Below are 57,671 nucleotides of genomic sequence, written 5' to 3'. Positions count from 1 at the left end.
TGCGCCGGACTGTCTTCGGCCGGAGCCGCGCCGTCGCCATCGACATGCGGTGCCGGCAGGGCGCCGTCGTCGATCGCCGCGGAATGCTCGGGTGCCGGAAGCGCGTCGCCAGGGGTGCCGAGCGGCACCATCTCGCCTTCGATCACCGTCGGCTCGTACGAAGACGGCTGGGCGGGATGCTCGCGCATGATCCGCTCATTCTCGGCCGCCCACTTCTTTTCCATGTCCTCGAGTTCGGACTGGCGAATCATCTCGTCGATGCCCGAGCGGAAATGGCGCGCGACGCCGCGCGCCTTGCCGACCCACTGGCCGACGAAGCGCATCGCGCGCGGCAAGTCCTTCGGCCCGATCACCACCAGGGCGACCACCGCGACGAGCAGCAATTCGGTCGGTGCGATGTCGAACATCGCGTCTCTGCGATCCTGTGTCCGTCAGATCAGCTGTGCGGCCGATCGTCCTTCATCGGCTGCAGCGTCGCGTCCGGATTGGGCTCCAGCGGCGCCTGCTGCTGCAGCCGCGCGGCGGGCTTGGCCGGAGGCGCTGCGGGCTCTTCCTCTTCCGCCATGCCCTTCTTGAAGCTCTTGAGGCCCTTGGCGACGTCGCCCATCATGTCCGAGAAGCGGCCCTTGCCGAACAGCAGCATCACGATCACGCCGACAATCAGCCAGTGCCAGATGCTCAAACCACCCATCACGAATCTCCTTGCGATGCGCCTATCTAGGGACCGGGCCTGCAAAAAGCGAGGCCGTGATGGCGGCAAAGCGAAAGTAGATGCGCACAAAGCGCCGGCATCGTCGTCAGCCGTCGTCGCCGGGCTTTTCCATCGCAAGCTGCGCGAACGCCTCGTCGACCGGGTCGAGCAGCCCCGCCGCCTTGAGATCGGCGATGCCGGGAAGGTCGCGGCGGCTGCCCAGCCCGAAATGCGACAGGAAGCCCGGAGTGGTCGCGAACAGCAGCGGCCGGCCGGGCACCTCGCGCCGCCCGGCGGGCCGGATCCAGCCGGCCTCGAGCAGGACGTCGATCGTCCCTTTCGAGATCTGGACGCCGCGGATCGCCTCGATCTCGGCGCGGCTGACTGGTTCGTGATAGGCGATGATCGCGAGCGTCTCGATGCCCGCGCGGCTGAGCTTGCGCGGTTCCTCGCGGGTCCGGCGCAAGATGTGGGCGAGATCGGCGGCGGTCTGGAAATGCCATCGTCCACCGCGCTCGACCAGTTCGATGCCGCGCCCGGCATAGAGCGCAGCGAGCCGCGACAGTGCGTCGCCGAGCCGGTCGACACCGATCACGGTGGCGATCTCGGCGGGGCTCATCGGCGCCTCGGCGGCGAACAGCGCGGCTTCGAGCGCGCGCAGCAGATCGTCGGGCTCGCCGACCACGGGATCGGTCATAATGTGTCCGCCGTGCGCGAGGCCCCGCGCAGCATCAGCGGGGCGAACGCCCCCTCCTGCATCAGCGCCACCCGTCCCTGCTTGGCGAGTTCAAGCGCGGCGACGAAGCTCGAGGCGATCGCCGACTTGCGATAGTCGCCCTCGACCCCGGGCGGAATGAACGCCTCGAGGCTGGTCCAGTCGATCGCGAAGCCGAGCATCCGCGACACGCGCTCGATCGCCTGTTCGAGGGTCATCACCGGGCGGCGCTGGACGATATGGACCGGCACCTCGGCACGGGCGCGGACCGCGCCATAAGCCGCGATCAGATCGTAGAGACTGGCGTCCCACGCCGCCTTGCGGACCAGCTTGAGCCCCTCGGGCGCACCGCGCGGGAACACGTCGCGCCCGATCCGGTCGCGCGCCATCAGCCGGGCGCCCGCCTCGCGCATCGCGTTCAGCCGCTGGAGGCGAAGCTGGAGCCGGAGCGCCAGTTCCTCGGGCGAGGGATCGATCGCGGGATCCTTGGGCAGCAGCAGCCCCGATTTGAGATAAGCGAGCCACGCCGCCATCACCAGATAGTCGGCGGCCAGCTCGAGCTTGAGCGATTGGGCATTGTCGATGAAAGCGAGATATTGCTCGACCAGCGCGAGGATCGAGATTTCGCGCAGGTCAACCTTCTGCGACCGCGCGAGGGTCAGCAGCAGGTCGAGCGGCCCTTCCCAGCCGTCGAGTTCGAGGGTGAGCACGTCCGATCCCGCCGCGCCCAGCGGCAGATCGAAATTCTCGTCGTCATCCTCGAACATGCGCGCGATCCAACCACAGGCCGGGCGCGATTGCCAGCGGACTTCAGCTTTCCGGCAGCACCGCCATCAGCGCGTCACGCTTCGCGATCAGTTCGGCGAGCGGCACGTCGCAGCGCACTCCGGCGACGGTCGCCATCGCCCGATCGAGCCGCGCGCGGGCGGTGCCGCCGATCGCGGCGACCGCGCCGGCGACCGCCTCCATCTCGGCCATGTCGCCCGAACAGTGGAGGACGATGTCGCAGCCGGCGGCGAGCACGCCCGCGGCACGATCGGCGAACGGGGCCGACAGCGCCTTCATGCCGAGATCGTCGGACATCAGCAGCCCGTCATAGCCGATCCGGCCGCGGATGATCTCGCCGATCACCTTGGCCGACAGCGTCGCGCAATGCGCCGGGTCCCAGGCGCGGTAGACGACATGCGCGGTCATCGCCATCGGCGCGCCGTTGAGCGCCGCGAACGGCGCGAGATCGGTCTCGAGTTCGTCCGCGGTGGCATCGACCACCGGCAGTTCGAGATGGCTGTCGGCCATCGCCCGGCCATGCCCCGGCATATGCTTGACCACCCCGACCGCGCCGCCCGCGCGCAAACCGTCGAGCACCGCGCGGCCGAGCGAGCCGACCTTCATCGGTTCGGATCCGAGCGCGCGGTCGCCGATGATGTCGTGTGCGCCCGGCTGGCGGACGTCGAGCAGCGGCAGGCAATCGACGTTGATCCCCGCCTCCGCCAGCATTACCGCGAGCGCCTGGGCATTGAGCCGCGCCGCCTCGATCGCGGTCATCGGCGCGACATCATAGAGCCGGTCGAACCGCTCGGCCTTCGGGAAGAGCGGCCAGTGCGGCGGCCGCATCCGGGCGACGCGGCCGCCCTCCTGGTCGATCAGGATCGGCACGTCGTCGCGGCCGGCGATCGACCGCAGATCGTCGGTCAGCGCGCGCAGCTGCGCCGGATCCGCGACATTGCGCAGGAACAGGATGTAGCCCGCCGGATCGACCGACGCGAAGAAGGCCCGCTCGGCGGCGGTGACCGCGGGGCCGGCGAGGCCCAGGATCAGCGGGGTCATCTCAGCCGATCACCGAGCAGCTTTCGCCCGCGGTCTTGAGCTTCGCGCAGATGCCGGCTGCGTTGCCGCCGCCCGCGCGCAGCCGGTAGAGGGTCTTGTCACCCGACTGGACCGGCACCACCGACTGGGTGAGATCGGACAGGAAACCGAAACGGCCCGACAGCGACTTCCAAGCGGCATTGGCCTTGGCCTGGCTCGAAAAGGCGCCGAGCTGGACCATCGACCCGCCCGAGACCACCGTCGGCGCCGGGGCGACGCTGACCGGCTTCGGCTTGGGCGGCGCGGGCTTGGCGACCGGCGGCGCGACCTTGGTCGGCAGCGCGGCGTCGGTCGACGGCTTGACCGGCGTGGCGGCTGGCGGGGTCTTGGCGGCTGGCACGACAGCCGGCGCAGCGGCCTTCGGGGCCGCGACGGGCGCCGCCGCCGGACGCTCGACGTTCACCGGCGCCTCGGCGGCGCCGCTGACGTCGATATTGCTGTCGACCTCATTGCCCTTCGACGCGCTGTAGACGATCTCATCCCCCGTACCGACATCCATGCCGCCGGGACTTTGCGGCCTTTCCTTATAATAGCTGTCGGGCGCCTTGATCACCGAACCGTCGCCGGTCGCGCCGGCGCCGCCGCGCCCGCGCAGCCAGAAGATCCCACCGACGATCAACGCCAGGATCAGCAAGGTGATCGCCGCCGCCATCAACAGGCGGGGGTTCAGCCCGCTCTCCTCGACATCTTCCTCGACCGGCTCGAGCCAGGGCAGCCGATCCTCGTCGTCCGGGCCCAGCCGGTCGCGGGAATAGTCGGTCATCTACTGCATCTCCTCCGCGGCCGCGACGCCCATGACGCCCAGCCCGTTGCGGATAATCTGCCCGATCGCATCGGTGAGCGCCAGCCGCGCCCGCGTCAATTCGGGGGCGTCCGCCCGCAAAAAGCGACGAGCCGGGTCGTCGTTGCCGCGGTTCCACAGCGCGTGGAACATCGCCGCCAGATCATAGAGATAGAAGGCGATGCGGTGCGGCTCGGACGCCGCCGCCGCACTCTCGACGATCCGCGGGAATTGCGCGGCGAGCTTGACCAGCGCCAGTTCCTCGGCATCGAGCAGCGACAGGTCGGCGGCGGGCGCCACGTCGATGCCGGCCTCGGCCGCGCGCCGGTGGAGCGAGCGCCCGCGGGCATGGGCGTACTGGACGTAGAACACCGGATTGTCCTTCGACGCCTCGACCACCTTGGCGAAGTCGAAGTCCATCTGGGCGTCGGCCTTGCGGGTGAGCATGGTGAAGCGGACGACGTCCTTGCCGACCTCGCGCACGACATCGGCGAGGGTGACGAACGATCCCGAACGCTTCGACATCTTGACCGGCTCGCCGCCGCGCAGCAGCCGCACCATCTGCACCAGCTTGACCTCGAACGGCACCTGGCCGCCGGTCAGCGCCTGGACCGCGGCCTTGATCCGCTTGACGGTGCCGGCATGGTCGGCGCCCCAGATGTCGATCATCATGTCGGCGCCCTCGGCCTTCTGGGCATGATAAGCGAGGTCGGTGCCGAAATAGGTGAGGCCGCCGTCGGACTTGCGCACCGGCCGGTCGCTGTCGTCGCCGAACGCGGTCGCCTTGAACAACGTCATCTCGGTCGGTTCCCAGTCGTCGGGAAGCTCGCCCTTGGGCGGCTCGAGCGTGCCTTCATAGACGAGCCCCTCGGCGCGCAGCCGGTCGAGCGCGACATCGACCTTGCCCGCCTTCTGCACCGCCGCTTCCGAAGAGAAGACGTCGTGGCGGATGCCGAGCAGCGCGAGATCGCTGCGGATCATGTCCATCATCGCGGCGACGGTCTGCTCGCGGAACAGGTCGAGCCATTCGCTCTCGGGCGCGCCGACATAGAGCGAGCCGTAACGCTCGGCGAGCATCTGGCCGATCGGCACCAGATAGTCGCCGGGGTAGAAGCCCTCGGGGATCTCGATCGTCTCGCCGAGCGCCTCGCGGTAGCGCAGATGCGCCGAGCGGGCGAGCGTCTGCACCTGCGCGCCGGCGTCGTTGACATAATATTCGCGGGTGACGGCATAGCCGGCATATTCGAGCAGCTGGGCCAGCGCATCGCCGACCACCGCGCCGCGGCAATGGCCCATATGCATCGGACCGGTCGGGTTGGCCGAGACATATTCGACATTGACCCGCTTGCCCGCGCCGACGGTCAGCCGGCCATAGTCGGCGCCGGTCAACAGGATCGCCGCGAGTTCGCCGCGCAGGGTCGCGTCGGTCAGCCGGACGTTGATGAAGCCGGGGCCGGCGATCTCGGCCGTGGCGATCTCGGGCAGATCGCGCAGGCGCGGCACGATCAGGTCGGCGAGCGCGCGCGGATTGCTGCCGGCGGGCTTGGCCAGCACCATCGCGACATTGGTCGCCAGGTCGCCATGCGCCGGATCGCGCGGTGGCTCGACCGCGACATTCCGTCGATCGAGCCCGGCCGGCAGCGCGCCGGTGGCTTCGAGATCGTCGAGGATGGCGCCGATGCGTTCGGCAAAGCTGGCATAGAGCGTGGGCAAGATGGTTTCCGTTCGCGGTTGAGGGGTGCGCCCTTAGCCGATCGTGGGCCGGATCGCCAGCAGTGCGGCTAGTCGCGGCTCTTCTTGCCGCCCTCAGCGAGGCTGTAGGTCGCGATGCTCGGCGCCATCGCGTCGAAGCGCACCCAGAAGGCGATCGCCACCGCCGCCGCGAAGGCCAGCGCGGCGGTCTTGCGCGCCGGCCGGTCGGCGAGCAGCGGTCCGACCAGCGGCCACAGCAGTGGTATCGCGGGAAAGACGAACGCGATCAGCGCCGACGGAAGCTCGGCGCCGACTGCGAGCATGACGAAATGCGCCTGGGCGGCAAGATGGCCGAGCCCGACGATCGCCAGCGGCACCGCGATGACCAGCGCCGGCAGCGGCGGCAAAAGGGCACTCGCGACGAGGCCCATCCCCGCAAGCAGCAGCGGCCAGACGAACAAGGGCGCGATCGTCGGCAGGGCGATCTGGATCAGCCAGGCGACCCCGGTCAGCAGCAGCAACCCACCCCAGCGCAGTTCGCCCCCGGCCCGCCGCAGCATCATGAAGCCGGCGGCAAGCAGCGCGCTGACGGTCAGCGCGATCAGCGATCCGCCGGTGAGCAGGCCGAGCCAGAACAGGGCGAGCGCCGGCCCGACCAGTACCAGTCTGTTCGCTTCGCGGCCCGCGAGCGGGGCAAGCGCGATCATCGCGACCAGCCCGAGGATCGCCTGGATTTCGAGCCGGGGCAGCGCCGCCAGCCGGTCGTAATAATTGGCGCCGCCGCTGCCCGACAGCGCGTTGACCGCGGTCAGCAGCAGCGCGCCATGCGCGAGCAGCGCGAGGACGGTCGCAGCCCCCCGACCGATCGCGCCCCAGTCCGGGCGCGATCGCCGCCCGGCAAGACCGATCAGTGCGGTGGCGACCAGCAGTGGGATCCAGCCGAACATCGCCGGATAGGCGATCGTCACCCGCCCCATCAGGTCGGCGAATGCCGCACCCTCGCCCTTCGCCGGCAAAGCGGGCGCGAACGCCAGCGCCGAGGCGAGCGCCAGCACCTGGTCACCCATGTCCTGCAGCGAGCGCGGGTCGATTGCGTCGGGCGTCGCGAGCGGCGAATGATAGACCCAGCCACGATCGAGCAGCGCGAAGTTGAAGCCGGGGATGCCCCGGCGCTTGGCCACGGTATAATCGGTGTAGTTGGGCATATGGTCATAGACCAGCACCGACAGCGAGTTGGTCGCCGGTCGATCGACCGTCTCGGCATAGACCCGCATCATCGCCGCATTGCCGGGGCCGGTCTCGAACATGTTGGCACGCCCGCCGCCGCCGCGCGCCTCCATGTTGACGATCACGCCGGTCCGCTTCGCCAGCTTGTGGCGGCCGTAAAAGGCCTCGGCACCGTCGAGCCCGACCTCCTCGCCGTCGGTGAACAGCAGGATCACGTCGCGCGCCGGGCGTCCGCGCACCAGCATCGCGCGCGCGCTCTCGAGCGCAGCGGCAAGCCCGATCGCGTCGTCGGCGGCTCCAGGCGACCCCGCGACGCTGTCATGATGCGCCATCAGCACGAGCGCCGGCAGCGACCGGTCACGGCCATGGATCAACCCGATCACATTATGGCCGGTCGCCGCCTGGAGGTCATGCCCGTCCCATTTCGACAGCCGATCGAGCGATTTCTCGCCGAGCGGCACCGGCTGTTCGGTGACATCCGCTCCCAGCGCGCGCAACCGGGTGGCGAGATAGGCGCGGATTCGCGCGTCTTCGGGCGATCCGAGCAGGTGCGGCGCGCGGGCGATCGCGCGGACGTCGGCCATCGCCCGGCCGGCCGAGAAGACCGCCATCGGCGCATCGGCGCCGCGCACCGCGGGCGGTATTGCGGCGAGCACGGCCCAGACCAGGGCGCCGGCAAGGACGAGAAGGAGCGCCGCGATCGACGCGAGCGGGCGGACCATAGCCGGTCCGGCGATCAGACGATGGTCGGGAGCTTGGCGCCGAACGGCCCGCTCTCGGCGGCCGACTGCTGCGCGGCGACCGGCGCCTCGAAGCGCTGCCAGCCGCCAGGCGACAGCCGTTCGAGCGGCTGGAAGCGGGTCTTGTACTGCATCCGCGCCGATCCCTCGACCCAATAGCCGAGATAGACATAGTCGAGGCCCGATGCGGCCGCGCGGCGGATATGGTCGAGGATGATATAGGTGCCGAGCCCCGGGCGCTTCTCGTCCTCGGTCTCGAAGAAGCTGTAGACCATCGACAGCCCGTCATTCTGACGGTCGGTCAGGCAGGCGCCGACCAGCTTGCCGAGGCGGCCATTGACCGAAGGTTCGCGATATTCGACGACCTGGGTGCGAATCGGGGTCTGCTCGACCATGTCGGCGAAGTCGAGCTCGTCCATCTCGGCCATGCCGCCGCCCGGGTGGCGGGTCTTGAGATAGCGGCGGAGCAGCGCGAACTGTTCCTCGGTCGTCCAGGGCTCGCAACCATGGACCTCGAGATCGGCATGGCGCTTGATCAGCTTGCGCTGGCTGGCATTGGGCTTGAACTGCCTGGCGACCACGCGGACCGAAACACAGGCCTGGCAATCGACGCAACTCGGCCGATAGGCGACGCCCTGGCTGCGGCGGAAACCGATTCGGCCGAGCGCGTCGTTGAGCTCATTGGCGTTGGGACCGGCGAGTTCGGTGAACACCTTGCGCTCGGTCTTGCCCGGAAGATAGGGACAGGGCCCCGGCGTCGTCACGAAAAAGCGCGGAAAACGGAACTGTGCGGTCATTCAGTGCCTTCCACGCTCGCCAAGGGTTGAGGATCGCCGACGACTATGCCGCGCCTTCCGCTCCATGAAAAGAGCGTTAACCCTGATTCTTTGCGGGGTCTCGATCGAGTTTGGACCGGGTCGGTCCTTTTTCGGCGAACGACCCGCAAAGTTTTGCGATATCGCACGGCGCTTCAAACACATATGATGCCGCGATCCGGCCGCCAGAACGCGCCGGCACCGCAGCCCGACCGGCGGCGGATCTTCTGGGGAGGCATGATTGGTCCGACTCTTCCTCTCGGTCGATATGGCCGGCTCCACCCACTATAAGACGCGCTTCGCACGCAGCGGAAACTGGCTGGACACATTCCGGACCTTTTTCACCAATTTCCCGCTGATGCTGGCCGGCCAGATCGGCTTCGCCTTTCTCGAGGAAGGCGAGACCCCTTCGGTCGAGGTGTGGAAGGTGATGGGCGACGAGGTGATCTTCGTCGCCACCCCCGACAGCGCGGGCGAACTCGTCAACCTGCTGCTGGCATTGCTGCGGACGATGAACATCTATGAGGAACGCTATCTCGGCGATCTGCCGCTGCGCCTCAAGGGCACCGCCTGGCTGGCCGATTTCGACGGACCCAATATCGAACTGGAGATTCCCGAACTGTCGGGCGGCGACGGCGTGCGGGTGATCGACTTCATCGGCCCCGATCTCGACGTCGGCTTCCGGGTCACCAAATTCTCGCGGCCCGCCTGCGTCGCGCTGTCGTTCGACGTCGCCGATCTGGTGCTCGACGCCAACAATGCCGACCAGGTCGATCTCTACATGATCGGCGCCGAAGAGCTCAAAGGGGTGATGTATGGCCGCCCCTATCCGATCATCTGGATGCTCGAGGCCGGCGACGGCTTCAACTTCATGCCATGGGAGGTCGAGCAATGCCCGCATATGGCGAAGGCGACCGGCATGCGCCCGACCCCGTCCGCCGACATCGCCCGCGCGGTCGCCAATATGCGGCTCTATCTGCTCAAGATGCATAGCGTCGACCGGCCGCGACTGACGCTCGGGCAGGCGGGAGCCTGATCATCACCCGGCTTCAGGCCCGCGAGCGGCCCGGTCGCCGCGGTTCAGGCGATCGCCGCCAGCGCCGCCTCGACATCGTCCTCGATCGTGAAGATCTTGGAGAAGCCGCTGATGTCGAAGACTTCGCGGACCGCCGGCGACAGCCCGGTGAGAATCAGCCTGTTGCCGGTCGCCTTGGCCGCCTTGGCGCCGATCAGCAGCACGCGCAGCCCCGCCGAGCTGACATAGAGCACGTCGGCCAGGCTCAGGATCGTGATCTTCTGTTCGCGGACACGTTCGGGCAGGACCGCCTCGAGCGCGGCCGCGGTGCTGCTGTCGATGCGGCCGGTCGCCGAAATCACGAGCGCGCCGTCGCGGCTGGTTTCGCTGATGTCCATGTGATCCGAACTCGCCTGGTCTCGCCCCTGAGCGTCGCGTCATATCAGCAGTGGATGCCTCTTCGCCACACGATTATGATGGCATGGTGGGGGACGTTCGCGATGCAGGCCAAGAGACATGGCAATGACGGCTGACTTCGCGCGCAGCTTTCCCGCGGCGCCCGGCGAATTGCCCGGCCTGATTGCCGCGATCGAGGCGTGGCTCGAACAAGCGGGGGTGCCGGCGGACCAGAATGCGCGGCTGATGGTCGCGTTCGACGAGATATTGAGCAACATCGCGCGCTATGGCAGCGGCGTGATCGACATCGCGGTCCGCATCGACGGCAGCCGGCTCAACACCGTCATCACCGACTGCGGCCCGCCCTTCGATCCGCTGGCCCGCCCTGCCCCCGATACCGATCTCGGCATCGACGAGCGCGGGATCGGCGGGCTGGGCATCCATCTGGTCCGCAAGATGTTCGACGATGTCCGCTATGCCTATGTCGACGGCCAGAACCGGCTGAGTTTCGGCAAGATGCTGTAGCCGGCCTTCCGCGCCTATGCGTGGAAACGCAGCAACAGCACCGCGAGATCGTCCGACGCCGGACCACCCGCCTCATGCCCGCGCACCTCGGCGACGAGGGTGGCCGGATCGTTCGGGCTGGCCGCGAGCCATATGGTGACGCGATCCTCGCCGAAGAAGGTCTCGTCGGGCGCGGTCGCCTCGGTGACTCCGTCGCTCAGGATCAGCAGCGTATCACCGGGGGCGAGGCTGGCGCTGTCGGCGGTGTAGCTCGCAAGCTCGCTGATCCCCAGGGGCAGGCAACCCGCCACCGGCAGCCGGACGATCGCGCCGTCGGCGCGGCGCACGAACGGCGGGACATGGCCGCAACAGACATAATCGAGCCGGCCGCTCGCGGGGTCGAACAGCCCGAGCAGCATGGTGACGAACATGCAGCTTTCGTTGCCGCGCGACAGCGTCTCGTTGATCGTCCTGGCGGCGTTCGCCAGTTCGCCCAGGAACGACACCGCATCGGGGCGCGAGCCCAGCCCCCGGATGATCGCATGGGTGCGCGCCATCATCAGCGCCGCCGCCGCGCCCTTGTCCGACACGTCGCCGAGCGCCAGCAGATGCTGGCCATTGGGCAGCACGACATGATCGATCAGATCGCCGCCGATCTCGCGCGCGGGCTCGATCAGCACGTCGATCGCGAAGCGCGGATCGGCATGGTTCGGCGGGCTGAGCGCGAGCTGCAACAGCCGCGCCTCGGCCATTTCCGCCCGCCGCCGCGCCAGTTCGCCGCGCATCTGGTCGCGCAGATGCTTCTTCTCCAGCGTCGGCAGGATCCGCGCGCGCAGCAGGACCGGGTCGAACGGCTTCATCAGGAAGTCCTCGGCCCCCAGCGAGATCGCGCGGACGGTCGCGTCCATTTCCCCCATCGCCGACACGACGATCACCGGCAGCGTCTCGATCCGGCCTTCCTGTGCCATCGCCTCGAGCACCTCGAAGCCGGTCATCACCGGCATCATGATGTCGAGCAGCACCAGATCGAGCGGCTGGCTGCGGATGATGTCGAGTGCCTCGCGGCCATCGGCCGCCTGGACGACATCGGTGATCCCGAGCCGACCGAGCCGGCGCACCAGCAGATCGCGATTGGCCTCGATATCGTCGACGACGAGCACCCGCGCCGGCCGCGCGACCGCCTTGCCGGGGCGTTCGGCGGCTATATCGACCGTCATCACCGATCGGATCCGGTCGCCGACGCGGCATCTGCGTTGCCGGTGATCGCCTCGATCTTGCCGATCAGCCGTTCGAGATCGACCGGCTTGGTATCGTAATCGTCGGCGCCGGCGGCGATCGCGCGCTCGCGATCGCCCTCCATCGCATGCGCGGTCAGCGCGATGATCGGAATCGCCGCGAACGCCGGATCGGCCTTGATCTGACGAGTCGCCTCCCACCCGTCGATGATCGGCAGGCTGAGATCCATCAGCACGATATCGGGCCGCTCCGACCGGGTCAGCGCAACCGCCTGCTCGCCGTCGACCGCGAAGCTCAGCCGATAGCCGCGCCGCGTCAGGCGACGGCCGAGCATCTCGCGATTCTCGGGATTGTCCTCGACCAGAAGGATGTGGATGGTCATGACAGCACCTTCCCGCCGTCGACCGGCTTGCCGGCGAAGGTCCGCACGGTCTCGATCAGCTTGGCGCGATCGATCGGCTTGGTCAGAAATTCGGCCGCGCCCAGCGACAGGCCGAGCGGCCGCTCGTCGAGCAGGCTGATGATCACCACCGGAATATCCGCGAGCTTCGGCTCGGCCTTGAGCGCGGCGAGCACCGTCCAGCCGTCGACCTGCGGCATCATCACGTCGAGCAGGATCATCGCCGGCTGGAGCGCGCTGGCGCGCACCAGCGCCTCGCTGCCGCCGCCGGCATATTCGACGCGATAGCCTTCGCGGGTCAGCATCGTACCGACGAGCTGATGGATTTGCGGATCGTCGTCGACCAGCAGTATCTGGGTCGCCGAGACCGGCCCGGTCGACGCGGTCGCCGGGGCGGCAGCCTCGGCCTCGGCCACCTGGATGGGCAGGACGATCGTGAAGACGCTGCCCTCGCCCGCCTTGCTCTCGACGGTCACATCGCCGCCGAGCAGCTCGCAGAAACGCCGCGTGATCGTCAGGCCGAGCCCGGTTCCGCCATATTTGCGGGTGGTCGAGGCATCGACCTGCGAAAAGGCCTGGAACAGCCGGCCGATCTGCTCCTCGGTCATGCCGATGCCGGTGTCGCTCACCCGGAAGCGGACCTCGGCGGGCCCATGCTCGACCTCGAGCCGCACCAGGCCGTTCTCGGTGAACTTGCTGGCGTTGCTGATCAGGTTGAGCAGGCTCTGCTTGAGCTTGGTGTAATCGGTGCGGATGATGTCGAGCGCCGGATCGGCGACGATCTCCAGCCGGTTGGCCTTGACCATCGCCAGTGGTGTCGCCAGCGCCTTGAGCTCGTCGAGCAGGCGCGGCATGCTGACTTGCTCATAATAGGCTTCCATGCGCCCGGCCTCGACCTTGCTCAGATCGAGTATGTCGTTGATCAATCCGAGCAGATGCTTGCCGGCACTTTCGATCTTCTTGAGATCGGGCAGCGCATAATCATGCCCGGCATCCTCCATGTCCTCCTGGAGCAGTTCGGAATAGCCGATGATCGCGTTGAGCGGGGTGCGCAGCTCATGGCTCATATTCGCCAGGAACTCGGACTTGACCTGGTTGGTGTGCTCGGCGAGCGCGCGCGCCTGCTCCATCGCCACCTCGGCCGCCTTGCGTTCGGTGATGTCGTAGAGCCAGCGGACCGCCACCGGCTGGCCGTTATAGACCATGCTCTGCCAGTTGGAGATCGCCCAGAAGGTGCTGCCGTCGGTGCGGCGGAACAATATCTCGGCGTCGCGGACCTCGCCGTCGCGCTCGAACGTCTCCATCATCCGTTGCGCGACTGTCGGATCGTCATAGAGCGTCTTTACCGCGATGCCGTCGCTCTCCTCGCCATGGCCGAACAGCTTCTTGCCGCTGCGGTTGTCGTAGAGCAGCTTCCCGGCCTGATCGACGATCGCGACCGCGATCGGACTGCCGTCGAGCATCGTCCGCGCCTGGTCGGCCAGGCTGCGCCGCGCGAACAAATAGCTCAGCAGCAGCGACAGCGCCGCCGCGGCGATCGTCACGAGCACGACCGCGAGCGCCGCGGTATCGGCGGGCCTGGCATATTCGGCCTGTTTCACCCCGACGAACAGCACGCCGATGACGTTGCCGCTGCTGTCGCGGATCGGATCATAGGCGGTCATATAGGTTTCGCCGAGAATCTCGGCCTTACCGCGATAGGGCATGTTCGCGCCGAAGATCGCCGCGCGCACCGGTTCGGAGGTCAGGCGGGTGCCGACCGCGCGCCGGCCGTCGGGTTCGCGGATGTTGGTCGAGATCCGGACGTCGCCCATGAAGATCGTCGCGACGCCGCCGATGAGGTTGCTCATCTTGTCGACCATCTCATAGTCGCCGTTCAGCCGGTGGCCGCCGATCATCAGCGCGCCATTTTCGACGCTGAACATGCCCTCGCCCGAACCGAGCACGTCCCAGGCGACACGCATATCGGCGTTGACGCGATCGAGCGCGACCGCGTCGGCGTTCCGGTGCAGCAATATGCTGGTCAGCACGCTGACGAGCAGGCCGACCAGCACCACCCCGGTGAACGACATCGCCATGCTGCGGGCGACCAGGCTGTTGCTCCAGGCCTCACGAACGCGATTCAAAGATCCATTCTCCCCTAGCCCGTCCTGTTGTCGAACGTGAAACCGGTCGACCGACGGCGGCCCCATGCCGACAGGCAGAGCGTGACATCGAACACGCTGCCCCCTGACCGCCGCCATGATGTGCACTTTTTAGGATAGTCGGCAATATCGTTCAATACGCGTAGCGGGCAGAAGCCGGGCAATCAAATCGGCGGCCGCCCACACATCCAAGTCATCCGTGCAGAAAAATACCGGAGTAATCCGGCCATTCTCCGACACTTTGCCCAATTTTGGCACGCATCTTATTTATAGATCGGCATGCGAACGTTTGCGGCATCATGATGCCCAAGACCAATGCGGCCAGCATATTTGGACGATGTTTTTTCGGATCCGAAATAGATCGCAAACAAATGCACACAACGCCGATATAATCACCGTCCGTTCGGCATGACTGCCCGGCAGCTTCACGAGAGCCGCTTGGCGGCTGTCGTTATGGAATCATACGCCCATGCCTGCGCGGAGCAGATCGCACCGTCGCAGGCGCCGGCACGGCCCATGGTCGGCCACATAGCCTAACATATTGTGTTCCGCGGATTTCCGAGTCGGCGGATCGTTCGACCCGCCAACCGGAGATCAGGCCGCCTCGATCGGCGTCACTTCATAACCCTCGCGGCGCAGCGCCTGCAGCAGGCGATCGAGATGCGCGGCATCGCGGGTCTCGCATTCGATATCGGCGATCAGCCCCTTGGCCGGCAGCGTCGTGAACACCCGCTGATGGTAGACTTCGACGATGTTGACCTGCTGTTCGTCGAACACGCGCGCGACGTGGAACAGCGCGCCGGGCCGGTCCTGAAGGCGGATGCGCAGGCGTGCGAGCCGGCCCGACCGCGCCAGATCGCGCAGCAGCACATTGGCGAGCAGGCGGGTGTCGATATTGCCGCCACACAGGATGATGCCGATGTTGCGACCGCGGAACCGCTCGGGATGGGCGAGCAGCGCGGCGAGGCCGGCGGCGCCGGCCCCCTCGACCACGGTCTTCTCGATCTGGAGCAGCATCGACACCGCGGTCTCGAGATGGCGCTCGGCGACCAGCACGATATCGTCGACCAGTTCGGCGACGATCGCCGAGGTGATCGTGCCCGGCTGCTTGACCGCGATACCCTCGGCAAGCGTATCGCCCTCGCACGGCAGGCTGACGCCCTTTATCTTGGCGTACATCGACGGATAGAGTTCGGCCTGAACGCCGATCACCTGGATCGGCCTGGACTGCGCGCGCGCGACCACCGACGCACCCGAGATTAGCCCGCCGCCGCCGATCGGCACGATCAGCGTGTCGAGTTCGGGGGCATCCTCGATCATCTCGAGGGTGACCGTGCCCTGGCCGGCGATGACGTCGACATCGTCGAACGGGTGGACGAAGGTCAGCCCCTCGTCGGCGGCGAGCAGCAGGGCCGCCTCATAGGCATCGTCATAGCGCTCGCCGGTCAGGATGACGCGCGCGCCATGCCCTTCGGTCTGCTGGACCTTCACCGTCGGGGTCGGCTTGGGCATCACGATCGTCACCGGGATACCCAGCCGCGCGCCATGATAGGCCAGCCCCTGGGCATGGTTGCCCGCCGACGCCGCGATCACGCCGCGCGCCTTCTGCTCGTCGGTGAGCAGCGACAATTTGTTGAGCGCGCCGCGCTCCTTGTAGGCGGCGGTGAACTGGAGATTCTCGAACTTGAGCCAGATACTGGCCCCGGTCAGATTGCTCAGCGTCTTGCTGTGCATAATCGGCGTGCGCACGATCGAGGGCGCGACCCGGATATGGGCGGCGCGGACATCATCGATGGTGACGGGTATGCCGGTCGAACCGGGCGTGTCGAGCAAGGTGGCCATGATCGCGCGCCCTACACGAATGAATCTCCGCAGACAAACTAGCGCCGCCGCAAAATCCGCCTTATGCCGACGTCCATGGCGAAACTGAGCTTTCTGGGGCTGGGCGCGATGGGCGCCCCTATGGCGCGGCATCTGGCGAAGGCGGGGCATGACGTCACCGTCTACAACCGCACGACCAAGAAGGCCGAGGCCTGGGTCGAAGCGCATGGCGGGCGGCTCGCGCCGACCCCGGCCGCCGCGGCCGAGGACGCCGATGCGGTGTTCGCCTGCGTCGGCAACGTCGCCGATCTCGAGGCGGTGACGCTGCGCCACGACGGCTGCTTCCGGGCGATGAAGAAAGGCGCGCTGTTCGTCGACCATACCACGGCGTCCGCGACGATCGCCCGGCAGCTCGCGGTCGAGGGCAAGGATCGCGGCCTGCTCGTGATCGACGCGCCGGTGTCGGGCGGCCAGTCGGGCGCCGAGGCGGGCACGCTGTCGATCATGTGCGGCGGATCGGCCAAGGCGGTCGAGGCGGCGACCCCGCTGATGCAGGCCTATGCCTCGCGGATCGTCCATATCGGCGGTGCCGGCGCCGGCCAGACCACCAAGATGGTCAACCAGATCTGCATCGCCGGCGCCATGCAGAGCGCCGCCGAGGCGATCCGCTTCGCGCAGAATGCCGATCTCGATCTCGACAAGGTGTTCGAGGCGATTTCGGGCGGGGCGGCGGCGAGCTGGTATATGATCAACCGCTGGAAGACGATGGCCGCGGAAGAGTTCGATTTCGGCTTCGCGGTCGACTGGATGCGCAAGGATCTGAGCCTGGCGATCGACGAGGCCCGCGCCAACGGCGCCGCGCTGCCGTTCGCCGCGCTCGCCGACCAATTCTATGCCGACGTCCAGGGGATGGGCGGCGGCCGGCAGGATATTTCGGCTGTCGTGCGGAGATTGCCGAAGTGACAGGACTGGGTCGCACTCCGTCGCCCCGGCGGAGGCCGGGGCCGCCCAAGTCAGAAACACCAACCGTTGACGCAAGAGCCTTGGGTGGCCCCGGCCGACGCCTGTCCTCGGGCGGGGCGGAGCCCCGGCCCGGGGGCCGGAGCGACGGCTGGGTCGGGCTGGTCGCAACCGCCCTCGCCCTTATCGCCTCCCCAGCCCTCGCCGATGGGCTGATCGACAACGCCAATGGCTATACGTTCGACAATAAAGGCGCGCTGGTCCGCTTCACCGGGCTGCTGATCGACGACAATGGCAAGGTCGCCAAGCTGCTCGACCGCGACGACAAACGGCCCGAGAAGCTCGATTACCGGCTCGACGCCAAGGGCCGCACGCTGATCCCGGGGCTGATCGACGCGCATGGCCATGTCATGGAACTAGGCGAGGTCGCGCTGTCGCTCGACCTGTCGGCGACCAACAGCCTCGCCGAGGCGCAGACCGCGCTCGCGCGCTATGCGCAGGATCGGCCGCGCCCGGTGTGGATCGGCGGCGGCGGCTGGAACCAGGAACGCTGGAAGCTCGGCCGTTTCCCGACCGCGACCGATATCGACGCGGTGGCGGCCGGGCGCCCGGTGGTGCTGAGCCGGGTCGACGGCCATGCGCTGCTCGCCAACTCCGCGGCGATGGCGGCGGCGGGCATCACCGCGAAGACCAAGGACCCGGCCGGCGGCCGCATCGAACGCGACGCCAGAGGCAATCCGACCGGCGTATTCATCGATGCCGCGCAAAAGCTGATCCGCGACGCGGTGCCGGCGCCGCTGCCGCGCGACCGCGATGCCGCGCTCGCCAAGGCGCAGGAGATATTGCTCGGCTACGGCATCACCGCGACCTGCGACATGGGCACCACCCTCGACGACTGGCAGGTCATGCGCCGCGCGGGCGACGCCGGCCGGTTGCGGGTGCGCTTCATCAGCTATGCGCATGGTATCGAGCCGCTGCTGTCGATCGCCGGTTCCGGCCCGACCCCATGGCTCTATGACGGGCATCTGCGGATGGTCGGGGTCAAATTCTATGCCGACGGCGCGCTCGGATCGCGTGGCGCCTGGCTCAAACAGCCTTATGCCGATACGCCGGGCCAGCGCGGGCTGCAGTTCCTCGACGACGCCAAGCTCAGGAACCTGATGAGCCGCGCGGCGATGGACGGCTTCCAGACCGCGGTCCATGCGATCGGCGACGCCGCCAACGACCAGGTGCTCGGCGCGATCGAGGAATTGTCGGACACCTACAAGGGCGACCGGCGCTGGCGGATCGAACATGCCCAGATCGTCGACCCCGCCGATCTGCCGCGCTTCGCGAAGAACGGCACGATCGCGTCGATGCAGCCGGTCCACCAGACCTCCGACCGGCTGATGGCCGAGGCGCGGCTGGGACCAGCGCGGCTCGGCGGCGCCTATGCCTGGCGGTCGATGCTCAGCAACGGCGTGCCGCTGGCGTTCGGATCGGACTATCCGGTCGAAAGCCCCAACCCCTTCCCCGCGCTCGCCGCGGCGATCAGCCGGCAGGATGCGAACGGCGAGCCCGCCGGCGGCTGGCTTCCCGAACAGACCGTGACCCTGCCCCAGGCGTTCCGCGCCTTCACCGCGACCGCGGCCTTTGCCGGCTTCGCCGAGGACCGGATCGGGTCGCTGACCCCGGGGCACCAGGCCGATTTCCTGCTGCTCGACCGCGACATCTTCACCTCGAGCGCGGCCGATATCCGCGCGGCGAAGCCGGTCGAGACATGGATCGGCGGCAAGCGGGTGTGGGTGACGAAATAGCGAAACCGGCGTCACGAAGCTGACATGCGGCACGCCTAGCGGATGGATTCACGCCGTTCCCAACCGCCGGGGACGAGATAAGGGACCGGGAATGAAGAAGATCTTGTCCGCCGCCGCGCTGATCGCGTCGCTGTCCGCATCGGCCAACGCCGCGCTTCCGGTCCCCAAACTCATCGTCGCGATCTCGGTCGACCAGTTCTCGGCCGACCTGTTCAGCGAATATCGCCAATATTATACCGGCGGCCTCAAGACGCTCACCACCGGCGTGGTCTTCCCCTCGGGCTATCAAAGCCATGCCGCGACCGAGACCTGCCCGGGCCACTCGACGATCCTGACCGGATCGCACCCGGCCAAGACCGGGATCATCGCCAACAACTGGATCGACCTGAAGGCCGAACGCAGCGACAAGCGCGTCTATTGCGCCGAGGACGAGACCGTGAAGGGATCGAGCGCCGACAATTATACCGCCTCGCCGGTCCATCTGCTGATGCCGACGCTCGGTGATCGTTTGAAAGCGGCGAACCCCAAGTCGCGGGTGGTGTCGGTCGCGGGCAAGGACCGCGCCGCGCTGATGATGGGCGGCCACCAGGCCGACGAGATGTGGTGGTGGGGCGCGCGCAGCTATGTCAGCTTCGCCGGGCGCAAGGAGCCCGCGGCGGTGCGCGCGATCAACGCGCGGGTCGATGCGTTGCTGGCGAAGGACGAAGCCCCGGCGCCGCTGCCGGCGATCTGCCAGACACGGGTCTCGGCGGTCGACATCGGCGACGGCAAGTCGGTCGGCGGTCCGCTGGTCACCCGGCCGACCGGCGACACGCGGCTGTTCCGCACCAGCCCCGATTTCGACCAGGCGACGCTCGACATCGCGTCGGGCCTGATCGACGAGCTGCAGCTCGGTCGCGGCCCCGCGACCGACGTCATCTCGATCGGCGCGTCGGCGACCGACTATGTCGGCCACACCTATGGCACCGAGGGGCCCGAGAGTTGCGCGCAGGTCCTCTCGCTCGACAAGGCGCTCGGCGGCTTCTTCGCCAAGCTCGAGGCGAGCAAGATCCCGTTCGTGGTGGTGCTCACCGCCGACCATGGCGGCCACGACCTGCCCGAACGCAACCGCATCCACGCGCTGCCCGGGGCGATGCGGGTCGATCCGGACATGACGCCGGCGGCGGTCGACAATGCGGTCGCCGAAGCGTTGCACATCGAAGGCTTCACCATCGTCGGCGACGGGCCGTTCGGCGACTTCTACGTGTCGAAGGACATCGCCGAAGCCGATCGGCCCCGGGTGATCGCCGGCGCGAAGAAGACGCTGCTCGCCAATCCGCAGGTCGCCGCGGTGTTCACCGCCGAGGATTTCGACAGCCACAAGCCCAACCCGGCCCCGGTCACCGAATGGACCCTGCTCGACCGCGCCGCGGCCAGCTACAACCCGAAACATTCGGGCGACCTGGTGGTGCTGCTCAAGCCCTATGTGACCCCGATCATCAACGCGACCGGCGGATATGTCGCGACCCATGGCAGCCCGTGGGATTATGACCGCCGGGTGCCGATCCTGTTCTGGATGCCGGGGATGCGCGGCTTCGAACAGCCCAACCCGGTCGAGACGGTCGACATCCTGCCGACGCTCGCCTCGCTGGTCGGGCTCAGGATCACCGCGCCCGAGATCGATGGCCGCTGCCTCGATCTCGATGCCTCGGGCGGAGACAATTGCGGGAAGTAATCCGCAAGCGTCTCAACCCAGCAGCTTTTCGCGGACCTTGTCCTTGGCGCGCCCGAAATAGTGCCGCATCCGACCGATCAGCGTCGGATTCTCCTGCGAGGCGACCCCGCTATAGGGGGTGATCCGGGGGCCGATCTCATTGCCCTCGACCCGCATCGGCGACTGGCTGAAATCCGCGACGAATGCGCTCGGCCAGGTGACGCCGTCGACCTGGTGGGCCTTGTTGCCGGTCACCGTCAGCCCCGCCGAAGCATTGGTCCGCGATTCGGCGGCGACCGCGATGAAGGCCGAGTGATTTTCCTTGTCGAGCCCCTGGACGAAGATGTTGCGCTCGATCCGGCCGGTGGCGCCCGCCGACAGGTCGATCATATAGTTGGTGGTCCTGCCGCCGGTGTCGTCGAAGCTGCAGTCGCTGACCGCGATCCGGCCCGCGCGGCTCTTCACATAATGGCCGCCGCGTCCGCGCTCGAAGCGCGACCGGGTCACGGTCAGCGAGCGGTAGAAGCCGATATAGATCGAATGGGCGCAGGACAGGTCGCGGTCGCAGCGGCCGAGCCCCGAGAAGGTCGAGCGGTCGACGACGATATCCGCGGCGGCATCGTCATTGCCGATGATCCCCTCCTCCGAATCGCGAAAGGCGCTGTCGCGGACGATCAGCGCCCCTTTTTCGAGCCGGATGCCGGCGCCATTACCGTCGGCGACGCCGAAATGGCGAAACACCAGCCCCTCGACGGTGGCGCCGCGGCCGCGCAGCACCAGCGCCGCCTTGTCCTCGCACACCGCCCGCTCGAAGATCGCGGTGCCCGGGCGCGCGGCGCGATAGGTGATGCGGCCCTGGGTCTGGACCGCGCACTCATGATAGAGGCCGGGCGCGATCAGGATGGTGGCGTCGCCGTCGCCGATCGCCTTCACCGCCTGGTCGAGCGTGGCATAGGACTGGCCGGCGGGCTGGACGACAAAGGGTTGGGCCGCGACTGGAGAGGCAATCATTGCCGCTATGAGGATGGCCAAACGCATACCCAACTCCGTCACCCCAGCGAAGGCTGGGGTCCATGTCTCTCACATCCCGCGGTAACGCGTAAGGACGAAGACATGGATGCCAGCCTGCGCTGGCATGACGAAGTTAAAATATTAGTTGCCGATCAATCGAGGTTCGGCCGCAGCCAGCGCTCGGCGGTGTCCTTGTCGACCCCGCGCCGCTCGCAATAGTCGGCGACCTGATCGGGGCCGATCCGGGCGACCCCGAAATAGCTCGATTCGGGATGACCGAAATAGAAACCCGACACCGCCGCGGTCGGCAGCATCGCGAAGCTTTCGGTCAGGGTGATGCCGGTCGCGTCGGTCGCCTTGAGCAGGTCGAACAGGGTCGGCTTCTGGCTGTGGTCGGGGCAGGCCGGATAGCCCGGCGCCGGGCGGATGCCGCGATACTGCTCCTTGACCAGCGCCTCGTTGGTGAGCTGCTCGCCCTCGGCATAGCCCCACAGGGTGGTGCGGACATGGAGGTGGAGCCGCTCGGCGAAAGCCTCGGCGAGACGGTCGGCGAGCGCCTTCAGCAGGATATCCTGATAATCGTCGGTCTCGGCCTTGAAGCGGGCGAGATGTTCGTCGATGCCGTGGCCCGCGGTCACCGCGAAGCCGCCGATCCAGTCGCCGCCCGGCGAAATGAAATCGGTCAGGCACATGTTCGGCCGGCCTTCGCGCTTCTTGATCTGCTGGCGCAGGAACGACAGGCGAACCTCGCCATTGCCGGTGTCGACCAGCACGTCGTCGCCCTCGGCACGGCACGGCCACAGCCCGGCGACGCCCTTGGCGGTCAGCCATTTCTCGTCGATGATCCGGTCGAGCATCGCCTGCGCGTCGGCGAACAGGCTCGAGGCGCTCTCGCCGACCACCGGATCGGTGAGGATCGCAGGATAGTTGCCGGCGAGCTCCCAGGCGCGGAAGAACGGGGTCCAGTCGATATAGTCGCGCAGGTCGGCGAGCGACCAGTCCTCGAACACATGGACGCCGGGCTGCTTCGGCGCGTCGGGCTTGAGTTCGAAATCGGCGACGAAGGCGTTGGCGCGCGCCTCGGCGAGGGTAGCGAGTTCGTTCTGGCCCTTGCCCTCGCGCGCCTTGCGGACCGCGTCATAATCCTCGGCGGTCTTGAGCACGAAGGCGTCGCGCTGGGTGTCCGACAGCAGGGTGGAGGCGACGCCGACCGCGCGGCTGGCGTCGAGGACATGGATGACCGGGCCTTGATAGGCCGGCGCGATCCTGAGCGCGGTGTGGACCTTCGAGGTCGTCGCCCCACCGATCAGCAGCGGCATCGTCATGTTGAGCCGCTTCATTTCCTGCGCAACCGTCACCATCTCGTCGAGCGACGGGGTGATCAGCCCCGACAGGCCGATCATGTCGACGTCATTCTCGTTGGCGGCGGCGAGGATCGTCATCCACGGCACCATCACCCCGAGGTCGATCACCTCATAGCCGTTGCACTGGAGGACGACGCCGACGATGTTCTTGCCGATATCGTGGACGTCGCCTTTGACGGTGGCCATGATGATCCGGCCCTTCGGGCGCGATCCGGCGACCTTCTCGGCCTCGATGAACGGCAGAAGATGCGCGACCGCCTTCTTCATGACGCGCGCCGACTTGACCACCTGCGGCAGGAACATCTTGCCCGATCCGAACAGGTCGCCGACGACGTTCATGCCGTCCATCAGCGGTCCCTCGATCACCTCGATCGGCCGTGCGAAATGCTGGCGCGCTTCCTCGGTGTCGTCGACGACATAGGCGTCGATGCCCTTGACCAGCGCATGTTCGAGCCGCTTGACGACATCCCAGCCGCGCCATTCCTCGGCGGCCTTCTCGGCGACAGCATCGGTGCCGCGGAATTTCTCGGCGAGGGCGATCAGGCGATCGGTCGAATCCTCACGCCGGTCCCAGATCACATCCTCGCAGGCTTCGCGCAGTTCGGGGTCGATCGCGTCATAGACGTCGAGCTGGCCGGCATTGACGATGCCCATGTCCATCCCCGCCTGGATGGCATGGTAGAGGAACACGCTGTGCATCGCCCGGCGCACCGGCTCGTTGCCGCGGAACGAGAAGCTCAGATTCGAGACCCCGCCCGAAATATGGCAATGCGGGCAGCGCTTCTTGATCTCGGCGACCGCCTCGATGAAGTCGATCGCATAGCGGCGATGCTCGTCGATGCCGGTCGCGACCGCGAAGATGTTGGGATCGAAGATGATGTCCTCGGGCGCGAAGCCGTCGGCGACGAGCAGCTTGTAGGCGCGCTCGCAAATCTCGACCTTGCGATCCTTGGTGTCGGCCTGGCCGACCTCGTCGAACGCCATGACGACGACCGCGGCGCCATATTTGCGGCATTTGCGGGCATGGTCGAGAAAGGCTTCCTCGCCTTCCTTCATGCTGATCGAATTGACGATCGGCTTGCCCGAGACGCATTTCAGTCCGGCCTCGATCACCGACCATTTCGAGCTGTCGACCATCACCGGGATCCGGGCGATGTCGGGCTCGGCCGACATCAGCTTGAGGAAGGTCGTCATCGCGAACTCGGCGTCGAGCAGGCCTTCGTCCATGTTGACGTCGATCACCTGGGCGCCGTTTTCGACCTGCTGGCGCGCGACCTCGACTGCCTTGGTATAGTCGCCGCCCATGATCAGCTTCTTGAACGCCGCCGATCCGGTGACGTTGGTGCGCTCGCCGATATTGACGAACTGGGCGGAGGCGGGAGTGGTCATGATCGAATGGCCCGGGAAACAGGAGGAGTGGAGAAGAAGGCCCTCACCCGACCCTCTCCCCGAATGGGAGAGGGCCAGGAGGAAATCAGGCTGCCATCGTGAACGGATCGAGCCCGCCCAGACGGGTGCGATGATCATGGGCATGCGGAATGCGTGCCGGCTTGCCCGCGACCGCCGCCGCCATCGCCGCGATATGCGGCGGGGTGGTGCCGCAGCAGCCGCCGACGACGTTGATCAGCCCCTGTTCGGCCCATTCGCGGATGAACGCGCCGGTCGTCGGCGGTTCCTCGTCATATTGGCCGAGATCGTTGGGGAGCCCGGCATTGGGATAGATCATCACCAGCGCGTCGGCGATGCCCGAGAGCACCTGGACATGCGCGCGCAGCAGGTCGGCACCGAACGCGCAGTTGAGCCCGACCGTCAGCGGATGGGCGTGGCGCACCGCATGCCAGAAGGCCTCGACCGAATGGCCCGACAGGTTGCGGCCCGACATGTCGGTGATCGTCATCGACAGCATCATCGGGATCTCGACCCCGCGCTTGGCCTGTTCCTCGAACACCGCCATTATCGCCGCCTTGGCGTTGAGCGTGTCGAAGATCGTCTCGATCAGGATGAAATCGCAGCCGCCGTCCATCAGCCCGGCGACCTGATCCTGATAGACGTCGCGCATCGTGTCGAAATCGACCGCGCGGTAGCCGGGATCGTTGACGTCGGGCGACAGCGACAGCGTCTTGTTGGTCGGCCCGATCGCGCCGGCGACGAAGCGCGGCCGGCCGTCCTTCGCGGCATAGTCGTCGGCGGCCTTGCGGGCGATCCGCGAAGCGGCAAGGTTCAGCTCGCGCACCAGATGGACCGCGTCATAGTCGCCCTGGCTGATCGTGTTGGCGTTGAAGGTGTTGGTCGAGACGATGTCCGACCCGGCATCGAGATAGGCACGGGTGATCTCGTCGATCACCTCGGGCTTGGTCAGCACCAGCAGGTCGTTATTGCCCTTCTGATCCGACGGCAGGCCGAGCGTGCCGGCATAATCGGCCTCGGTGAGGTTGTAGCGCTGGATCATCGTGCCGGCGGCGCCATCGGTCAGCAGGATGCGCTGCTTCGCCTGGTCGCGGAAGATCGCGGCGGCTTCGCTATGCTTGAGGGTCATGCGGTTTTCTCCAGCCCCTTGGCGCCGGCGCGCAGGCCGAGCAGATGGCAGACCGCGAAGGACAGTTCCGCGCGGTTGAGCGTGTAGAAATGAAACTGGCGGACGCCTTCGGCGTAAAGCTTCCGGCATTGCTCGGCCATCACCGTCGCGGCGATAAGCTGGCGCGCATCGGGATGATCGTCGAGCCCCTCGAACAGCGCCGGCAGCCAGTCGGGCACCGAGGTGCCGCCGAGCTTGGCCATCCGCATCACCCCGGCCAGGCTCATCACCGGCATGATCCCGGGCAGGATGTCGGCCTCGATACCCGCGGCCGCCGCCTCGTCGCGAAACCGCAGAAAGACGTCGGGATCGAAGAAGAACTGGGTGATCGCGCGATTGGCGCCGGCATCGATCTTGCGCTTCAGATTGTCGAGATCGGCCGCCTTGCCGGGCGAATCGGGATGGCATTCGGGATAGGCCGCGACCGAAATCTCGAACGGCGCCACCTCGCGCAGCCCCTTGATCAGCGAAACCGCACCGTCATAGCCCTGCGGATGGGGAACGAACGGACCGCCGGTCGGGGTATCGCCGCGCAGCGCGACGATATGCCGGACCCCTGCTTCCCAATAATCGTGCGCGACGGCGTCGATCTCGGCGCGCGAGGCCTCGACGCAGGTCAGGTGCGCCGCGGCGGGAATCTCGGTTTCCTGGACGATCCGCGCGACGGTCGCATGGGTGCGCTCACGGGTCGAGCCGCCGGCGCCATAAGTGACCGAGACGAAACGCGGGCCGAGCGGCGCGAGCGTCTGGATCGCGCCCCACAGCGCCTCTTCCATCTTCGCCGATTTCGGCGGGAAAAATTCGAACGACACGGTGGCGTCGCCGGCGACACCGGCGAACAACGGCGCATCGGGTGCGCTGCGCGCATCCTCGCGTCGGGCCAGCGATACAGTATCGTTCATTTCACCACCTTCAATGCCGCATGGCCGGCCCGCTGGCCGAGCCATAATTTGACGGTGAGCGCATCGCCCACCAGTTCGTCCTGCCGCCCCAGTAGCAGCCCGGCCGCCTCGAGCCAGCCCTCGATCTGATCGTCGCCGAACCCCAGCCGGACATGCGCGTCGCGGCTGCGCAGTTCCTCGCGATCATGGCTGGCGAAATCGACGATCAGCAGGCGTCCGCCGGGCCCGATCAACCGCGCCGCCTCGGCGATCGCCGCCGCCGGCTGCTGGGCGAAATGCAGCACCTGGTGGAGAACCACGAGATCGGCAGCACCATCGCCGAGCGGCAGCGCATACATGTCGCCCTGCCGAAGCTCGGCATTGTTCAAGCCGTCCTGCGAAAATTTCGCGCGCGCCAGCCGTAGCATTTCGGGGCTGCGATCGATGCCGATCGCGCTATGCGCCTCGCCCGCCAGCAATTCGACCATCCGGCCGGTGCCGGTGCCGATATCGACCAGCCGGCCGATCGGGGCATCGCCGAGCAATGCGACGATCCGATCCTCGACCGCGCTTTCGGGGACGTGAAGCGAGCGGATCGCATCCCATTCATCGGCATGTTCGGCGAAATAGCGCGCCGCGGCCGCGGTGCGATCGGCCCGGACCGCGGCCAGCCGGGCGCGGTCGGCGACCACCCACGGGTCATTCTCCTCGTCCGCCCAGGCGTCGAGGGTCGCAAGCAAGGGCGCGACGCAATCGGGATCGCCGAGCCCGAGAAACACCCAACTGCCTTCCTTGCGGCGATCGGCGAGACCCGCGTCGGCGAGGATCTTGACGTGGCGCGACACCCTGGGCTGGCTCTGCCCCAGCACCTGTGCCAGTTCGCCGATCGACAATTCCATCGCGCGCAGCAGATGGAAGATCCGAAGCCGGGTCGGATCGGCGAGGGCGCGGAAAATGGCTAGCGGCTCGCACGGCATATATGCAGATATAAAGAAGTCTTTATATGCGGTCAAGGCGCGCAGGTGGCCGATATCTGCGGCGAACTGCACTGCACAACGGGAACTTGCCTGCCCTTCGAGAGTATGACAGGCCGCGGTTCTGTCCGCGCGAAAGGGAATATCTACATGCGTGTTACGGCGAAACTGGTGAGCGTGCTGGCGCTCGCCTGCGCGCTTCCGGCCTGCACCACCACCCATGTCGGCACCGACCGGCTGGCCGAGCGCGATCCGCTGGAGGGCCTCAACCGCGGAATCTGGGCGGTCAATCGCGGCGCCGACAAGGTGATCGTCAAGCCGGTGACGCAGGTCTATCGGGCGGTGGCGCCCAAGCCCGCGCGCGACGGCGTCCGCAATTTCTTCTCGAATGTCGGCGAGCCCTTCTCGCTGATCAACAACGTCCTGCAGGGCCGGTTCGACCGGGCCGTCCGCAATCTGGGCCGCTTCGTGGTCAACACGACGATCGGCATCGGCGGCCTGTTCGACAATGCCAGCCGGATGAAGATCCAGCCGGCGAACGAGGATTTCGGCCAGACCCTTGCCGCCTGGGGCGCCAATGGCGGCCCCTATCTGATGCTGCCGCTGCTGGGCCCGTCGACCCTGCGCGACGGCGTCGGCCTGGGCGTCGGCCAGCTGGCGGATCCTTACAATGTCTGCCTGCGCGAGTGCGGCGTCTCGAAGGCCGTGCGCTACGGCTCGCTCGCAGCCCAGGTGATCGACGCGCGCAACAGCCTGATCGAGAGCGGCGCCGACAATTTCCTCGATTCGAGCCTGGACTCCTATGCTGCGGCGCGGTCGGCCTATCTGCAGCGTCGGCGCGCCGAAATCCTCAACCAGGAGGGCGACGACAGCGCCGCCGAGGCGGCTGCCGCGGCCGATGCCGCCGCCAATCCGATCGACGGTGATTCCACGTCGGCGGCCGATGCAGACGCAGGAATTCCGCCATCGGACACCCCCGCGCCGGCGGCCGCGACCCCCTCTCCGACGCCCCCTGTCACCCCCTCGAATCCAGCAAATCCGGACGTTTCGCAGCCCCAACAACCCCCTCAATAACTACCAGAACAAGAGACATTGCATCACGCACTGCAAAACGATAAAGAGTGTCAGCCTGTTTCGGGGGGAAACAAGCCTGAACGGGATTGGGATCGTTCACGCAATTCTGCTTTGACAATTATCCGGAGAATTCGATCATGAAGAAGATCGTTACGCTTTCGCTCATCGCCGCTGCCTCGCTCTCGATCGCGGCCTGCAAGAAGACCGAAGTCGTGGAAAACAACACCACGGTCGTCGAGAACACCACGGACGCGATGGCCGACAGCAACGCAGCGGTCCTCGAAGACACCAACTCGGTCGCCGAGAACGCTTCGAACGCGATGTGATCGTTTCCGGCGGCTGCGTCAGGCAGCCCGCCGGACCGGAACCGAAAAGGCCGCGCCCTCGGGCGCGGCCTTTTTTGTTGTCCGGAACTCTGTGGAACGCCCCCTATCGGCGCCTGCGGCATCGCTCGCTCACCGCATGACGGGCTGGCTGACCAGCAACGCCTCGTCCGAACAGGCTTGCGCCGAAGGCTTCGCCGCCGTCTTGCGCAGCAGCTTCATCTCCGCGCGCGCCGCCGCCATCGCATCGCCGAAAGCCTGCTCGGTCCGAACCACGTCGAGGGTCGAACCGGCCGACAGCCGCCCCGCCTCGATCGCGCTGGCATTGTGCGAGCCACACACCACCCGACTTTCGCCATAGGCCCGGGCGCGCGCGAGGATCGGCGCGGCGCGATCGTCGATCAGTTCGGCGAGGATCAGCCCCCAGGTCCAGGCGCGCGTGGCATGACCCGACGGATAGTCGAACGACTTGGCCAGTTCGGGCGTGGCCGGCTCGCAAATATCCCCCTTGTCGATCGTGAACGGCCGTGCGCGGCGATAATAGGCCTTGAGCTCGTTGGTCTCGCGCCCGGTGTCGACCGACGCGCGCTGCAGCAGCGCGGTGGTCTTAGGCGCATTTTGCGGGGTCAGGTTCATGTCCACCGCGCAGCTGAAGTCTCGCAGCAGCGCAGCCGGATCCGAGGCGACGTCGCCGACCGCCATCGTCCAGCGCGGCGTGCCCTTGAGCTGGCGGGTGAGCTTGAAGATCTCGCGGTCGGCGACCCCGCGCGGCTCTTCCTTGGTCGGGGCCGGCGGCAGGATATCGACGAGATCGAAATAGGTCGGGTCGAGGAAGCCGTTCTCGGACGCCTCCTGCGCCCCGGCGCGCTGGACCAGCGCCATTATCGGCAACGTCGCGATCGCCGCCGCGACACCGATGCCCGTCTTCCAGCCCATATCCGATCCCCCGCCATGCTTTGCGGCGATCTTCGCGCGGCGATGGCATGGGGTCAATCGGCGCGTCCGGCCAATGCCCGGGCAGGCGTGTCAGGGTGAAACGCTCACGCGGATCCGCCGCGTGGAGCAGCCTCAGACCTTCGAGTAATATTCCGCATATTGGCGATTCTGGCGGTAGCTATAGCCATAATCGTCGGACAGCATGTTCGCGTCGTAGCGGTTGAGCACGGTGCCGATGCACGGCACCGGCGCGAGCAGCCGGAAACTGTCGCGAACCTGCTTGCGGGTGGTGACGCCGTCCTCGACGATCATCAGATAGGCATCGATCTTCTGGCTGATGATCACCGCATCGTCGTTGGCGAACACCGGCGGCAGATCGCACAGGCAGATCGTGTTGTCGGGCAACGCGCGCATCGCGCCGATCAGCGCATCCATGCGGGTCGACGCGACCAGTTCGTCGGACGCCGCCTCGTTCGGATAGCTCGGGAAGATGGTGAGCTGTTCGCCGGGGATCGAGCGCGCGACCTGGCGAAGATCGCTGACGGTGCCGTCGAGGAAATGCGAGACGCCGCAATCGCCGCTGAGGTTGAAATTGCGGGCGATCGTCGACCGCCGCAGGTCGAAATCGAACAAATAGGTGTGGAGATCGGGCGAGCGCGCCATCGCCGCGGCGAGGTTCGACGCGACGAACGACTTGCCGACCCGCGGGGTCGGCGAGGTCACGCCGATCAGCCGCCAGCCCTTGGCGCGCGCGATCCGCAGCACCTGCGCGCGCAGCAGGGTGAACGGCCGCGAGCGGATATCCTTGCTGTCGAAGCCGTAGATGCCGTTCTGGCGCAGCGCCTCGAACCCCGTCTGCCGGTTGGCGGTGCCGGGGACCGGATAGTTGGCGCCTTCGCCGGGCTGGGGGCCTTCATAGGTCATGCCTTGGCCACCTTACGGATATTCCGCCGCCATTTCGCCTGTTTCTTGCCGGGCTTCCTGGTCTTGGCCTTGAGCGTCGGGATCACCACCAGCGGCCCGACCCCGAGCAGGTTCTGCAGCGCGGCGGCGCCGCGGATCGGCCGCATGAAGAATTCGATCAGCAGCGCGATGCCCAGACCCGACATCAGTCCGAGCGCGATGCCGCCACCGATCAGCACCGGCCGGTTGGGCGAGAAGGGCTGATCGGGGGTGGTTGGCGGGTCGACCAGCACCAGCCGGTCGCCGCGCTGCTGGTTTTCCATCTTCTGCGAAGCCTCGGCGGCGAGCAGGCTCTGGGCGACCTTGTCGTAGTTGCGGCGAAAGCCATCGGCACGATCGGCGAGCTGGCGGATCTGCTCCTCGAGCAGCGGCGCGCCGGCCTGGGCCGAGACCGCCTGCGAGGCGCGCGCATTCTCGCCCGACCGCTGCGCGGTGAGCTGGGCGATCGTCTTGTTGTTCTCGCGGATCTGCCCGGCGATCTGCGGATTGATCGTCTTGTTGGCGCCGGTCGACGCGGCGGTCGCGCGCGCCTCGACCAGCTTCTGCTGGGCGGTGATCACGTCGGGATGGTTGTCCGAATAGACCGCCTTGGCCGCGGCGAGCTGCGCCTCGGCGGCGACGACGCGCTCGTCGCCGTTGGCGGCCTGGCTGCCGGCCTTGGCCATCAGGTCGCTGTTGTCGCGCTGGAGCTGCGAGATCTGGACGTCGTAGCTGGCGGTCGACGGAATGTAGGACCCCATCCGCGACAACGCCATGCCGTTGCGGCTCTTGATGGCCTCGATCTGCGTATCGATCTCGGCGATCTGCGACTGGATGCCGCCGGCCTGATCGCGCAGGAAGGCGACGGTGGCGTTGGCCTGATCGGCCAGCTGGGTCGAATCGAGCCGCAACAGGCGCTCGGTGAACTGCTGGGCGACGACCTGCGCCTTGGCCGGGTCGCTATAGGTGAAGCTGATCTCGAACGCGACGGTGTTCGACCCGCGGACCCGGATCCCCTTGTCGATGTCGGCGGTTACCGGGGTGATCGCGGTCGCGTCGCGCATCATGTCGATGATCTTCGACAGCGGCTTGGTCCGCCGCTGTTCGGCGTAGAGATCGTTGTTCTGGATCAGCTCGATCAGGTCGGGCCGGCTGAGCACCTGCTGCTTGATCCGGGCGATGCGCTGATCGATCAGATCGTCGCTGCCCGACGCGGCGATGTCGCTGGGCAGGTCCTTCGATTCGACGACGACCGTCGCCGACGACCGATATTGCCGAGGCATGACGAAGGCGAGGGTCAGGCCCGCCAGCGCGCAGCCGAGCAGCGGAATCACGACGAACCACAGGCGCTGCAGCAGGATCGAGGGGAGATAGCCGATCAGCCCCTCGTAGATCTCCTCCTGACCGGGAACGCCGGGTTCGGTCATTGGCCCCCCGGAAGGTCGAGCGTGGCGCTGATCGTGCCGCCATAATCCGAATCGATCGGGAAGGCCGCGCCGTAGAGGTCGCGGTAGCGCGCCTCGGCACCGATCTTGAGGTTGCGCAGCAGCCGGTAGTTCAGGCCGACGCTGCCGCCGACATATTCGCGGGTGCCGAGCGTGGTCTGCTGCGATTCGCTGCGGACATAGGTGCCCGACGCGGTCAGGTTGAGCCGCTCGGTGAGCCGCTGGTCGAAGGTCAGCCCGGCCGAGGTGCGGTTGGTGGTGCCGCCGAAGCCCGAGGCGCTGACCGATCGCGCGAAGCTCAGGCACAGATTGTTGCGCTGACCCTTGTGGCACAGGTCGAGCGTGCCGGCCCACGACGTGTCGTGGCTGTCGGCGAGCCCGGGCGCGGACAAGGTGCTGAACGACACGCCCAGCGAGCCCTCGACATTCCAGGACGGCGACAGCTGGCTCGAGAAGGTCACCGAGGGCTGCATCACCATCGTGTGGAGGCCCGGCGTGTCATAATCGATATAATAAGCGGTGCCGCTGATGCCGATCCGGGTCTTCTCGCTGATCGCGTGATTATAGCCGAGCGTGCCGCCATAATTGGTCGAATCCGATCCCGCCGGCCGCCCCGGGTAGCGCACCGCGGTGATCCCCCCGCGCGCCGAGATCTCGTCGCGGCTGCTGACACGGGCATTGAAGCCGCCGCTGGCGCTGTAGGTTTCGGAGCGCGAGCGGGTGCCGATCAGGTTGACGTCGGTATCGTCGACCGGCGGCGTGCCCGGGGTCGTCACCGCATTGTCGTTGTTCGCGCCGATGATGCTGCTGTCGTAGCGCAGCCCGCCATAGATTTCGGTGCCCGGCGCGAAACGGTGCCGCGCCTCGAGATCGCCGCCATAGGCGTCGGTGTCGTCGTAGCGGCGGAAATATTTGGTGCGGTCATAATAGCCGGTGAGCTCGACCACGTCCTTCTCGCCGGTGTAGCTCAGCTTGGGGGTGAGGCCGCCGCTGACCGATCCGCTGGACACGTCGCTGCCGCCGAGCAGGAACGGGTTGTTGTCATATTCGAGCCGGGCGGTCGCCTGGATCGACGCCTTGACCTTCTGCGCGAGCGCCGGTGCCGCGGCAAAGCCGCCGGCGACGAGCGCGATCGCGATCGCGGCCCGCGACGCGCGGCCTGCGCTATATCCGTCCCTGCCCAAAGACCTGCCCCCGTTGTGCTTCATGGTACGACCACCACATCCCCGCTCTGCAGCTCGACCAGCCCGCTGCTCAGGTCGTTCGAGCTCGGCGAGCCCTTCATCGCATTGTCGAGGCGAACCTCGATCACGGTCAGCTGGCCGCCCTGCTTGCGATAGATCTTGGTCTTGCCGAGATCGGCGAATTCGGTCGGCCCGCCGGCGATGCTGACCGCTTCGAGCACGTTGACATAGTGGCCGGGGGTGAAATTGCCGGGCGCGCGCACCTTGCCGGCGACCGAGAAGGTCAGGCCGCTGGCGTTCTTCACCGAGACGGTGACCCGCGGCACGCCGTTGCGATACTGGTCGGCGAGACCCGCGACGATCACGCTTTCGAGATCGCCGGGCAGCTTGTTGAGCGCGTCGATCCGCCCGACCAGCGGGAAGGAGACGCTGCCGTCGGGCAGGACCTTGAGCGTGCGCTGGAGCCGTTCGTCGCCCCAGACATAGATTTCGAGCTCGTCGCCGGGATTGATCCGATAGGGCTTGAGCGGAGCGACCGGGCCGACGGTCGGCGCCGGCGGGCCGACCAGCGCGAACGCCGCCATCGAGGGAACGATCGCCGACAGCATGATCGTGGGCAGGGCGAAAATCGCCGCGGCGCTGGTCATGATCCCCCGATTACGCATTACACCGTCCCATCGCACAATCGACGCCAACCTGTCCTATCGCAACTGGACAAGGCGCTGCCAATCGAAATGTCCGCCGCATGGCCATCGAAGGCCCCTTTAGACGACAGATCGACATAGCTTACGTCAACAATCGTTAAATCAACGTTATTCGCGATGGAAGGCCTGCGCGACGGGCCGTTTCGGCCGCCGGGACGCTCCCCCGCGCCGTCCGGCCAGCCTTCGATATATGGTGGTGCGGGCGGGGGGAATCGAACCCCCACAGGTCTCACGACCTTACGGATTTTCGTACCACTTCGGCTTTCGCCGCCGGCCTGCCCGAAGGCCGCCGTTCGTGGTCTGGACTATCCCTTCGCCATGGCCGGCGATCGTCGAGGATCACCGGCGTTAGGCGCTGCCCGTCTAGTCTCTACACCTTCCGCACCGATGCCCGGCAAGCGGGGACGGCGCGGCTTGGCTCGGGATCACCAGGAAGAAGGCTTCCCCGAATTTGAGCAGTTCTGCATCGGCGGTTTCCCGCGCGAGCACTCGTGTCTTTGGTTCAAGTCCGTTGCGTCTACCAGTTTCGCCACGCCCGCAAGCGCCACCGACACGGCGCATAGCCGGTGCCGCGCCGACACCCAAGCGCGAATCGGCGCCGGACGAGAATCGCGTCGGCGAAAGCAAGCCTGCCCCGTTTCCGGGAATCAGACGTTCAGGCGCGCGCGCATTTCCTTGCCCGGCTTGAAATAAGGCACGCGTTTCGCCGAAACCGCGACCGAATCCCCAGTCCTGGGATTGCGCCCCTGCCGCGCATCGCGCGACCGCGTAGAAAAGGCGCCGAACCCGCGCAGTTCGACCCGGCCACCCTCGGCCAGTCTTTCGGTGATCGCCTCGAAGAAGGTCGAGACGATCTTCTCCACTTCCTTCGGAGACAGATCGGGATTGTCATTGGCGAGCAATTGAACCAACTCGGACCTGATCATGCTATGATTCCCCTCAAAACCATTGCCGACGCAGAAAACTGCCTTTTTGCGCATCGCGCGGATGGAGAATCCCCCCGGAAGCCCATCCAATCGCTTTGTGTAGCGGGGTTATCGCCACCGAATCAATCGCGTCGCCCGTTTTTCTCATCCAAATCAGCAGACTGCCCGCCTTGGGCCGCTTGTCCGGACATTTGCGAGCCCCTACGATCGCACCGATCATGTCGCACAGCGGAGACAAATATATGCTCAATCGATTGTTGGCGGGCGTTCTGGCGGGGGGATTGCTGACATCGATGGCCGCGGCCGCGCCGCTGCCCAAGCCCGCGGCGTTCGGGATCTGCGGCGCCTGCCACAAGGTCGACAAGGGCGCCCCGAACACGATCGGGCCGAACCTGTTCGGGATCGGCGGCGAAAAGGCCGGCGAGGTTCCGGGCTTCGCCTTCTCCCCGGCGATGAAGAAGTCGGGCCTGGTCTGGAACAAGGCCAACCTGACCAAGTTCATCATGGGCCCGCAGGCGACCGTCCCCGGCACCAAGATGCCGTTCGCCGGCCTGAAGAACCAGCCGTCGGCCGAAGCGATCGCCGATTATATCCTCAGCCTGAAATAATCGGACCCTCCCGGAGCCCGGATCGGCCGGCAACGAAAAAGGGCGCGGAGGATATCCTCCGCGCCCTTTTTCTTGTCCGACGAACGGGCGGGCCGCCCGAAGGCGACCCGATCGCTTATCAGCTGTTCTGACGGGCCTTGAGCGCCTCGCCGAGGATGTCGCCGAGCGACGCACCCGAGTCCGACGAACCGTACTGCGCGACGGCCTGCTTCTCTTCGGCGAGCTGCATCGCCTTGACCGAGAAGGTCGGCTTCTTCGAACGGTCGAAACCGGTCACCATCGCGTCGAACTTCTGGCCGACCTGGAAACGCTCCGGACGCTGCTCGTCGCGATCGCGGCCGAGATCGCCACGCTTGATGAAGCCGATCGCGCCATCGTCGCCGGCCTGGACTTCGAGGCCGCCATCGGTGACCGCCATGACGGTGATCGTGACGATCGTGCTCTTGTTGAGCTTCGAACCGTCGGTGACCGAAGCGCCGCCGGCAGCGACGCCGCCACGCTCGAGCTGCTTGATGCCGAGCGAGATACGCTCCTTCTCGGCGTCGATGTCGAGGACGATCGCCTTGACGGTCTCACCCTTGTGGTGAAGCGCCAGCGCTTCCTCGCCCGACACGCCCCAGGCGATGTCCGACATGTGGACCATGCCGTCGACGTCGCCATCGAGGCCGATGAACAGGCCGAACTCGGTCGCGTTCTTGACTTCGCCCTCGACGACCGAACCGATCGGATGCTGCTCGGCGAACGAATCCCACGGATTGTTGATCGCCTGCTTGAGGCCCAGCGAGATGCGACGCTTGTCGGCATCGACCTCGAGAATGACGACTTCGACTTCCTGGCTGGTCGAGACGATCTTGCCCGGGTGGACGTTCTTCTTGGTCCAGGACATTTCCGACACATGGACCAGGCCTTCGATGCCGGCCTCCAGTTCGACGAACGCACCATATTCGGTGATGTTGGTGACACGGCCGCTGAACTTGCCGCCGATCGGATATTTGGCGGCGGCGCCTTCCCAAGGATCGCTCTCGAGCTGCTTCATGCCGAGCGAGATGCGCTGGGTGTCCTTGTTGATGCGGATGATCTGCACCTTCACGACGTCGCCGATGTTGATCATCTCGTTCGGATGACCGACGCGCTTGTAGCTGAGATCGGTGACGTGGAGCAGGCCGTCGATGCCGCCGAGGTCGACGAAGGCGCCGTAATCGGTGATGTTCTTGACGACACCCTCGATCACCTGGCCCTCATGGAGCGACTGGATCAGGCCCGAACGCTGCTCGGCGCGGGTCTCTTCGAGGACGGCGCGGCGCGACACGACGATGTTGCCGCGGCGACGGTCCATCTTGAGGATCTGGAACGGCTGCGGGATGTCCATCAGCGGGGTGACGTCGCGGACCGGGCGGATGTCGACCTGCGAACCGGGCAGGAAGGCGACGGCGCCGTTGAGGTCGACGGTGAAGCCGCCCTTGACGCGGCCGAAGATCACGCCCTCGACGCGGCTGGTGGCCGAGAATTCGCTCTCGAGCTTGTCCCAGGCGGCTTCGCGGCGCGCGCGGTCGCGGCTGAGCATCGCTTCGCCATGGACGTTCTCGACGCGGTCGACATAGACTTCGACTTCGTCGCCGACCTTGAGATCGGCCTTCTGGCCGGGTGCTGCGAACTCGCGCAGCGCCACGCGGCCTTCGGACTTCAGGCCGACGTCGATGACGGCCATGTCGTTCTCGATGGCGGTGACGGTGCCCTTGACGACACGGCCTTCGAAGCCTTCGTTCTCGCCGCCGAGAGTCTGATTCAGGAGAGCCGCGAAATCGTCGCGGGTCGGGTTTGCCGCAGTGGCCATATGAATGTGTATCCTACTGTCTATTTCCGGCCATCCGGTTGTATCCGGAGGTCTTAAGGCCAGAACGCCGCGTCGACCCCATGTCGCCGCGGCATCCATTGGCCGGCCGATTCGCGAAAATCCGGGGACAAAAGCAAAAGGCGCGGCAAGAGATCGGTTGAGTGAACCGACCCCCTGACACGCCTGCTGTGGCGCCGCCTGTTTAGCGGTCTGCCCTCCGGGCTTCCACGAGCGCGATCGCCCGCTGGACGGCCGGCTCTATACCGAGATCGCTGGTGTCCAGCAAGTCCGCATCCTCGGCCTGGCGGAGTGGTGCCGCGCTTCGTCCCGAATCGCGCTCGTCACGCGCGAGGATATCGGCGAGTACACTGTCATAGGTCGCACCAACCCCCATCGAATCGAGCTCCTTGAAGCGCCGCTGGGCGCGGACCTCCGACGAGGCGGTGACGAACAGCTTGGCGTCGGCATGCGGCGCGATGACCGTGCCGATGTCGCGCCCGTCGAGGATCGCCCCGCCCTCCTGCGCGGCGAACTCCTGCTGGCGCTGGAGCAGCGCCTCGCGCACCTGCGGATGCGCCGAGACCAGCGACGCCGCCTTGCCGGCCGATTCGGTCTTGAGCGCCGGATCGGTGAGAAGCCCCGGATCGAAATCGCAGCCGCGCAGCGCGTCGGCGGCATCGGCGGGATCGCCGTCGGCATGGAGCACCGACACGCCCACCGCCCGATAGAGCAGGCCGGTGTCGAGATAGGGCAGGCCATAATGGCGCGACAGCGCCCTGGCGATCGTCCCCTTGCCCGAGGCGGCGGGTCCGTCGACGGCAATGATCATGCAGGTCTCCGTTCATGCTGGGCGAACCACGCCGCAAGGATGGCGAGATAGGCGTCAGGGTTGTCGTTCATGATGCTGTGCGCCGCATCGGGCACCTGGCGGAAGCTAGCGCCCGGCACGGCGCGCGCAAAGCCCTCGACCGTCGCCGGAATTGCCTCGTCATGTTCGCCGACGACGAACAGGGTGCGCGCTCCGTCGAGCCGCGCGAGCAGCGGGCGCCCGTCATAGTCCTTGAGCGTGCCGGTCGCGGTGAATTCGGCGCGGCCCCACATATGGTTATAGATGTCGGAGCTGAAGCTGCGCGGCATCGCCGCCTTATAGTCTTCGATCGGCTGCGGCGGATCGCTCATCCGCACATAGCGCCGATAGAAGGCCGCCGTCGCCGCCTCGCAATCGGCCTCGGACGCGGCGCCGGGCGCATCGCACAGGTCGAGCAGCCGGCGGGTCGCCGGCGGCATGCTGTCCTTGAGCACCCGCGCGTCGCGCAGCCACAGCGCGGTCGACACCAGCGGCGACTGCAGCACCAGACCCGCCAGCGCCTTCGGGCGCGTCGCGCCATATTCGAGCGCCACCGTCCCGCCCCAGCTCGCGCCGACGACATGCCAGGCCGCCACCCCGAGATGATCGCGGATCGCCTCGAGCTCGGCGACGAAATGCGGCACCGTCCAGTTGGCCGGATCGCCCGGATGGTCCGAGCGCCCGCTGTCGAGCTGGTCGTAGAGGATCACCGCGCGCTCGCCCGCGAGCGCGGTCGCGTTCAGCCAGTACCAGTGCGAGCTGCCCGGCCCGCCATGCAGGAAGACCACCGGCGGGCGCGGCCCGGCGAGGTCGCCATTGACCCGGACATAGGCACGGCCGCCGGGAACCGGCACCATCGCCTCGCGATCGGGCGCGAGCGCGACCCCTGGCATCAATGGGCCGGTGCGCGCTGCCAGCGGGGCGGCGATCGCCGCGGCAGCGACGGCGCCGCCCGATGCGATCACGCCCCGCCGGGTCATCACGAGACGTCGGCGCCCAGGCTGGTCATCAGGTCGACGAAGCCGGGGAAGCTGGTGGCGACCGGGCTCATATCGTCGATGGTGACGTCGCCCTTCGCGACCAGCCCGGCGACCGCGAAGCTCATCGCGATGCGGTGGTCGAGCCGGGCGGCGACCGTCGCCCCCCCGGCGAGCAGCGCGCCGCCGGTGCCGTCGATGATCAGCCCGTCCTCGAGCTCCTCGACCCGCGCGCCGATCGCGCGCAGCCCTTCGGCCATCACCGCGATCCGGTCGGATTCCTTGACGCGCAGTTCCTCGAGCCCGCGCGCGATCGTCCGCCCCTCGGCAAGGGCGGCGGCGACGAACAGGATCGGGAATTCGTCGACCATGCTCGGCACCAGCTCGACCGGCACCTCGATTCCCTTGAGCGACGAGGCGCGCACGACGAGATCGGCCACCGGCTCCCCACCGACGTCGCGGGCTTGCGCGAAAGCGATGTCCCCACCCATCATCCTGAGCACGTCGAACAGCGCCGCGCGGGTCGGGTTGAGCCCGACATTGGCGACGGTGACGTCCGAACCCGGCACCAGCAGGGCGGCCACGACCGGAAAGGCCGCCGACGACGGATCGCCGGGCACGACGATATGCTGCGGCTTGAGATCGAGCTCGCCGCGGATCGAGATGATCCGGGTGGTACCGTCGTTCTCGACGTCGAGTTCGGCGCCGAAACCGCGCAGCATCCGCTCGCTATGGTCGCGGGTGGCGACCGGCTCGATCACCCGGGTGATGCCGGGAGTGTTGAGCCCGGCGAGCAGCACCGCCGACTTGACCTGCGCCGAGGCGACGGGCAGCCGATATTCGATCGGCACCGCCGGACTGATCCCGCGCAGGGTCAGCGGCAGCCGCCCCCCCGGACTGGCGGTGAATTCGGCGCCCATCAGCGACAGCGGATCGATCACCCGGTTCATCGGTCGCTTCGACAGCGAGGCGTCGCCGGTGAAGGTCGCGGTGATCGCGTGCGAAGCGACGAGGCCCATCAGCAGCCGGGTCGAGGTGCCCGAATTGCCCATGTCGAGCGCGACCTCGGGCTGGAGCAGACCGCCGACGCCGACCCCGTGGATCCGCCAGCGCCCGTCGTCGCCGCGGACGATATCGGCACCCATCGCCCGCATCGCCGCGGCGGTGGCGAGGACATCCTCGCCCTCGAGCAGCCCTTCGACCCGGCTTTCGCCGATCGCCAGCGCCGACAGCATCAGCGAGCGGTGCGAGATCGACTTGTCGCCGGGCACGACCACGGTGCCGGTGAGCGGGCCTGCCGAGCGGAACGCCATCGGCGTGGGAAGGAGTGCGTGCATGATGCGCGGCTTTTGACAGCGGCCCCCCGCTATGGCAAGGCGCGCGACGTTTAGCGTAACGTCCATCAGGACGGGACGGCATCATCACTTTATCTGCTGGAGTTTCTGACCGTGGTGAAACCTGAATGGGGCACCAAGCGGACCTGCCCGAAGTGCGGCACCCGCTTCTACGATCTCGAGAAGGACAATCCCGTCACCTGCATCGAATGCGGGACGATCTGGGAACCCGAACCCATCCTCAAGTCGAAGCAGCCGCTGCCGTTCGACGCGCCCAAGAAGGAAGTCGAGGTCGCCGATAACGACCTGGCCGACGACGATCTGGACATCGACGAGGACGCCGAGCAGAATCCGGACGACGATGTCGATCTGGGCGGCGACGATGATATCGGGGTCGCGACCCACGACGACGACGACGAGAATTGATCTGCGGGTGGGCGCGGCCGGCATCGGCTGCGCCCACCAAATCTGATGGCGACGCGAAAAAACGGGCGATGATGAAAAAGCCCTCTTGCAGCGTCCGGCGCCCTGACCTAAAGGGCGCCCTCCGCCGCCGGACCCAACCGGTGGCCTGAAAGGTTCGGGGCCGTAGCTCAGCTGGGAGAGCGCTGCAATGGCATTGCAGAGGTCAGGGGTTCGATCCCCCTCGGCTCCACCATTTTTCGCCACTGGCGATTTCCCGATATAGATGATCGCGACGATCGGCCGCCGCTGCCGTTCGAGATCGTGCGCGACGAAGGCGCGATTCGACGCCCCGCCCGCCCGCGGGCTCCAACCCTCGCGCATCATGCGCCCTCGCCGGTGCCCACCCGATCATCGACCGCGCCCCTTTTGGGTTCGGCATACCGTGGTTTGACGATCCCAAACCGATCGGATAGCAAGCCCTTGGGTGAACGGAGAACAGGGATGGTGGATCGCATTCGCGGCAGCGGACGCGTGCATGTCGTTTTTCGAAACGCTCATTCTTGATATCCAAAAGATAATTCCCCGAGCCACCGGCAATCCTGCAGGAATGGCTGGCAAAATCCCGGGACGCCTGTCACGCCGATCAGAGGAAGTTTTTCAGTTGATCGTTTTCGAAATATCCTGCCCCTCATGCCTTTACGTAGCGCCTCCTGCGCCGTTCGAGATGCATCGGCCCGATCCGATAGGATAGATTTTGGACGGGCTGGGCGTATCCGGCGTGGATTGATCAAGACACCTGGCCCGAACCCTGGGCCCTATGAACCCAATGAGAGAGAAAATGTCGAAAATCGCTCTAATCACGGGCATCACCGGCCAGGATGGCGCATATCTGGCGCAGCTTCTGCTCGACAAAGGCTATGAGGTCCATGGGATCGTCCGCCGCTCTTCGCACCAGGGCGTCGCCGATCATCGGCTGCGCTGGCTCGGCGTCGCGAAACAGGTTCGCCTTCACGATGCCAATATGTCGGATCTTTCATCGCTGATCCGGATCGTCGGGGAATGCAAACCCGACGAGGTCTATAATCTGGCCGCCCAGTCGTTCGTCGCGACGTCCTGGACCCAGCCGATCCTGACGGCGAACATCACCGGCGTAGGTGTCACCAACATGCTGGAGGCGATCCGCCTCATGCAGCCGCAGGCGCGCTTCTACCAGGCCTCGTCGTCGGAGATGTACGGCCTGATCCAGAAGCCCGAACAGTCGGAGACCACCCCATTCTATCCGCGCTCGCCTTATGCGGTGGCGAAGCTGTATGGCCACTGGATCACCGTGAACTACCGCGAGAGCTTCGGCATGCACGCGTCGTCCGGCATCCTCTTCAACCATGAGAGCCCGCTGCGCGGCGTCGAGTTCGTGACCCGCAAGGTCACCGACGGCGTGGCGCGCATCAAGCTCGGCCTCGCCGACGAGCTGCGGCTGGGCAATATCGACGCCAAGCGCGACTGGGGCCATGCGCGCGACTATGTTCAGGCGATGTGGCTGATGCTTCAGCAGGACGTGGCCGACGATTATGTCGTGGCGACCGGCGTGACGACGACGGTGCGGGACATGTGTCGGATCGCGTTCGATCGCGTCGGGATCGACATGGACAAGCATCTCGTCATCGATCCGGAACTTTTCCGTCCATCCGAAGTCGACATCCTGCTCGGCGACGCCACCAAGGCGCGGGAGAAATTCGGCTGGGCCGCGCAGACCTCGCTGGAGGAGATGATCGCCGAAATGGTGGATGCGGATCTCGCCCGGCTATCCTGACGGCAATGATGCGAGGCGGCCGATGACCGGCGAGAACATGGCGGCCCGGTCCCTGCGCGGAACGTTCCGCCGCATCCTGGTGACGGGCGGCGACGGTTTCGTCGGGGGCTGGCTGATGCCGGCGCTTCGGGCGGCCGTCGACGGAACCGACATCGTGCTCGCCACGCGCACGCCAAAGACCGACGGTGTCTCCGAAGACGTCATGCTCGATCTCAAGGATCGCGCCTCGGTACGCGCGGCCATCGAAACGACGCGGCCCGACATGATCCTCCATTTGGCCGCGCAGGCATCGGTCGGCCAGTCCGCCGGCGCCGCCGCCGAGACCTGGACGATCAACCTTGCCGGATCGCTATGGCTGGCCGAGGCGATCGCCGAGTTCGTTCCGACGGCGACATTGTTCTTCGCCAGCAGCGCCGAGGTCTATGGCACGAGCTTCAACGACGGCCCCGTCGACGAACTGTCGGCGTTGCGGCCGCAATCGGCCTATGCGCGATCCAAGGCGGCGACCGAGGCGATGCTCTCGGACGTCCTGCCGGACAGCGCGCGGCTGATCGTGGTCCGTCCGTCCAACCATAGCGGCCCGGGTCAGGACGGCCGTTTCGTCATTCCCGCCTTCGCGCGCCAGGTCGCCCTCGCCGAACGCGGCGGCTCGCCCGACATCAACGTCGGCAACCTGGAGGCCGAACGGGACTTCATGGACGTCCGCGACGTCGTCGCCGCCTATCTCGACATCCTCGCCATCTCCCCCGGCCTGCCGTCGCGCAGCGTCTTCAACATCGCGTCCGGCAATGTCGTTCCGGTGGCATTGCTGCTGGAGCGGCTTCGCGCCATGAGCCCGGCCGACACGAGGGTCGTGATCGATCCCTCGCGCATGCGGAAAAGCGAAGTCCCGCGCGCGCAGATCGATGCGGGCCGGCTTCGCACCGCCACCGGCTGGAGCGCGCAACGCGGACTCGACGGCATGCTGACCGACATATTGGACCATCAGCGTGCCCATGCCGCCTCCGGATGAGATTCGGCGGCGCACATCGTTTCGCAAGGGGTGCTTGCCCCGGCAAGCTGCAGGATAGAGAAAGACAGAAGTGACCGATTCCCCCGTCAAGCTCATCCACACGCGCCGCTTCGGCGACGATCGCGGCTGGTTCACCGAAACCTATGTCGAAACGCGGTGGGCCGAACAGGGCGTCACCGCGCGCTTCGTGCAGGACAATCACAGCATGTCGCGCCCGGTGGGCACGATCCGCGGCATCCACTTCCAGGCCCCGCCGCATGCGCAGGCCAAGCTGGTGCGCTGCACACGCGGCAGCATCGTCGATTATGCGGTGGATCTGCGCCGCGGATCGCCGACCTATGGCCAGCATGTCGCGGCCACGCTGTCCGCGGAAAATGGAGACCAGCTCTTCGTCCCGGTCGGCTTCGGCCATGCCTTCGTCACGCTCGAGCCCGACACCGAGGTCATCTACAAGGTGTCCGACGTCTATGCGCCGCAATGCGACGGCGGCCTGCGATGGGATTGTCCGACGATCGCGATCGACTGGCCGCTGCCGCCGGAAGGCCCGACGCTTTCGGGCAAGGACCTGCTGCTGCCCACGCTCGCGGAATTCGACAGCCCCTTTGCCTATGATGGAAATCCGCTACAGCCGCTCGACGAGCCAACGGAGTAAGACATGCGTATCCTGGTAACCGGCGGGGCCGGCTTCATCGGGTCGGCGCTGGTGCGCCACCTGATCGGACAGACCGAGCATGAAGTGCTCAATTTCGACAAGCTGACCTATGCCGGGATTCTCTCCTCGCTCGCGGGCATCGCCGGCTCCGAACGCTATCGGTTCGTGCGGGGCGATATCTGCGACGCCGCCCTCGTCGGCTCGCTGCTGGCCGATTTCCGGCCGGACGTGGTCGCCCATCTCGCCGCGGAAAGCCATGTCGACCGATCGATCGACGGCCCGGGCGAGTTCGTGCAGACCAATGTCGTCGGTACTTTCACGATGCTGCAGCAGGCGCTGGGCTACTGGCAGGGGCTCGACGAGGATAGGCGCGCGACGTTCCGCTTCCACCATATATCGACCGACGAGGTGTTCGGTTCGCTGGGCGAAGACGGGTTGTTCAGCGAAACCACCGCTTATGATCCCCGCTCGCCTTATTCGGCATCGAAGGCTGGCTCCGATCACCTGGTGCGGGCCTGGGGTCATACCTATGGGCTGCCGGTCCTGGTGACCAACTGCTCGAACAATTACGGGCCTTATCATTTTCCCGAAAAGCTGATCCCGCTGGTCATCATCAAGGCGCTCGCCGGCGAAGACCTGCCCGTCTACGGCGACGGTTCCAACATCCGCGACTGGTTGTACGTGGAAGACCATGCGCGGGCGCTGCGCACCGTCTTCGAGACGGGCATCCCCGGCGAGACCTACAATGTCGGCGGCAATTCGGAGCGGAAGAATATCGAGGTCGTCGAGGCGATCTGCGCGACGCTCGACCGGCTTCGGCCGCGCGAGGACGGCAGGCGCTATGCCGAGCAGATCCGCTTCGTGACCGATCGGCCCGGACATGATCATCGATACGCCATCGACGCGTCGAAGATCCGCAACGATCTCGGCTGGACGCCTTCGATGACGTTCGAACAGGGCATCGACAACACCGTGCACTGGTATCTCGAGAATCGCGAATGGTGGAGCGACATCCTGGCCGGCCGTTACGACACCGGCCGTCTCGGCCTCGCCGGGGCCAGATGATGCGTGAAATCCTGATCACCGGCGGCACCGGACAGGTCGGCATCGAACTCGCCCGGCAGGACTGGCCCGCCGATATGAGGCCATATTGCCCGACCCGGGACGAGTGCGACATCGCCGACATCGCCAGCGTCGACGCGCTGTTCGCGACCCGCGAATTTGCCGCCGTGATCAATCCCGCGGCGTATACCGCGGTCGACAAGGCCGAAGAGGACAGCGCCGCCGCTTTCCTGTGCAATGCCCAGGGCGCCGCCAATCTCGCCCAGGCGAGCCGCAAGGCCGGCATTCCGCTCGTCCATGTCTCGACCGACTATGTCTTCGACGGCGGAAAGGTCGGGGCATATTCGGAAGACGATCCGGTGGCACCGCTCGGGAGCTATGGCGCGTCGAAGCTCGCGGGCGAATATGCGGTGCTGTCGGGCAATCCCCGATCGGTGGTGCTGCGCACCGCCTGGGTGCTGTCCGCCCACCGCGGCAATTTCCTCAAGACGATGCTGCGCGTCGGCGCCGTCAATCCCAGATTGCGCGTGGTCGACGACCAGCATGGCTGCCCGACCTCGGCGGCGGACATCGCCGGCGCGCTCAGGACCATTACCCTGGCGATGATCGCCGACGGCCACGCCCCGACCGGCATCTTCAACTTCGTCAATGCCGGCGAAGCGAGCTGGTGCGGTCTCGCGCGCGAAATCTTCGCGCTCAGCGCGGCGGCCGGCGGGCCCTCGCCCGAGGTCGAGGCCATCACCACCGCCGAATATCCGACGCCCGCCCGGCGCCCTGCCAATTCGCGGCTGGCCACGGCGAAGATCACCGCCGCATATGGCATCCATCCTCGCGACTGGCGTGCCGCCGTTCGCGATATCATCGACGAGCTTGCGGGGCCCGTGCCCCAGACGGGGGCATAAGCGCTGTGAAGGGTATCATTCTTGCCGGGGGATCGGGCACGCGCCTGCATCCGATGACGATGGTGACGTCGAAGCAACTGATGCCGGTCTACGACAAGCCGATGATCTATTATCCGCTGTCGACGCTGATGCTGGCGGGCATCCGGGAGATCCTGATCATTTCCACGCCGCGCGACACGCCGGCGTTCCAGGCCTTGCTGGGCGACGGATCGCGATGGGGCCTGGAAATCCAATATGCCGTCCAGCCGAAACCCGAAGGCCTGGCGCAGGCCTATATCATCGGTGCCGACTTCGTCGGCCATTCGCCCTCGGCGCTGATCCTGGGCGACAATATCTTCTACGGCCACGGCTCGACCGAGCTGTTCCAGCGCGCGGCCGCCCGGGCCGACGGGGCGACGGTCTTCGCCTATCATGTCACCGACCCCGACCGTTATGGGGTGGTCGAATTCGACGCACAGATGCGCGCCTTGTCGATCGAGGAAAAGCCGACCTCGCCCCGATCGAACTGGGCGGTGACCGGGCTTTATTTCTACGACGCGCAGGTGATCGAGATCGCGCGCAACCTCAAGCCGTCAAGCCGCGGCGAGCTCGAGATCACCGACGTCAACCGCGCCTATCTCGAACAATCGAACCTGTCGGTCGAGATCATGGGCCGTGGCTTCGCCTGGCTCGACACCGGCACGCCCGACAGCCTGCTCGAAGCCGCCGAGTTCGTCCGCACCCTCGAGAAGCGGCAGGGCTTCAAGATCGCCGCGCCCGAAGAGGTCGCCTACGAACAGGGCTTCATCGACGGCGCGCAACTCGAGCGGCTCGCGGCCGAACTCGGCAAGAGCGCTTACGGGACCTATCTCAGGAACGTCGTGCAGCGCGCATCCTGATCGGCGAACACCGAAAGACGCCGCCCCGGGGCCGGTTCAACCGGCATCTCGCGCGGCGTCGGCCCGCGCCACGCGCCAGGGCTGGCCGCGCGCGCTGCGATCGATCGACTGGACGATCTGCCGCATCGTCGGCTCGACGAATCCGTCATAAGGCCGGTCGCGCGCCCAATGGATATTGTAGCCGGGATCGCTTTCGATCGCGTCCCCCCACCGCGCATAAAGGCTGCGAAGCTCGCCCTGGTCCCAGGCGACCCGAACCCGCCCGACGTCCAGGCCGCGCGTCTTCGATTCGAGATGGAGCAGTTCGATCGCCGGCGAATACAGGATCCGGCAGCCCATCGATCGGATCCGCAGGCAAAGATCGACATCGTTATAGGCGATCATCAGTTCGGTTTCGTCGAAGCCCCCCGCCTCTTCGAACCGCGTCCGCCGAACCGCCAGGAACGCGCCGGTCGCCGCAGCGGTCGCATGCGCCAGATCGAAGCGATCGCCCGGGCCGGTCTCCCCCGCGATCGCGTGCCATCCGTCATGGAGCATCAGCCCTTCGCCCACGCCCATGAGCACCCCGCCATGCTGCAGGCTGCCGTCCGGATATAACAGCCGCACGCCCAGCGCCCCGACATCCTCGCGCTGCAGATAACCGCGTGCCAGATCGTCCCATCCGGCCGTGTACATTTCGATGTCGTTGTTGGCGAAGACCATGATCGGCGCGCGCGATGCCGCGGCGGCCAGATTGTTCGCGCGTGACCAGTTGAACGGCTCGTCCAGTGTCAGGATCGCCGCCTTGTGCCGTTGCTCGAGCAGGCGCAGCAGGTCGGCCGTCGCGGGTTCGACGCTGCGGTTGTCGACGATCGTCAGGTCGAGCAGATCGGGACGCGCCGCCTTGCCGAACAGGCTGTCGACAGCCGCCCGCACCAGATCCGGGGCATCGCGGGTCGGGATGACGATCTGGATGCGCTCTTCGGGCGATCGCACGGCCCCCGTGCTCACCGCCGGCCGCGTGCCGCGCTCGCGGATGACCAGATCCGATCCGGCGACGGGCCCCGGGGCCGGCGGCGCGCCCACGGGATCGATCGACCATCTGCGAATCGGGCCATCGCCCGAAGGTGCGATTTCGGCGCGCTCCGGCACGCGCAGGATCGACGACAATATCCGGGGTATGTGGACGACCGGCCCCTCGCCCGCAGCCGCCAGCATCAGCGATCTTCGGAATTCCGGCGGGAAATCATGATCCGCTCCGCGGATTCCGCGCCGGACCAGTATCACCGCCGGCGGCGACCTCGTCTGCGCCATCAGGTCGGCGTCGAAAACGCCCCAGAGCTGCGGATTCTCCCGGTTGAGGCCGTGGCGCCAATGCTCGACGGCGCAGTCATGGTCGGACCATGCCGCGGCGCATCCGGTTCGCGCCGCGGCGAAGTCGAACCAGCCCAGCGCCTGGGGATCGAGCACCGTCCCCGCGGAAACATGCAGCAGAAAAGGCCGTTCACCTGCGGCCGGTCCGCCGGGCCCGGCAAAAACGATGCGGTCGTCGACCGCCCCGAGACTGGCGACCGAATGGTCGGCGATCGCCTCGTCCGCCAGGACGGTGGCGCACCAGTCGCGTTCGACCTGATCGACGAGGCTGAGCAGGGTCGATCGCACGAAGGACGGCGCGCTTCCCCTGGCATCGACGATCACCTCGATATGCCCTGTGCCGATCTCCCGCCCGGGCGGGCGGCGGATCGGAAAATCCCGCCGGAAGGCATCATAATGCGCGACCGGATAGGTGGAGGTGTCGACCCAGTCGGAGATCTTCGCGCTCGCTTCGTCCAGCCTCGCGACGATGGCGGACAGTCCGCCGGTCCGGGCGTGCCGCTGAAATCCATCGGGCAGGCGGTCGCGCGCGCCGAGATGGATCAGGCTCGCGAACACCTCGATATTGTCCGGGTTTAGCTCCAGCAGTTCCACGAAGGCGTCGATCGCTTCGTCGACCCTGCCGAGCGCCTGCAGCGTACGCGCGCGCTGCAGGCGCGCATCTTCGTTGTTCGACGCGATGTCGATCGCACGGTCATAGGCGGCGAGCGCCGCCGGCAGGTTGCCCATTTCCCTGAGCGCATGCCCCAGCTGGATGTGGATGGCGACGTCGCCCGGCTGGAGCTTCAATGTTACCGCATAAAAGCGGGCCGCCCGCGTCCAGTCGCGCGCGGCCATCGCCCGGTTGCCCGCTGCGCGCCAGAAACCCACGCCCTTGGTGAACCAGCTTTTCATCGCCCCCATCGGATCCGCATGGACCGGCTATATTTCAGGGTCATGACCTGCACAACCGCGAGACCGCATCAAACACGGCTTGTGTGCGCCGCGGCATTGACGCGGCAACTCTTGCCCGGATAACATCACGGTTGGGTCACGCCCGCCTAAAAGTCCGCCCGGACTGCGCAGAAACGGAACGGCTTTCTCCAAAATGACAAAATATAAATTGCTAATAGTCGTCCCGCTGTACAAGCAACCTGACCTCATACCCGGCCTGTTCGGCTCGTTGATCGATGCATCCGCAGAGATCAAGACGCTCGACGCAAAAATATTGATTATCAACGATTCACCGGATCATGAGCCGTTACGGGAAGCTCTCGATCAGCACATGCCGGACATTGGCGCGGCGCTGGACGTCGAACTGCTCGTCAACGAAACCAACCTCGGCTTTGTCCAGTCCTGCAATCGCGCTTTCGCGCTGGCGGTCGAGGCCGGCGCGGACGTCCTGCTGCTGAATTCGGACACGCTTCTCACGCCGGGCGCGCTCACCGAAATCAGCGCCGTCGCCGCGCTCGATCCGCTGACCGCGGTCGTCAGCCCGCGTTCGAACAACGCGACGATATGCAATTCGCCCTATCCGGACGTGTTCCGGACGCTGGCCCTGCCCGAGGCGTGGAAGGCGCATCAGGCGATCGAGCCACTGTTGCCCCGTGTCACCTACGCTCCGACGGCGGTCGGCTTCTGCCTGTATGTCCGCCGGCTGATGCTGGAGGAGTTCGGCTTTTTCGACACCATCTATGGCGGCGGCTATAATGAGGAGAACGACCTCATCCTGCGCTGCAACCAGCGCGGATACCGGGCGGTGCTGGCCAATCACGCCTTTGTCTTCCATATCGGAAACGTGTCGTTCGCCCAGTCGGCGGTGGCGCCGAGCGAGCGCGAGCAGACCAATCGCGCGATATTGCTGCAACGTTATCCGGAATATCAGCGCGCGACCGATCGCTATTTTTCGAGCCCCGAATATAAGGCGCAGATGCTCGTCGCCGGCTTCGCCTCCGGGCCGTCCGGCAAACTGAAGGTCATCTTCGACTGCAACAATATCGGCCCGTTCTTCAACGGAACGTTCGAATATTCGAAAAATCTGCTGACGGCGTTCGTCGCCAGATATCATCATCTCTACGACATATACATCGCGTGCAGCCACGAAGCGCTGGTGTTTCATGGCTTGGACAAGATAACCTGGCTGAGCTATTGCTGGGGCAACGAACGCCAGATGGGGCCTTTCGCGGCGGCTTTCCGCCCCGCGCAGCCGTTCGAGACGACCCAGATCCTCGACCTCGCCGAACTGGCCCCCGTTGCCGGCTTCGTGATGCTCGACACGATCGCGATGGATTGCCAGCAGCTCGACGATCAGGGGCTCGCCGCCGTCTGGCGCAACATGACCGATCTCGTGCCGCTCGTCGGCTATCTCAGCGAGTTCACCGCCGCCCAGTTCCGCCGCCGGTTCGCCGTGCCCGAAACCAGTTCCGAATTCGTCTGTATGTGCTCGACCGAGGTTGCCGACTATGCGCCGCCGCCCGCCACGCCGGGCCAGGACGATGGCGGCCGGCACATCCTCGTGGTCGGCAACCATTACCCCCACAAGCATGTCCGCGAGACGCTCGACATATTGCGCGGCATGCCCGACATTCCGCCGGTCATCGTGCTCGGCCTCGAAACAAACGACGAGCCGGGCATCATCGGCTACAAGGCCGGCGAACTCGAACAATCCTTCGTCGACCGGCTGTACGACGAAGCGACGGTGATCCTGTTTCCCAGCCATTATGAAGGCTTCGGCCTTCCGGTGATGCATGCCCTCGCACGGTCGAAACCGCTCATCGGCCGCGACATGGCGGTGACCCGGGAGATCAAGGATCAGACGCCGTTCGGACGCAATATCCATCTTTACGAAACGACTGCGGAGATGGTGAAGGCGGCGATCGCCCCGCCCCGATGGATCGCCAGGCCGCTGAAGAGCAAGGTCGCCTATGATTGGGGAAATGCCGCCGATGCGCTCCATACGGCCTTTCGCGATGCCCTGACGCGTTTCGACTTCGATCTTTGCGTCGCGCGCCTGCAACGGATCGAAAATTATCGCGCATTGACCGCATCGGCGGCCCGGCAGGCGCCTGCGCCGGCGGTCGCGACATTGCCGGCCCCGCCCGCCCCGCCGCGAACATCGTGGTGGAAACAGCTGATGCGGGCATTGGGGCGCAAAAAGACCCTCGATGTGCGCGGACCCGCGAATGTAAGCGCGCGGCACAAGGGATCGTATTTTCGGCTCAACGCCGTGGCAGGTGCCGATTTCGACGAGTCCCGCCTCATCGCTGCGCTGCTCGACTGGGCCACGGCGCTCAGCTTGGGCGGCCGCCTGGAGTTGCGGGTCGAACCAGGCACGGCCAGCCTGCCTGCGCATCTGAGCCCCTTCTCCGAAGCCGGCCTGAGGGTCTGGCTGATCAGCGCCGGACTGATGCCGGATCATATCCGCGCGTCGGGCGACCATCTCGTCGCCGGTGCCGTCAAGATCCTCGACTGGGCGGCGGCGATGCCCGATCCCCAGAATAACCGGCAGTTCGTCGAGCAAGCCTACCGCCACATATTGGGACGCGACCCGGATGAGGGCGGAATGGCGCATTACAGCGCGCAACTCGCCGCGGGCCGGCGCCGGCAGGCGATCATCGAGGACATGCTCGGCTCCGCGGAGCGCGGCGACCGTATCGGTCGCATCTACGGCTGACATGACGAGAACCGCCTTCACGCATTGCCTTAACGGCTCCCCCACGCCATTGCTCGTGCGTGCCCGACGAATTCGAGGTTCATTCGCTGCATGTTCGGTTTAGATACAGATCAGATCAGAACCCGTTATGGCACGATGCGGGTTCCGAAGAAGGACCGGGTCATCGGCCACTCGCTGCGCGTCTATGGCGAATGGGGCGAGCATGAGATCGGCATCGTTTCGAAGCTGCTGCGCGATGGGCCGGCGATCGTCGATGTCGGCGCCAATATCGGCACGCACGCGATGGGTTTCGCCGCGCGATTCCCGAATTCGCCAGTGCTGGCCTTCGAACCGACGCCGGCGGCCTTTACCCTGCTGGCCGCCAATATCGGCCTGAACGACTATCGCAACGTCGAACCCTACAATCTGGCGTGCGGCCCCGAGGAAAAGCTGCTCGATCTCAACATCGACTTCGGCGATTTCGACTGGAATGTCGGCGCGGTCGACCTGCGCCGGGCGCAAAACGCCGATGCGATATCGATGCCGGTCGGCATGGTCCGGCTCGATCGGCTGCTCGCGGGGCGCGACGTCCAGTTCGTGAAGATCGATGTCGAGGGCATGGAACTCGACGTCCTTCGTGGCATGTCCGAGACGCTCGTCGCGCAACGGCCCTATATCTACCTCGAGATGCTCAAGATCGACGAGCTGGGCGAATTCCGCGAGATATTCGACAAGGCCGGATATGCCCTGTTCTGGATGGAGACGTCCGCCTTCAACAGGAACAACTACAACGGCAATCCCGAAAATGTGTGGAGCCGCTGCGAACTCGGCATTTTTGCGGCGCCCAGCGAGGCAACCGCCGAAATCCTGCTGCCGCCGGTCCGCGGCGACGAACGCGAGCTGCCGACCTTCGCGGATCCGCTCTCGGCCTATGCCGGGGACGATTTCGCGGTCGCCGCGACCCAGCGCGCCGCCCGCCCCGAAAGCTGGCGCGGCCTGCTCGACCTGACCGCCGCCACGATGAGCCGGCTTGCGCTGATCACCAGCGCAATGAGCGACCGGAAACCCGTCGTCGCGCCGCTCGCCAATTTCGCGCCCGATGTGGGCGACGAGCCGACCGGCCTCTCGGCCGAATGGCGCGGCGCGGATCTCTTCATCCACCCGATACCGGGGCGGACGAACAAGGCCGTTTTCCACAACGTCTTTCTGAACGGCGAATCGCGCATTTCGGCCCGCCTCGAACTTGCCGCCGCCGATCCCGCGCCCGTCGCGTTCGAGGCCAGGGTGCGAAATGCCGGGGGCACGACGATCTGGGAAGGCACGTGGGAGATCGCCGCCGAACAGCAATATGATCTGGCGGCCGACTTCGTCGCCGAGAATGGACTGTACGACATCGAATTCGCGACCCGCATGGCCGACCCAACCTCACCGGTCGACTACGCCTGGGCCTATGTCCGTAGCCCCGACATACGCTCCGCTGGGGCGATCGTCATGGAGGATCGGCTCGATGCCACCGCGCTCGAAACCTCCGAGCAATTCGAAGGCGAGCTGTTCAGGGTAGGTGCCGCGGCGGATATGCTGGAGACGCGCGCGATGCTGCAGGCGCAGCTCGATCAGGTCGCGCAGGCCCATCACGGCCTGGTCGAAACCCATCGGGAGAATGTCGCAAGGCTCGCGCAACTGCAGGACGCGCTGATCGAGGCCCAACGTGTCCGGGACGATGCGGCCGCGGCCAAACTCGGCCAGCTCAACGACGTGCTGCTCTATTCCCATCGAACGCGGATTGCGGAACTTGCCGCGGCCGAAACCGCGACACGTCAATCGCTGAACGAGTTGCATATGGCGATCCTCGAGACCCAAAGCGCCAGAAACGCCGATCTCGAAAGCCAGATCGCCGATGGCAAGGCGCGGGAAGCGCAGGCGCTGGCGCAGTTGCGCGCCGCTGCGCTGGCGCATGAGGCGGACATCGAAAGCGCGCGCGCCATAGCATCCTCGCGTGAAGTCGATCTGGAGCGGGAACGGGCCGTCGTGCGCGGGCACGAAGCGAGCCTGAAAAAGGAACGGGCGCGACAGGCCGATCTCGAAGCGAAGGTCGAGATGTGTCGGGCGGGCGAACAGGCTGCGATCGTCGAACTGCGCGCGGCGGAAAATATCGTCAACCGGCTGCAGGGCGAGCGCGACGCGCTGGCGGCGCAATTGCTGGATGTCGGCAAGATCGCCCGAGATGCCGAACATCATCTCGGGATCGAGCGCGCCTTCCGAGTAGGCGATACGGCGCAGATCGACATTCTCGGCCAGCGTATCGCGCAGGCGGAACGGCTTTCGAACGAATTGCGCCAGCAACTTGCCGAGCGCAGCGTCGCGTTGCTGGCGGCCGCCAGAGAGGCAGGCATCCTGCGCCATGCACCGGTGCACAAGCGACTCCTCTATCTCGTCGGAGCGCCTATCGTCGGCAACAACGCCTGATCCACGAACCGCGGCCGGTCGATGCCGCAACTTACCATTCTCAAAACGCTGCAGAGGAAAATATGGAAAGCTTGGACGCCCTTTACGACGCGATGCGCGCCAGTGAGATGAACGATTGGGTGGGCGGTTCCGATCCGAAATCGGTCGGCGATGCCTGTTACGACATCATTCGGCGGCTGCTGACGATAACCCCCCACTCGAAGGCGCTCGACTTCGGCGTCGGCATCGGCCGGGTGATGGCATCGCTGCTCGCCAACCATCCGGGTCTGCCCAGCGTGGTCGGCATGGATATCATCCCGAAGGTTATCGAATTCTGCGAAAACGAGATCGCCACGCGCTTCCCGAACACCAAGTTCGAGACGATCGAGGGCGCCAACGACCATTATAATCAGTTCATCTCGGGCGCGCCGCCGAAATCGAAGGACGAAATCATTGCCGAATATGGCAATCAGTTCGATTTCGCCTACGCCTTCTCGGTCTTCACCCATGTCGAGAAGGAGGATTATCAGAACCTCCTGAACTTCGTCGGCAAGCTGCTTCCTCCTGGCGGGCAGTTCCTCTTCACGACCTTCGTGCTCGATCCTTTCTCGCGCGACATGATCGAAAAGAGCCAGTCGATTTTCCCGCTCTACAATCGTCGCTACGAAGACGACGACAATGTCCTGGTCGGCAACGTCGACGATCGCCTCGCCTTCATCGCCTTCGATCGCTTCCTGATCGAGGACATGGTCTGGAAGGCCGGCCTCGTGCTGACCAAGATCGAAAAGGGTGCGTGGATGGGCGGCGGCCTGGGCGCCATTCTGCAGGATGCGATCGTCTGCCGCCGGCCGAACGTCGAAATCGCGCCTGAGGACGTCCAATATACCGCGCTGGTGTCGCGCTCATAGGATATTTCCGGCCGCTGGATCCGTCCGGCGGCCGGAAACCCCTTCGAAGAACCCCATGGTTGTCGACGTCATGACATGATGTCGGCAATCAATCGCATGCGCAGCCGAAATATTCCCGCTGCGTAATGAACTCTTTTTCATCGTTCGTCAGTAACGCGGCGGCGATCGACGCGGTTCTGGCGCCACTCGTTACATCTCATATGGCTTGTCTGGTCGACCTGTCGAACCTAGACCCTGTCGGTAGATTCGGCCGAGGGGGAATGGCGGTCCGGATTTTCGGAGCCTGTCATCCATAATGGATCTGTCGTCCATGGATTTGATGGCTCGAAATCACCTATCGTTCCCATCGCTTCAGCTATCAGCAAGTCGAGACGTAACAAATGGCGAATGCAACGGTGCCCGCCCCCCAGCCCAGCAACCCCTTTCTGCGGTCGCTGATCGGCCCGAACATGTACAACCCGGCAGGCTTGTTCAACGGACAGGTAACCTATGTGCTCCAGGGGAACGCGGGCACGTCTGGCCTTGATGGCCTGGGCGGGGCCGCCTGGCGGGCCGATGGCGCCGCCACGGCCTTTTTCGGCGCCGCCAACGCGTGGAACGCCGTCTCCGATCTCAAGCTGGTCCCCTATCCATTTTATTATAACGGCTCGGGCGGCACCGGCGCCAACTGGGTCGAGAAGCTCGAATCGCTTGGCGCCGACAGCGACGAACTCGGCCATCACGAACTGCCCCCGCGCAATGCCTTCTCCTCGATCTTTCAGATCGAAGGCGCGTTCAATCGGGACAGTTCGGTCTTCACCACGGCGAGCAACAAGCCCGGCGGCTACAGCTTCACGACCTTCCTCCACGAGATCGGTCATGGGCTCGGTCTCGAACATCCGCATGAGGGCACGCCCTTCCCCGGCGTCACGACATCCACCGATCTTGGTACCTACGGCCTGAACCAGGGCATCTTCACCGTCATGAGCTATAATGACGGCTATCTGGCCAAAGGCTATTCGCTGTCCGATGACTATGGCTGGATGTCGACCCCGGGCGCGCTCGACATCGCGGCGATCCAGGCGATGTACGGCGCCAACATGTCGACCGCCACCGGGAACAACATCTATCGGCTTGCCACCGCCAACCAGGCCGGCACCGGCTATGCCTGCATCTGGGATGCCGGCGGTATCGACACCATCTCGGGCGAAGGCGCCTCGATCGCCTGCACCATCGATCTTCGCGAAGCCACGCTCGGCCTCGAAGCCGGCGGCGGCGGTTGGCTCTCGAGCGCCCAGGGCATCATCGGCGGCTTCACCATCGCCAAGAATGCCCAGATCGAAAACGCCGTCGGCGGCAACGCGGCGGATCAGATCACCGGTAACGATCTGTCGAACGTGCTGTATGGCATGGCGGGCGACGACGTGATCATGGCCGGCAAGGGCAATGATTATCTGGACGGCGGCATGGGGTCGGATCGCCTCGACGGGGGCGATGGCGACGATATGATCGTCTATGACCCCGCCGACGACAGCAGCAATATCCAGGGCGGCGCCGGCAACGACCGCCTCGTTCTGAACAACATCGCGATACCGACGGGTTTCAATTTCGCCGCCCGCTCGATCGAGTTCGCCGAGGTCAACCAGGACGATCCCGGATCGAACATCTGGTCGAAGATGAAGACGGTCTACACGCCGTCGTTGACGCTGGTCAGCCAGGACACGCTCAACGACGACGGGTCGCGAACCTATGTCGAAATCGACTATGCCAACAGCTCGGCGCTCGCGTCCGAGACCAGATATTATGACACCCAGTCCCGCCTCGATCTGGACGATCAGCGGCGCGACAACGGCACGCGGGTGATCATCGATTTCGACCAGGCCAATACCAGCGCGCTGTCGTCGGAGCTCATCTATTACGACGCCGCCGGGCGGGTCGATCTGCGCGACCAGAATTTCGACGATGCCAGCCGGGTCGTCATCGATTTCGATCAGGCCAATACCAGCTCGCAATCGTCCGAACTGATCTATTTCGACACCCAGGGCCGGGTCGACCTGCGCGACCAGAATTTCGACAATGGCACCCGCGTCATCATCGACTTCGATCAGGCCAATGCCAGCACGCTGTCGTCCGAACTGATCTATTTCGACACCCAGGGCCGGGTCGACCTGCGCGACCAGAATTTCGACAATGGCACCCGCGT

The 57,671-nt window shown here is 66.1% G+C and carries 49 protein-coding genes and 1 tRNA gene (1 of these 50 running past the window's edge); 20 read left to right on the top strand and 30 right to left on the bottom strand.

The window, feature by feature from the left end:
• From tatB to AC1RM6_RS07665, 9 genes are all read right to left on the bottom strand, one after another.
• A protein-coding gene (tatB, locus tag AC1RM6_RS07705; protein WP_493099796.1) for a Sec-independent protein translocase protein TatB crosses the window boundary here: on the bottom strand, window positions 1-407 show its 5' portion. 22 nt of this gene lie to the left of the window's left edge; only the first 407 of its 429 coding nucleotides appear in the window; the start codon lies at window positions 405-407; the stop codon falls past the left edge of the window.
• 29 nt (window positions 408-436) lie between these two features.
• Window positions 437-691, bottom strand: a complete 255-nt coding sequence (locus AC1RM6_RS07700; protein ID WP_493099795.1) for a twin-arginine translocase TatA/TatE family subunit — start codon at window positions 689-691, stop codon at window positions 437-439.
• A gap of 106 nt (window positions 692-797) precedes the next feature.
• Window positions 798-1,388: an SMC-Scp complex subunit ScpB gene (scpB, locus tag AC1RM6_RS07695; RefSeq protein ID WP_493099794.1), complete on the bottom strand. Its 591-nt coding sequence runs from the start codon at window positions 1,386-1,388 to the stop codon at window positions 798-800.
• On the bottom strand, window positions 1,385-2,173 hold the full coding sequence (locus AC1RM6_RS07690) for a segregation and condensation protein A (protein WP_493099792.1): 789 nt from the start codon (window positions 2,171-2,173) through the stop codon (window positions 1,385-1,387). The genes scpB and AC1RM6_RS07690 overlap by 4 nt, the downstream gene beginning before the upstream one ends.
• A 43-nt stretch (window positions 2,174-2,216) precedes the next feature.
• Window positions 2,217-3,233: a beta-N-acetylhexosaminidase gene (gene nagZ, locus AC1RM6_RS07685; RefSeq protein WP_493099790.1), complete on the bottom strand. Its 1,017-nt coding sequence runs from the start codon at window positions 3,231-3,233 to the stop codon at window positions 2,217-2,219.
• Window position 3,234: 1 nt separating this feature from the next.
• Window positions 3,235-4,035: an SPOR domain-containing protein gene (locus AC1RM6_RS07680; protein ID WP_493099788.1), complete on the bottom strand. Its 801-nt coding sequence runs from the start codon at window positions 4,033-4,035 to the stop codon at window positions 3,235-3,237.
• Entirely contained in the window at window positions 4,036-5,766 is a 1,731-nt protein-coding gene (gene argS / locus AC1RM6_RS07675; RefSeq protein WP_493099786.1) for an arginine--tRNA ligase, read from the bottom strand.
• 68 nt (window positions 5,767-5,834) lie between these two features.
• A complete protein-coding gene (locus tag AC1RM6_RS07670; protein ID WP_493099784.1) occupies window positions 5,835-7,694 on the bottom strand; it encodes a M20/M25/M40 family metallo-hydrolase in 1,860 nt (619 codons plus the stop codon).
• Between the two features lie 14 nt (window positions 7,695-7,708).
• A complete protein-coding gene (locus AC1RM6_RS07665; RefSeq protein WP_493099782.1) occupies window positions 7,709-8,509 on the bottom strand; it encodes an arginyltransferase in 801 nt (266 codons plus the stop codon).
• Between the two features lie 259 nt (window positions 8,510-8,768).
• Between AC1RM6_RS07665 and AC1RM6_RS07660 the strand changes: the two genes are divergently transcribed.
• On the top strand, window positions 8,769-9,563 hold the full coding sequence (locus AC1RM6_RS07660; RefSeq protein WP_493099781.1) for a hypothetical protein: 795 nt from the start codon (window positions 8,769-8,771) through the stop codon (window positions 9,561-9,563).
• Window positions 9,564-9,607: 44 nt separating this feature from the next.
• Here the strand turns inward: AC1RM6_RS07660 and AC1RM6_RS07655 are convergent, their stop codons facing one another.
• Complete coding sequence (locus AC1RM6_RS07655) at window positions 9,608-9,940, bottom strand: STAS domain-containing protein (protein WP_493099780.1); 333 nt, start codon at window positions 9,938-9,940, stop codon at window positions 9,608-9,610.
• Window positions 9,941-10,064: 124 nt separating this feature from the next.
• Between AC1RM6_RS07655 and AC1RM6_RS07650 the strand changes: the two genes are divergently transcribed.
• Window positions 10,065-10,463, top strand: a complete 399-nt coding sequence (locus tag AC1RM6_RS07650; RefSeq protein WP_493099778.1) for an ATP-binding protein — start codon at window positions 10,065-10,067, stop codon at window positions 10,461-10,463.
• 14 nt (window positions 10,464-10,477) lie between these two features.
• Here AC1RM6_RS07650 and AC1RM6_RS07645 read toward each other — a convergent pair whose 3' ends face one another.
• The 4 genes from AC1RM6_RS07645 to AC1RM6_RS07630 form a co-directional block, all read right to left on the bottom strand.
• Entirely contained in the window at window positions 10,478-11,659 is a 1,182-nt protein-coding gene (locus tag AC1RM6_RS07645) for a PP2C family protein-serine/threonine phosphatase (RefSeq protein WP_493099776.1), read from the bottom strand.
• The gene (locus AC1RM6_RS07640) at window positions 11,659-12,060 is read right to left on the bottom strand and encodes a response regulator (RefSeq protein ID WP_493099774.1); all 402 of its coding nucleotides are present in this window, start codon (window positions 12,058-12,060) and stop codon (window positions 11,659-11,661) included. Before AC1RM6_RS07640 ends, AC1RM6_RS07645 begins: the two co-directional genes overlap by 1 nt.
• Entirely contained in the window at window positions 12,057-14,204 is a 2,148-nt protein-coding gene (locus AC1RM6_RS07635; RefSeq protein ID WP_493099772.1) for a cache domain-containing protein, read from the bottom strand. The genes AC1RM6_RS07640 and AC1RM6_RS07635 overlap by 4 nt, the downstream gene beginning before the upstream one ends.
• Before the next feature lie 612 nt (window positions 14,205-14,816).
• Complete coding sequence (locus tag AC1RM6_RS07630) at window positions 14,817-16,064, bottom strand: threonine ammonia-lyase (RefSeq protein ID WP_493099770.1); 1,248 nt, start codon at window positions 16,062-16,064, stop codon at window positions 14,817-14,819.
• 75 nt (window positions 16,065-16,139) lie between these two features.
• Between AC1RM6_RS07630 and AC1RM6_RS07625 the strand changes: the two genes are divergently transcribed.
• The 3 genes from AC1RM6_RS07625 to AC1RM6_RS07615 all read left to right on the top strand — a co-directional run bounded on the left by AC1RM6_RS07625 (window position 16,140) and on the right by AC1RM6_RS07615 (window position 20,513).
• Complete coding sequence (locus AC1RM6_RS07625) at window positions 16,140-17,006, top strand: NAD(P)-dependent oxidoreductase (RefSeq protein WP_493099768.1); 867 nt, start codon at window positions 16,140-16,142, stop codon at window positions 17,004-17,006.
• A 158-nt stretch (window positions 17,007-17,164) separates the two neighbouring features.
• Window positions 17,165-18,799 (top strand): amidohydrolase, encoded by a 1,635-nt coding sequence (locus tag AC1RM6_RS07620; RefSeq protein WP_493100595.1) that lies wholly within the window; start codon window positions 17,165-17,167, stop codon window positions 18,797-18,799.
• A 91-nt stretch (window positions 18,800-18,890) separates the two neighbouring features.
• Window positions 18,891-20,513: an alkaline phosphatase family protein gene (locus AC1RM6_RS07615; RefSeq protein ID WP_493099766.1), complete on the top strand. Its 1,623-nt coding sequence runs from the start codon at window positions 18,891-18,893 to the stop codon at window positions 20,511-20,513.
• A gap of 12 nt (window positions 20,514-20,525) precedes the next feature.
• Here the strand turns inward: AC1RM6_RS07615 and AC1RM6_RS07610 are convergent, their stop codons facing one another.
• The 5 genes from AC1RM6_RS07610 to AC1RM6_RS07590 form a co-directional block, all read right to left on the bottom strand.
• Window positions 20,526-21,503, bottom strand: coding sequence for a right-handed parallel beta-helix repeat-containing protein (locus tag AC1RM6_RS07610; RefSeq protein WP_493099765.1), 978 nt, complete (start codon window positions 21,501-21,503; stop codon window positions 20,526-20,528).
• Window positions 21,504-21,655: 152 nt separating this feature from the next.
• Window positions 21,656-24,256 carry a methionine synthase gene (gene metH, locus AC1RM6_RS07605; RefSeq protein WP_493099763.1) on the bottom strand — a complete coding sequence of 867 codons (2,601 nt, stop codon included), beginning with the start codon at window positions 24,254-24,256 and terminating at the stop codon, window positions 21,656-21,658.
• Between the two features lie 85 nt (window positions 24,257-24,341).
• Window positions 24,342-25,403, bottom strand: a complete 1,062-nt coding sequence (locus tag AC1RM6_RS07600) for a homocysteine S-methyltransferase family protein (protein ID WP_493099761.1) — start codon at window positions 25,401-25,403, stop codon at window positions 24,342-24,344.
• The gene (metF, locus tag AC1RM6_RS07595) at window positions 25,400-26,344 is read right to left on the bottom strand and encodes a methylenetetrahydrofolate reductase [NAD(P)H] (RefSeq protein ID WP_493099759.1); all 945 of its coding nucleotides are present in this window, start codon (window positions 26,342-26,344) and stop codon (window positions 25,400-25,402) included. The genes AC1RM6_RS07600 and metF overlap by 4 nt, the downstream gene beginning before the upstream one ends.
• The gene (locus AC1RM6_RS07590; RefSeq protein ID WP_493099757.1) at window positions 26,341-27,300 is read right to left on the bottom strand and encodes an ArsR/SmtB family transcription factor; all 960 of its coding nucleotides are present in this window, start codon (window positions 27,298-27,300) and stop codon (window positions 26,341-26,343) included. The genes metF and AC1RM6_RS07590 overlap by 4 nt, the downstream gene beginning before the upstream one ends.
• Before the next feature lie 147 nt (window positions 27,301-27,447).
• Between AC1RM6_RS07590 and AC1RM6_RS07585 the strand changes: the two genes are divergently transcribed.
• Window positions 27,448-28,371 carry an MlaA family lipoprotein gene (locus AC1RM6_RS07585; protein WP_493099756.1) on the top strand — a complete coding sequence of 308 codons (924 nt, stop codon included), beginning with the start codon at window positions 27,448-27,450 and terminating at the stop codon, window positions 28,369-28,371.
• A gap of 137 nt (window positions 28,372-28,508) precedes the next feature.
• Window positions 28,509-28,697 (top strand): hypothetical protein, encoded by a 189-nt coding sequence (locus tag AC1RM6_RS07580; RefSeq protein ID WP_493099754.1) that lies wholly within the window; start codon window positions 28,509-28,511, stop codon window positions 28,695-28,697.
• A 129-nt stretch (window positions 28,698-28,826) separates the two neighbouring features.
• Here the strand turns inward: AC1RM6_RS07580 and AC1RM6_RS07575 are convergent, their stop codons facing one another.
• From AC1RM6_RS07575 to ihfB, 6 genes are all read right to left on the bottom strand, one after another.
• A complete protein-coding gene (locus AC1RM6_RS07575; protein WP_493099753.1) occupies window positions 28,827-29,630 on the bottom strand; it encodes an acid phosphatase in 804 nt (267 codons plus the stop codon).
• Between the two features lie 132 nt (window positions 29,631-29,762).
• Window positions 29,763-30,554, bottom strand: a complete 792-nt coding sequence (locus AC1RM6_RS07570) for a CpsD/CapB family tyrosine-protein kinase (RefSeq protein ID WP_493099751.1) — start codon at window positions 30,552-30,554, stop codon at window positions 29,763-29,765.
• Window positions 30,551-31,999, bottom strand: coding sequence for a GumC family protein (locus tag AC1RM6_RS07565; RefSeq protein WP_493099749.1), 1,449 nt, complete (start codon window positions 31,997-31,999; stop codon window positions 30,551-30,553). The genes AC1RM6_RS07570 and AC1RM6_RS07565 overlap by 4 nt, the downstream gene beginning before the upstream one ends.
• Window positions 31,996-33,201: a hypothetical protein gene (locus AC1RM6_RS07560; protein ID WP_493099747.1), complete on the bottom strand. Its 1,206-nt coding sequence runs from the start codon at window positions 33,199-33,201 to the stop codon at window positions 31,996-31,998. The genes AC1RM6_RS07565 and AC1RM6_RS07560 overlap by 4 nt, the downstream gene beginning before the upstream one ends.
• 20 nt (window positions 33,202-33,221) lie before the next feature.
• Window positions 33,222-33,866 carry a polysaccharide biosynthesis/export family protein gene (locus AC1RM6_RS07555; RefSeq protein ID WP_493099745.1) on the bottom strand — a complete coding sequence of 215 codons (645 nt, stop codon included), beginning with the start codon at window positions 33,864-33,866 and terminating at the stop codon, window positions 33,222-33,224.
• 686 nt (window positions 33,867-34,552) lie between these two features.
• Window positions 34,553-34,831 (bottom strand): integration host factor subunit beta, encoded by a 279-nt coding sequence (gene ihfB, locus AC1RM6_RS07550; protein ID WP_493099744.1) that lies wholly within the window; start codon window positions 34,829-34,831, stop codon window positions 34,553-34,555.
• A 242-nt stretch (window positions 34,832-35,073) separates the two neighbouring features.
• Here ihfB and AC1RM6_RS07545 point away from each other — a divergent pair, with 242 nt between their 5' ends.
• Window positions 35,074-35,439: a c-type cytochrome gene (locus tag AC1RM6_RS07545; RefSeq protein ID WP_493099742.1), complete on the top strand. Its 366-nt coding sequence runs from the start codon at window positions 35,074-35,076 to the stop codon at window positions 35,437-35,439.
• Between the two features lie 118 nt (window positions 35,440-35,557).
• On the opposite strand, the gene rpsA is transcribed toward AC1RM6_RS07545, so the two are convergent.
• The 4 genes from rpsA to aroA form a co-directional block, all read right to left on the bottom strand.
• Window positions 35,558-37,273, bottom strand: coding sequence for a 30S ribosomal protein S1 (gene rpsA / locus AC1RM6_RS07540; protein ID WP_493099740.1), 1,716 nt, complete (start codon window positions 37,271-37,273; stop codon window positions 35,558-35,560).
• Between the two features lie 202 nt (window positions 37,274-37,475).
• The gene (locus AC1RM6_RS07535) at window positions 37,476-38,102 is read right to left on the bottom strand and encodes a (d)CMP kinase (protein ID WP_493099738.1); all 627 of its coding nucleotides are present in this window, start codon (window positions 38,100-38,102) and stop codon (window positions 37,476-37,478) included.
• Complete coding sequence (locus AC1RM6_RS07530; protein WP_493099736.1) at window positions 38,099-39,100, bottom strand: proline iminopeptidase-family hydrolase; 1,002 nt, start codon at window positions 39,098-39,100, stop codon at window positions 38,099-38,101. Before AC1RM6_RS07530 ends, AC1RM6_RS07535 begins: the two co-directional genes overlap by 4 nt.
• On the bottom strand, window positions 39,100-40,434 hold the full coding sequence (aroA, locus tag AC1RM6_RS07525) for a 3-phosphoshikimate 1-carboxyvinyltransferase (protein WP_493099734.1): 1,335 nt from the start codon (window positions 40,432-40,434) through the stop codon (window positions 39,100-39,102). The genes AC1RM6_RS07530 and aroA overlap by 1 nt, the downstream gene beginning before the upstream one ends.
• Before the next feature lie 111 nt (window positions 40,435-40,545).
• On the opposite strand from aroA, the gene AC1RM6_RS07520 reads away from it, so the two are divergent.
• From AC1RM6_RS07520 to rfbA, 8 genes are all read left to right on the top strand, one after another.
• A complete protein-coding gene (locus AC1RM6_RS07520) occupies window positions 40,546-40,857 on the top strand; it encodes a TIGR02300 family protein (RefSeq protein ID WP_493099733.1) in 312 nt (103 codons plus the stop codon).
• Window positions 40,858-41,013: 156 nt separating this feature from the next.
• A tRNA-Ala gene (locus tag AC1RM6_RS07515) sits at window positions 41,014-41,089 on the top strand.
• A gap of 585 nt (window positions 41,090-41,674) precedes the next feature.
• On the top strand, window positions 41,675-42,646 hold the full coding sequence (gene gmd, locus AC1RM6_RS07510) for a GDP-mannose 4,6-dehydratase (RefSeq protein ID WP_493099731.1): 972 nt from the start codon (window positions 41,675-41,677) through the stop codon (window positions 42,644-42,646).
• Between the two features lie 37 nt (window positions 42,647-42,683).
• Complete coding sequence (locus tag AC1RM6_RS07505) at window positions 42,684-43,658, top strand: GDP-mannose 4,6-dehydratase (protein ID WP_493099730.1); 975 nt, start codon at window positions 42,684-42,686, stop codon at window positions 43,656-43,658.
• Window positions 43,659-43,728: 70 nt separating this feature from the next.
• Window positions 43,729-44,310: a dTDP-4-dehydrorhamnose 3,5-epimerase gene (gene rfbC / locus AC1RM6_RS07500; RefSeq protein WP_493099728.1), complete on the top strand. Its 582-nt coding sequence runs from the start codon at window positions 43,729-43,731 to the stop codon at window positions 44,308-44,310.
• A gap of 3 nt (window positions 44,311-44,313) precedes the next feature.
• On the top strand, window positions 44,314-45,375 hold the full coding sequence (gene rfbB, locus AC1RM6_RS07495; protein WP_493099727.1) for a dTDP-glucose 4,6-dehydratase: 1,062 nt from the start codon (window positions 44,314-44,316) through the stop codon (window positions 45,373-45,375).
• Window positions 45,375-46,274: a dTDP-4-dehydrorhamnose reductase gene (gene rfbD, locus AC1RM6_RS07490; protein ID WP_493099725.1), complete on the top strand. Its 900-nt coding sequence runs from the start codon at window positions 45,375-45,377 to the stop codon at window positions 46,272-46,274. The genes rfbB and rfbD overlap by 1 nt, the downstream gene beginning before the upstream one ends.
• Window positions 46,275-46,279: 5 nt before the next feature.
• The gene (gene rfbA, locus AC1RM6_RS07485; protein ID WP_493099723.1) at window positions 46,280-47,152 is read left to right on the top strand and encodes a glucose-1-phosphate thymidylyltransferase RfbA; all 873 of its coding nucleotides are present in this window, start codon (window positions 46,280-46,282) and stop codon (window positions 47,150-47,152) included.
• A 36-nt stretch (window positions 47,153-47,188) separates the two neighbouring features.
• On the opposite strand, the gene AC1RM6_RS07480 is transcribed toward rfbA, so the two are convergent.
• Window positions 47,189-49,408: a tetratricopeptide repeat protein gene (locus tag AC1RM6_RS07480; protein ID WP_493099721.1), complete on the bottom strand. Its 2,220-nt coding sequence runs from the start codon at window positions 49,406-49,408 to the stop codon at window positions 47,189-47,191.
• 184 nt (window positions 49,409-49,592) lie between these two features.
• On the opposite strand from AC1RM6_RS07480, the gene AC1RM6_RS07475 reads away from it, so the two are divergent.
• The 4 genes from AC1RM6_RS07475 to AC1RM6_RS07460 form a co-directional block, all read left to right on the top strand.
• The gene (locus tag AC1RM6_RS07475; protein WP_493099719.1) at window positions 49,593-52,157 is read left to right on the top strand and encodes a DUF4214 domain-containing protein; all 2,565 of its coding nucleotides are present in this window, start codon (window positions 49,593-49,595) and stop codon (window positions 52,155-52,157) included.
• A 135-nt stretch (window positions 52,158-52,292) separates the two neighbouring features.
• On the top strand, window positions 52,293-54,602 hold the full coding sequence (locus tag AC1RM6_RS07470) for an FkbM family methyltransferase (RefSeq protein ID WP_493099717.1): 2,310 nt from the start codon (window positions 52,293-52,295) through the stop codon (window positions 54,600-54,602).
• Between the two features lie 62 nt (window positions 54,603-54,664).
• Window positions 54,665-55,489: a class I SAM-dependent methyltransferase gene (locus AC1RM6_RS07465; RefSeq protein ID WP_493099715.1), complete on the top strand. Its 825-nt coding sequence runs from the start codon at window positions 54,665-54,667 to the stop codon at window positions 55,487-55,489.
• Between the two features lie 380 nt (window positions 55,490-55,869).
• Window positions 55,870-57,671: M10 family metallopeptidase C-terminal domain-containing protein (locus tag AC1RM6_RS07460; RefSeq protein ID WP_493099713.1), on the top strand; the 1,802-nt coding region annotated here is incomplete at its 3' end.

It is taken from the genome of Rhizorhabdus sp. GW822-FHT03C02, assembly GCF_058801765.1.
Note: the sequence above shows the minus strand (reverse complement) of the source record. Positions and strands in the feature narration are given on the sequence as shown.

What these genes read in the sequence shown, in the direction of transcription:
- AC1RM6_RS07625 (WP_493099768.1), top strand. Translation starts at nt 16,140, where the DNA reads ATGGCGAAACTGAGCTTTCTGGGGCTGGGCGCGATGGGCGCCCCTATG.
- nagZ (WP_493099790.1), bottom strand. Translation starts at nt 3,233, where the DNA reads ATGACCCCGCTGATCCTGGGCCTCGCCGGCCCCGCGGTCACCGCCGCC.
- AC1RM6_RS07585 (WP_493099756.1), top strand. Translation starts at nt 27,448, where the DNA reads ATGCGTGTTACGGCGAAACTGGTGAGCGTGCTGGCGCTCGCCTGCGCG.
- AC1RM6_RS07480 (WP_493099721.1), bottom strand. Translation starts at nt 49,408, where the DNA reads ATGGGGGCGATGAAAAGCTGGTTCACCAAGGGCGTGGGTTTCTGGCGC.
- AC1RM6_RS07575 (WP_493099753.1), bottom strand. Translation starts at nt 29,630, where the DNA reads ATGGGCTGGAAGACGGGCATCGGTGTCGCGGCGGCGATCGCGACGTTG.
- AC1RM6_RS07630 (WP_493099770.1), bottom strand. Translation starts at nt 16,064, where the DNA reads ATGGCCACCTTGCTCGACACGCCCGGTTCGACCGGCATACCCGTCACC.
- AC1RM6_RS07465 (WP_493099715.1), top strand. Translation starts at nt 54,665, where the DNA reads ATGGAAAGCTTGGACGCCCTTTACGACGCGATGCGCGCCAGTGAGATG.
- AC1RM6_RS07665 (WP_493099782.1), bottom strand. Translation starts at nt 8,509, where the DNA reads ATGACCGCACAGTTCCGTTTTCCGCGCTTTTTCGTGACGACGCCGGGG.
- AC1RM6_RS07640 (WP_493099774.1), bottom strand. Translation starts at nt 12,060, where the DNA reads ATGACCATCCACATCCTTCTGGTCGAGGACAATCCCGAGAATCGCGAG.
- ihfB (WP_493099744.1), bottom strand. Translation starts at nt 34,831, where the DNA reads ATGATCAGGTCCGAGTTGGTTCAATTGCTCGCCAATGACAATCCCGAT.
- AC1RM6_RS07530 (WP_493099736.1), bottom strand. Translation starts at nt 39,100, where the DNA reads ATGACCCGGCGGGGCGTGATCGCATCGGGCGGCGCCGTCGCTGCCGCG.
- rfbD (WP_493099725.1), top strand. Translation starts at nt 45,375, where the DNA reads ATGCGTGAAATCCTGATCACCGGCGGCACCGGACAGGTCGGCATCGAA.
- AC1RM6_RS07565 (WP_493099749.1), bottom strand. Translation starts at nt 31,999, where the DNA reads ATGACCGAACCCGGCGTTCCCGGTCAGGAGGAGATCTACGAGGGGCTG.
- AC1RM6_RS07610 (WP_493099765.1), bottom strand. Translation starts at nt 21,503, where the DNA reads ATGATTGCCTCTCCAGTCGCGGCCCAACCCTTTGTCGTCCAGCCCGCC.
- aroA (WP_493099734.1), bottom strand. Translation starts at nt 40,434, where the DNA reads ATGCACGCACTCCTTCCCACGCCGATGGCGTTCCGCTCGGCAGGCCCG.
- AC1RM6_RS07690 (WP_493099792.1), bottom strand. Translation starts at nt 2,173, where the DNA reads ATGTTCGAGGATGACGACGAGAATTTCGATCTGCCGCTGGGCGCGGCG.
- AC1RM6_RS07505 (WP_493099730.1), top strand. Translation starts at nt 42,684, where the DNA reads ATGGCGGCCCGGTCCCTGCGCGGAACGTTCCGCCGCATCCTGGTGACG.
- AC1RM6_RS07580 (WP_493099754.1), top strand. Translation starts at nt 28,509, where the DNA reads ATGAAGAAGATCGTTACGCTTTCGCTCATCGCCGCTGCCTCGCTCTCG.
- AC1RM6_RS07600 (WP_493099761.1), bottom strand. Translation starts at nt 25,403, where the DNA reads ATGACCCTCAAGCATAGCGAAGCCGCCGCGATCTTCCGCGACCAGGCG.
- scpB (WP_493099794.1), bottom strand. Translation starts at nt 1,388, where the DNA reads ATGACCGATCCCGTGGTCGGCGAGCCCGACGATCTGCTGCGCGCGCTC.
- AC1RM6_RS07650 (WP_493099778.1), top strand. Translation starts at nt 10,065, where the DNA reads ATGACGGCTGACTTCGCGCGCAGCTTTCCCGCGGCGCCCGGCGAATTG.
- rfbB (WP_493099727.1), top strand. Translation starts at nt 44,314, where the DNA reads ATGCGTATCCTGGTAACCGGCGGGGCCGGCTTCATCGGGTCGGCGCTG.
- AC1RM6_RS07545 (WP_493099742.1), top strand. Translation starts at nt 35,074, where the DNA reads ATGCTCAATCGATTGTTGGCGGGCGTTCTGGCGGGGGGATTGCTGACA.
- AC1RM6_RS07470 (WP_493099717.1), top strand. Translation starts at nt 52,293, where the DNA reads ATGCGGGTTCCGAAGAAGGACCGGGTCATCGGCCACTCGCTGCGCGTC.
- AC1RM6_RS07570 (WP_493099751.1), bottom strand. Translation starts at nt 30,554, where the DNA reads ATGACCTATGAAGGCCCCCAGCCCGGCGAAGGCGCCAACTATCCGGTC.
- AC1RM6_RS07590 (WP_493099757.1), bottom strand. Translation starts at nt 27,300, where the DNA reads ATGCCGTGCGAGCCGCTAGCCATTTTCCGCGCCCTCGCCGATCCGACC.
- gmd (WP_493099731.1), top strand. Translation starts at nt 41,675, where the DNA reads ATGTCGAAAATCGCTCTAATCACGGGCATCACCGGCCAGGATGGCGCA.
- metF (WP_493099759.1), bottom strand. Translation starts at nt 26,344, where the DNA reads ATGAACGATACTGTATCGCTGGCCCGACGCGAGGATGCGCGCAGCGCA.
- AC1RM6_RS07700 (WP_493099795.1), bottom strand. Translation starts at nt 691, where the DNA reads ATGGGTGGTTTGAGCATCTGGCACTGGCTGATTGTCGGCGTGATCGTG.
- metH (WP_493099763.1), bottom strand. Translation starts at nt 24,256, where the DNA reads ATGACCACTCCCGCCTCCGCCCAGTTCGTCAATATCGGCGAGCGCACC.
- rpsA (WP_493099740.1), bottom strand. Translation starts at nt 37,273, where the DNA reads ATGGCCACTGCGGCAAACCCGACCCGCGACGATTTCGCGGCTCTCCTG.
- AC1RM6_RS07615 (WP_493099766.1), top strand. Translation starts at nt 18,891, where the DNA reads ATGAAGAAGATCTTGTCCGCCGCCGCGCTGATCGCGTCGCTGTCCGCA.
- AC1RM6_RS07680 (WP_493099788.1), bottom strand. Translation starts at nt 4,035, where the DNA reads ATGACCGACTATTCCCGCGACCGGCTGGGCCCGGACGACGAGGATCGG.
- AC1RM6_RS07655 (WP_493099780.1), bottom strand. Translation starts at nt 9,940, where the DNA reads ATGGACATCAGCGAAACCAGCCGCGACGGCGCGCTCGTGATTTCGGCG.
- AC1RM6_RS07645 (WP_493099776.1), bottom strand. Translation starts at nt 11,659, where the DNA reads ATGACGGTCGATATAGCCGCCGAACGCCCCGGCAAGGCGGTCGCGCGG.
- AC1RM6_RS07535 (WP_493099738.1), bottom strand. Translation starts at nt 38,102, where the DNA reads ATGATCATTGCCGTCGACGGACCCGCCGCCTCGGGCAAGGGGACGATC.
- AC1RM6_RS07670 (WP_493099784.1), bottom strand. Translation starts at nt 7,694, where the DNA reads ATGGTCCGCCCGCTCGCGTCGATCGCGGCGCTCCTTCTCGTCCTTGCC.
- AC1RM6_RS07475 (WP_493099719.1), top strand. Translation starts at nt 49,593, where the DNA reads ATGACAAAATATAAATTGCTAATAGTCGTCCCGCTGTACAAGCAACCT.
- AC1RM6_RS07555 (WP_493099745.1), bottom strand. Translation starts at nt 33,866, where the DNA reads ATGCGTAATCGGGGGATCATGACCAGCGCCGCGGCGATTTTCGCCCTG.